The 54,634-nt window shown below is 73.1% G+C and carries 58 protein-coding genes and 3 riboswitches (1 of these 61 cut by a window edge); of the genes, 30 read left to right on the top strand and 28 right to left on the bottom strand.

Features of this window, described 5'->3' with window-relative positions; genetic code table 11:
- The 3 genes from ABD875_RS12000 to ABD875_RS12010 form a co-directional block, all read right to left on the bottom strand.
- The coding region (locus ABD875_RS12000) for an HD domain-containing protein (protein ID WP_425576192.1) at positions 1-1,117 on the bottom strand (1,117 nt) is incomplete at its 3' end.
- Between the two features lie 162 nt (positions 1,118-1,279).
- Positions 1,280-1,711 carry an ImmA/IrrE family metallo-endopeptidase gene (locus ABD875_RS12005; RefSeq protein WP_345176732.1) on the bottom strand — a complete coding sequence of 144 codons (432 nt, stop codon included), beginning with the start codon at positions 1,709-1,711 and terminating at the stop codon, positions 1,280-1,282.
- An 818-nt stretch (positions 1,712-2,529) separates the two neighbouring features.
- Positions 2,530-3,300 (bottom strand): TetR/AcrR family transcriptional regulator, encoded by a 771-nt coding sequence (locus ABD875_RS12010; RefSeq protein ID WP_345176735.1) that lies wholly within the window; start codon positions 3,298-3,300, stop codon positions 2,530-2,532.
- Positions 3,301-3,495: 195 nt separating this feature from the next.
- Here ABD875_RS12010 and ABD875_RS12015 point away from each other — a divergent pair, with 195 nt between their 5' ends.
- The 4 genes from ABD875_RS12015 (at position 3,496) to ABD875_RS12030 (ending at position 7,427) form a co-directional block, all read left to right on the top strand.
- Complete coding sequence (locus ABD875_RS12015) at positions 3,496-5,151, top strand: ABC-F family ATP-binding cassette domain-containing protein (protein WP_345177986.1); 1,656 nt, start codon at positions 3,496-3,498, stop codon at positions 5,149-5,151.
- 71 nt (positions 5,152-5,222) lie between these two features.
- Positions 5,223-5,834 carry a DUF5701 family protein gene (locus ABD875_RS12020; protein WP_013884811.1) on the top strand — a complete coding sequence of 204 codons (612 nt, stop codon included), beginning with the start codon at positions 5,223-5,225 and terminating at the stop codon, positions 5,832-5,834.
- Between the two features lie 10 nt (positions 5,835-5,844).
- Entirely contained in the window at positions 5,845-6,387 is a 543-nt protein-coding gene (locus tag ABD875_RS12025) for an SRPBCC family protein (RefSeq protein ID WP_218855485.1), read from the top strand.
- 656 nt (positions 6,388-7,043) lie between these two features.
- On the top strand, positions 7,044-7,427 hold the full coding sequence (locus ABD875_RS12030) for a hypothetical protein (RefSeq protein ID WP_345176747.1): 384 nt from the start codon (positions 7,044-7,046) through the stop codon (positions 7,425-7,427).
- 2 nt (positions 7,428-7,429) lie between these two features.
- Here the strand turns inward: ABD875_RS12030 and ABD875_RS12035 are convergent, their stop codons facing one another.
- Complete coding sequence (locus ABD875_RS12035; protein WP_345176750.1) at positions 7,430-8,788, bottom strand: cytochrome P450; 1,359 nt, start codon at positions 8,786-8,788, stop codon at positions 7,430-7,432.
- Positions 8,789-9,017: 229 nt separating this feature from the next.
- Positions 9,018-9,203: riboswitch (cobalamin riboswitch) on the top strand.
- A 60-nt stretch (positions 9,204-9,263) separates the two neighbouring features.
- Here ABD875_RS12035 and ABD875_RS12040 point away from each other — a divergent pair.
- From ABD875_RS12040 to ABD875_RS12055, 4 genes are read left to right on the top strand one after another with little or no spacing between them, the layout of a single operon-like run.
- Positions 9,264-10,022 (top strand): nitrite reductase, encoded by a 759-nt coding sequence (locus tag ABD875_RS12040; protein WP_345176754.1) that lies wholly within the window; start codon positions 9,264-9,266, stop codon positions 10,020-10,022.
- Positions 10,019-10,669, top strand: a complete 651-nt coding sequence (locus ABD875_RS12045; protein ID WP_345176759.1) for a precorrin-8X methylmutase — start codon at positions 10,019-10,021, stop codon at positions 10,667-10,669. Before ABD875_RS12040 ends, ABD875_RS12045 begins: the two co-directional genes overlap by 4 nt.
- Positions 10,666-12,126, top strand: coding sequence for a precorrin-2 C(20)-methyltransferase (locus ABD875_RS12050; RefSeq protein WP_345176762.1), 1,461 nt, complete (start codon positions 10,666-10,668; stop codon positions 12,124-12,126). The genes ABD875_RS12045 and ABD875_RS12050 overlap by 4 nt, the downstream gene beginning before the upstream one ends.
- Positions 12,123-12,860 carry a cobalt-precorrin-4/precorrin-4 C(11)-methyltransferase gene (locus tag ABD875_RS12055; protein WP_345176765.1) on the top strand — a complete coding sequence of 246 codons (738 nt, stop codon included), beginning with the start codon at positions 12,123-12,125 and terminating at the stop codon, positions 12,858-12,860. Before ABD875_RS12050 ends, ABD875_RS12055 begins: the two co-directional genes overlap by 4 nt.
- Here the strand turns inward: ABD875_RS12055 and cbiE are convergent.
- The gene (gene cbiE / locus ABD875_RS12060) at positions 12,827-14,008 is read right to left on the bottom strand and encodes a precorrin-6y C5,15-methyltransferase (decarboxylating) subunit CbiE (protein ID WP_345176770.1); all 1,182 of its coding nucleotides are present in this window, start codon (positions 14,006-14,008) and stop codon (positions 12,827-12,829) included. The two genes, ABD875_RS12055 and cbiE, sit on opposite strands and share 34 nt — an antisense overlap.
- A 47-nt stretch (positions 14,009-14,055) precedes the next feature.
- A riboswitch (cobalamin riboswitch) is annotated at positions 14,056-14,201 on the top strand.
- A gap of 34 nt (positions 14,202-14,235) precedes the next feature.
- Here cbiE and ABD875_RS12065 point away from each other — a divergent pair.
- The 9 genes from ABD875_RS12065 to ABD875_RS12105 all read left to right on the top strand — a co-directional run bounded on the left by ABD875_RS12065 (position 14,236) and on the right by ABD875_RS12105 (position 23,578).
- Complete coding sequence (locus tag ABD875_RS12065; RefSeq protein WP_345176775.1) at positions 14,236-16,197, top strand: VWA domain-containing protein; 1,962 nt, start codon at positions 14,236-14,238, stop codon at positions 16,195-16,197.
- Positions 16,197-16,811 (top strand): cob(I)yrinic acid a,c-diamide adenosyltransferase, encoded by a 615-nt coding sequence (gene cobO, locus ABD875_RS12070; protein ID WP_345176780.1) that lies wholly within the window; start codon positions 16,197-16,199, stop codon positions 16,809-16,811. Before ABD875_RS12065 ends, cobO begins: the two co-directional genes overlap by 1 nt.
- Entirely contained in the window at positions 16,805-19,084 is a 2,280-nt protein-coding gene (gene cobBC, locus ABD875_RS12075) for a bifunctional hydrogenobyrinic acid a,c-diamide synthase/histidinol phosphate aminotransferase CobBC (protein WP_345176784.1), read from the top strand. Before cobO ends, cobBC begins: the two co-directional genes overlap by 7 nt.
- Positions 19,084-20,130, top strand: coding sequence for a nicotinate-nucleotide--dimethylbenzimidazole phosphoribosyltransferase (gene cobT, locus ABD875_RS12080; RefSeq protein WP_345176787.1), 1,047 nt, complete (start codon positions 19,084-19,086; stop codon positions 20,128-20,130). The genes cobBC and cobT overlap by 1 nt, the downstream gene beginning before the upstream one ends.
- Positions 20,127-21,029 (top strand): cobalamin biosynthesis protein, encoded by a 903-nt coding sequence (locus ABD875_RS12085; RefSeq protein WP_345176790.1) that lies wholly within the window; start codon positions 20,127-20,129, stop codon positions 21,027-21,029. Before cobT ends, ABD875_RS12085 begins: the two co-directional genes overlap by 4 nt.
- Before the next feature lie 8 nt (positions 21,030-21,037).
- Positions 21,038-21,700 carry a (2Fe-2S) ferredoxin domain-containing protein gene (locus ABD875_RS12090; protein WP_345176794.1) on the top strand — a complete coding sequence of 221 codons (663 nt, stop codon included), beginning with the start codon at positions 21,038-21,040 and terminating at the stop codon, positions 21,698-21,700.
- A 154-nt stretch (positions 21,701-21,854) separates the two neighbouring features.
- A complete protein-coding gene (locus ABD875_RS12095; protein WP_345176797.1) occupies positions 21,855-22,070 on the top strand; it encodes a CbtB domain-containing protein in 216 nt (71 codons plus the stop codon).
- A gap of 100 nt (positions 22,071-22,170) precedes the next feature.
- A complete protein-coding gene (locus tag ABD875_RS12100) occupies positions 22,171-22,974 on the top strand; it encodes a CbtA family protein (protein ID WP_345176801.1) in 804 nt (267 codons plus the stop codon).
- A gap of 28 nt (positions 22,975-23,002) precedes the next feature.
- Positions 23,003-23,578: a GNAT family N-acetyltransferase gene (locus ABD875_RS12105; RefSeq protein ID WP_345176804.1), complete on the top strand. Its 576-nt coding sequence runs from the start codon at positions 23,003-23,005 to the stop codon at positions 23,576-23,578.
- 6 nt (positions 23,579-23,584) lie between these two features.
- On the opposite strand, the gene ABD875_RS12110 is transcribed toward ABD875_RS12105, so the two are convergent.
- The 7 genes from ABD875_RS12110 to ABD875_RS12140 form a co-directional block, all read right to left on the bottom strand.
- The gene (locus ABD875_RS12110; protein ID WP_345176807.1) at positions 23,585-24,097 is read right to left on the bottom strand and encodes a bifunctional adenosylcobinamide kinase/adenosylcobinamide-phosphate guanylyltransferase; all 513 of its coding nucleotides are present in this window, start codon (positions 24,095-24,097) and stop codon (positions 23,585-23,587) included.
- Entirely contained in the window at positions 24,094-24,813 is a 720-nt protein-coding gene (locus tag ABD875_RS12115; RefSeq protein WP_345176810.1) for a cobalt-precorrin-6A reductase, read from the bottom strand. Before ABD875_RS12115 ends, ABD875_RS12110 begins: the two co-directional genes overlap by 4 nt.
- Positions 24,810-26,189 carry a cobyric acid synthase gene (locus ABD875_RS12120; RefSeq protein WP_345176812.1) on the bottom strand — a complete coding sequence of 460 codons (1,380 nt, stop codon included), beginning with the start codon at positions 26,187-26,189 and terminating at the stop codon, positions 24,810-24,812. Before ABD875_RS12120 ends, ABD875_RS12115 begins: the two co-directional genes overlap by 4 nt.
- The gene (gene cobF, locus ABD875_RS12125) at positions 26,186-26,899 is read right to left on the bottom strand and encodes a precorrin-6A synthase (deacetylating) (RefSeq protein ID WP_345176816.1); all 714 of its coding nucleotides are present in this window, start codon (positions 26,897-26,899) and stop codon (positions 26,186-26,188) included. Before cobF ends, ABD875_RS12120 begins: the two co-directional genes overlap by 4 nt.
- Positions 26,896-30,435 (bottom strand): cobaltochelatase subunit CobN, encoded by a 3,540-nt coding sequence (cobN, locus tag ABD875_RS12130; RefSeq protein ID WP_345176820.1) that lies wholly within the window; start codon positions 30,433-30,435, stop codon positions 26,896-26,898. The genes cobF and cobN overlap by 4 nt, the downstream gene beginning before the upstream one ends.
- A 37-nt stretch (positions 30,436-30,472) precedes the next feature.
- Positions 30,473-30,587: riboswitch (cobalamin riboswitch) on the bottom strand.
- Between the two features lie 57 nt (positions 30,588-30,644).
- Entirely contained in the window at positions 30,645-31,394 is a 750-nt protein-coding gene (locus ABD875_RS12135) for a septum formation family protein (protein ID WP_345176823.1), read from the bottom strand.
- Positions 31,391-32,008 (bottom strand): TetR/AcrR family transcriptional regulator, encoded by a 618-nt coding sequence (locus ABD875_RS12140; protein ID WP_345176826.1) that lies wholly within the window; start codon positions 32,006-32,008, stop codon positions 31,391-31,393. Before ABD875_RS12140 ends, ABD875_RS12135 begins: the two co-directional genes overlap by 4 nt.
- A gap of 91 nt (positions 32,009-32,099) precedes the next feature.
- On the opposite strand from ABD875_RS12140, the gene ABD875_RS12145 reads away from it, so the two are divergent.
- Genes ABD875_RS12145 through ABD875_RS12155 form a run of 3 tightly spaced genes read left to right on the top strand, consistent with a single transcriptional unit; the run spans position 32,100 to position 34,102 of the window.
- Positions 32,100-32,960: an alpha/beta hydrolase gene (locus ABD875_RS12145; protein WP_345176829.1), complete on the top strand. Its 861-nt coding sequence runs from the start codon at positions 32,100-32,102 to the stop codon at positions 32,958-32,960.
- The gene (locus tag ABD875_RS12150) at positions 32,957-33,439 is read left to right on the top strand and encodes a GNAT family N-acetyltransferase (protein WP_345176831.1); all 483 of its coding nucleotides are present in this window, start codon (positions 32,957-32,959) and stop codon (positions 33,437-33,439) included. Before ABD875_RS12145 ends, ABD875_RS12150 begins: the two co-directional genes overlap by 4 nt.
- Positions 33,440-33,451: 12 nt before the next feature.
- Positions 33,452-34,102, top strand: a complete 651-nt coding sequence (locus ABD875_RS12155) for a GNAT family N-acetyltransferase (RefSeq protein WP_345176833.1) — start codon at positions 33,452-33,454, stop codon at positions 34,100-34,102.
- Here the strand turns inward: ABD875_RS12155 and ABD875_RS12160 are convergent.
- From ABD875_RS12160 to ABD875_RS12205, 10 genes are all read right to left on the bottom strand, one after another.
- Positions 34,099-34,752, bottom strand: a complete 654-nt coding sequence (locus ABD875_RS12160; protein WP_345176835.1) for an MBL fold metallo-hydrolase — start codon at positions 34,750-34,752, stop codon at positions 34,099-34,101. The two genes, ABD875_RS12155 and ABD875_RS12160, sit on opposite strands and share 4 nt — an antisense overlap.
- A 2-nt stretch (positions 34,753-34,754) precedes the next feature.
- Positions 34,755-35,153, bottom strand: coding sequence for a low affinity iron permease family protein (locus tag ABD875_RS12165; RefSeq protein WP_345176837.1), 399 nt, complete (start codon positions 35,151-35,153; stop codon positions 34,755-34,757).
- A gap of 9 nt (positions 35,154-35,162) precedes the next feature.
- The gene (locus ABD875_RS12170; protein WP_345176841.1) at positions 35,163-35,738 is read right to left on the bottom strand and encodes a GNAT family N-acetyltransferase; all 576 of its coding nucleotides are present in this window, start codon (positions 35,736-35,738) and stop codon (positions 35,163-35,165) included.
- Positions 35,735-36,523 carry a LamG domain-containing protein gene (locus ABD875_RS12175; RefSeq protein WP_345176844.1) on the bottom strand — a complete coding sequence of 263 codons (789 nt, stop codon included), beginning with the start codon at positions 36,521-36,523 and terminating at the stop codon, positions 35,735-35,737. The genes ABD875_RS12170 and ABD875_RS12175 overlap by 4 nt, the downstream gene beginning before the upstream one ends.
- 142 nt (positions 36,524-36,665) lie before the next feature.
- Entirely contained in the window at positions 36,666-36,809 is a 144-nt protein-coding gene (locus tag ABD875_RS12180) for a hypothetical protein (protein WP_345176845.1), read from the bottom strand.
- Between the two features lie 104 nt (positions 36,810-36,913).
- Positions 36,914-37,135, bottom strand: a complete 222-nt coding sequence (locus ABD875_RS12185; RefSeq protein ID WP_345176848.1) for a hypothetical protein — start codon at positions 37,133-37,135, stop codon at positions 36,914-36,916.
- 18 nt (positions 37,136-37,153) lie between these two features.
- Positions 37,154-37,429: a cupin domain-containing protein gene (locus tag ABD875_RS12190; protein WP_345176852.1), complete on the bottom strand. Its 276-nt coding sequence runs from the start codon at positions 37,427-37,429 to the stop codon at positions 37,154-37,156.
- A complete protein-coding gene (locus ABD875_RS12195; protein ID WP_345176856.1) occupies positions 37,426-38,808 on the bottom strand; it encodes an NAD(P)/FAD-dependent oxidoreductase in 1,383 nt (460 codons plus the stop codon). The genes ABD875_RS12190 and ABD875_RS12195 overlap by 4 nt, the downstream gene beginning before the upstream one ends.
- A complete protein-coding gene (locus tag ABD875_RS12200; protein WP_345176858.1) occupies positions 38,795-40,108 on the bottom strand; it encodes an aspartate aminotransferase family protein in 1,314 nt (437 codons plus the stop codon). The genes ABD875_RS12195 and ABD875_RS12200 overlap by 14 nt, the downstream gene beginning before the upstream one ends.
- Positions 40,109-40,119: 11 nt before the next feature.
- Positions 40,120-41,613: a CoA-acylating methylmalonate-semialdehyde dehydrogenase gene (locus ABD875_RS12205; protein ID WP_345176861.1), complete on the bottom strand. Its 1,494-nt coding sequence runs from the start codon at positions 41,611-41,613 to the stop codon at positions 40,120-40,122.
- A gap of 81 nt (positions 41,614-41,694) precedes the next feature.
- On the opposite strand from ABD875_RS12205, the gene ABD875_RS12210 reads away from it, so the two are divergent.
- Both ABD875_RS12210 and ABD875_RS12215 read left to right on the top strand, forming a co-directional pair.
- Complete coding sequence (locus ABD875_RS12210) at positions 41,695-43,218, top strand: PucR family transcriptional regulator (protein ID WP_345176866.1); 1,524 nt, start codon at positions 41,695-41,697, stop codon at positions 43,216-43,218.
- Between the two features lie 115 nt (positions 43,219-43,333).
- Positions 43,334-43,684 (top strand): iron chaperone, encoded by a 351-nt coding sequence (locus tag ABD875_RS12215; protein ID WP_345176869.1) that lies wholly within the window; start codon positions 43,334-43,336, stop codon positions 43,682-43,684.
- Between the two features lie 48 nt (positions 43,685-43,732).
- Here ABD875_RS12215 and ABD875_RS12220 read toward each other — a convergent pair whose 3' ends face one another.
- The gene (locus ABD875_RS12220; protein WP_345176873.1) at positions 43,733-44,374 is read right to left on the bottom strand and encodes a LysE family translocator; all 642 of its coding nucleotides are present in this window, start codon (positions 44,372-44,374) and stop codon (positions 43,733-43,735) included.
- Positions 44,375-44,457: 83 nt separating this feature from the next.
- On the opposite strand from ABD875_RS12220, the gene ABD875_RS12225 reads away from it, so the two are divergent.
- The 7 genes from ABD875_RS12225 to ABD875_RS12255 all read left to right on the top strand — a co-directional run bounded on the left by ABD875_RS12225 (position 44,458) and on the right by ABD875_RS12255 (position 50,536).
- Entirely contained in the window at positions 44,458-45,552 is a 1,095-nt protein-coding gene (locus ABD875_RS12225) for a PfkB family carbohydrate kinase (RefSeq protein WP_345176877.1), read from the top strand.
- A complete protein-coding gene (locus ABD875_RS12230) occupies positions 45,549-46,463 on the top strand; it encodes a pseudouridine-5'-phosphate glycosidase (RefSeq protein ID WP_345176879.1) in 915 nt (304 codons plus the stop codon). The genes ABD875_RS12225 and ABD875_RS12230 overlap by 4 nt, the downstream gene beginning before the upstream one ends.
- A 70-nt stretch (positions 46,464-46,533) precedes the next feature.
- Positions 46,534-46,677 (top strand): hypothetical protein, encoded by a 144-nt coding sequence (locus ABD875_RS12235; RefSeq protein WP_345176881.1) that lies wholly within the window; start codon positions 46,534-46,536, stop codon positions 46,675-46,677.
- 32 nt (positions 46,678-46,709) lie between these two features.
- Positions 46,710-47,888, top strand: coding sequence for a cytochrome P450 (locus ABD875_RS12240; RefSeq protein ID WP_345176885.1), 1,179 nt, complete (start codon positions 46,710-46,712; stop codon positions 47,886-47,888).
- Positions 47,885-48,346, top strand: coding sequence for a TetR/AcrR family transcriptional regulator (locus tag ABD875_RS12245; protein ID WP_345176890.1), 462 nt, complete (start codon positions 47,885-47,887; stop codon positions 48,344-48,346). The genes ABD875_RS12240 and ABD875_RS12245 overlap by 4 nt, the downstream gene beginning before the upstream one ends.
- A 14-nt stretch (positions 48,347-48,360) precedes the next feature.
- Positions 48,361-50,010 (top strand): DUF429 domain-containing protein, encoded by a 1,650-nt coding sequence (locus ABD875_RS12250; RefSeq protein WP_345176895.1) that lies wholly within the window; start codon positions 48,361-48,363, stop codon positions 50,008-50,010.
- A gap of 28 nt (positions 50,011-50,038) precedes the next feature.
- Positions 50,039-50,536 carry a mycothiol transferase gene (locus ABD875_RS12255; RefSeq protein WP_345176899.1) on the top strand — a complete coding sequence of 166 codons (498 nt, stop codon included), beginning with the start codon at positions 50,039-50,041 and terminating at the stop codon, positions 50,534-50,536.
- Here the strand turns inward: ABD875_RS12255 and ABD875_RS12260 are convergent.
- The 3 genes from ABD875_RS12260 to ABD875_RS12270 are packed head-to-tail and all read right to left on the bottom strand — an operon-like array spanning position 50,533 to position 53,748.
- Positions 50,533-51,000, bottom strand: a complete 468-nt coding sequence (locus ABD875_RS12260) for a group II truncated hemoglobin (protein ID WP_345176904.1) — start codon at positions 50,998-51,000, stop codon at positions 50,533-50,535. The genes ABD875_RS12255 and ABD875_RS12260 overlap by 4 nt on opposite strands.
- A 13-nt stretch (positions 51,001-51,013) precedes the next feature.
- Positions 51,014-52,465: an SDR family NAD(P)-dependent oxidoreductase gene (locus ABD875_RS12265; RefSeq protein ID WP_345176910.1), complete on the bottom strand. Its 1,452-nt coding sequence runs from the start codon at positions 52,463-52,465 to the stop codon at positions 51,014-51,016.
- On the bottom strand, positions 52,462-53,748 hold the full coding sequence (locus tag ABD875_RS12270; protein ID WP_345176915.1) for an MFS transporter: 1,287 nt from the start codon (positions 53,746-53,748) through the stop codon (positions 52,462-52,464). Before ABD875_RS12270 ends, ABD875_RS12265 begins: the two co-directional genes overlap by 4 nt.
- 95 nt (positions 53,749-53,843) lie before the next feature.
- Here ABD875_RS12270 and ABD875_RS12275 point away from each other — a divergent pair, with 95 nt between their 5' ends.
- A complete protein-coding gene (locus ABD875_RS12275) occupies positions 53,844-54,083 on the top strand; it encodes a DUF4287 domain-containing protein (protein ID WP_345176920.1) in 240 nt (79 codons plus the stop codon).
- 11 nt (positions 54,084-54,094) lie between these two features.
- On the opposite strand, the gene ABD875_RS12280 is transcribed toward ABD875_RS12275, so the two are convergent.
- Both ABD875_RS12280 and ABD875_RS12285 read right to left on the bottom strand, forming a co-directional pair.
- Positions 54,095-54,451 carry a hypothetical protein gene (locus ABD875_RS12280; protein ID WP_345176924.1) on the bottom strand — a complete coding sequence of 119 codons (357 nt, stop codon included), beginning with the start codon at positions 54,449-54,451 and terminating at the stop codon, positions 54,095-54,097.
- A 13-nt stretch (positions 54,452-54,464) separates the two neighbouring features.
- Positions 54,465-54,634, bottom strand: the 3' end of a protein-coding gene (locus ABD875_RS12285) for a glycoside hydrolase family 6 protein (protein WP_345176930.1). 847 nt of this gene lie beyond the right edge of the window; the window shows 170 of its 1,017 coding nt (coding positions 848-1,017); its start codon lies beyond the right edge, outside the window; it ends in the stop codon at positions 54,465-54,467.

Genomic DNA, 54,634 nt, shown 5'->3' on the forward strand with positions numbered 1-54,634 from the left:
CGAGGTATTCGAGCATGCCGTCGTCGGAACGGGTGAGGAACTCGTGCTCGATGCGCTTCTTCACCTCGACCGTGATCGCGTCGGTCGGGTCGGCGTCCTCGGGCTGCGTCTCGTCGGCGTCGGTTCCGGCGGGACCTTCGGTCGCTTCGCCCGATGACGTGGCGGCGACCTTGTCCTTTGCGGTGACGAGGGGGTCGGTTAGTTCCAGGCCGAGGTCGGGGTGGCGCTTGACGGCTTCAGCCATCCAGAGGTCGTCGTGCCACAGTTCGAGCATCTTGCCGAGCATCGCGTCTGCGGCGGTCTTGGCGTGGTGCGTGAGGACTCGTTCGGTGAGTTCGTAGCGGTACCGCAGGTACTTCACCAGTTCGGTGATGATGTCCTCGCGGTGGCGTCCCTCGCGGTCAACGTTGATGACCATTCGCTTCGCGAAGTGAGGATGGTCGCTGGGGACAACGAAGAAACTGTCCAGGAAGCGGTGCCCGAGGGCCAAGGGGAGACCGGTGTTGTGGTGGTCTCGTTGGATGTAGTCGATGAGGTCAGCACAGATCGTGTTGCCGACGATGTCGCCCACGAACGGATAATCGCTCTTGAACGTCTCCGCGTGCTCGTCCTTGCTGATGATTAGGACTCGAAGTTCCTCGAAGAGCCCGTCAGCGTTCTCGATTGCGGTCCGGGCCTCATCGTCGATCTGGGACCACAGCAGGTTGAACCGGTCCACGTTCTCGTCGTGGGGGTCGAGAACCTGTAGGTCGTCTTCGATGGTGTGACCCAAGGGAATGTGGCAGAGGTCGTGCATGAGGCCGCCGAGACGAGCGAGAACAGTGGCCTTCGCGAACTCAGCGTCGAGATCACCACTGTCGTTCCATTCGGACAGCAGGTTCTTACTGAGGTCCTTCGCTTGCGGGTTCGTCTGACTGTTCCACACGGCGTCGAGCAGATTCTGAGCCGACCTCTGAGTCCCGAGCACGTGCGAGAGACGACTGTGGGTGGCCCCCGGATAGACGAGGTGCGTAGTGCCCAACTGACGAACGCGCCGCAGCCGCTGCATGGGCGGGCTGTCGACGATGAGCGATTCGAGCAGGTTGAGGTAGACGTCGCCGTGGACCGGGTCGGTCACGGTCTTGTGAGGCATCAAGAGTCGCGGCTCCAGACCCCACGGACTGGTCTCGCGCTGCGTGGTCGTCAGTCCCCAGTTCGGCATACCCAACTCCCTTGTCAAGTCGACACACCGTATCCGTCGACATGACACCCCGTATGCGCATTGGGGCAGGTGACGTTGCTAGGCGACCCGCGCGACTGGAGCCGCGAAACCTCGGTTGGCAGCCGTCAACCGGTCTGCGAACTCGTCGCAGAACCGCTCCTCTTCCGGTGTCACCGCGATGATTCGTCGAGGCGGAGTCCCCGGGACATAGAAGAACGAATGGCCGATCTCGTGCGCGGTCAACCAGAGCGCACGCGCGGGCGAGGGAGACCGCTGCGCGTTGACGACCACGCTGAACCCGCCACCCAGAAGGGGCACCAGCAGAGACTCAACGGTCGAATCGGCCGACCCGATAACCCCCTCGCGGTAGCGCCAACCAAGCGCACCAACCACATCACCCGGCCGCGCGGACGCGCCGCACAGAACGTCGCTCAGGACATCCGCCATCGCGTCGGCAAGGGACCACGTCTGCCGCGCGGTGGGCACCTGGCACAGGCGAGTCTCGGTCACGCCCACAGCCTCCACCTGCCCACCCCCAATGAATCACATGACTGTCATTAGCCAATATATCGGCCACACTGAATCAAAAGACGGTTATCTGAGGGTGTCGGAGCACGAATGAGCAGCGACGGGTGGAGCGTGCGGGACGCTGCAACGCGCCTGCTCTGCAGCGAAGCGTCCATCCGACGGCGGATCGGGTCAGATGGCGATCTTGTGGCAGTTGACGGAGCCAAACCGCTCCTCATCACCCGCGCATCCGTCGAAGCCGTCCAAGCCGAGATGCTCCGTCAGATGGGCGTCACCCAGTCCAGCACGGAACCAACCCCAGATCAGACCGAAACGCGCCTTCGCCAACTCGAAGCCGAGAACCAGGACCTACAAGGCGCGCTCGCAGACCTAACCGCAGCCCACGCCGCAGTCCTCGACACCTACCGACGGCTCAGCGCTGGAGCCATACCGAACCGCTGACTCACTCGGAACGTCGCCGCCCACCTAGACGACCAGACACGGCCGTCGTGAGGCGGCGGCACTCAGCGTCAGGCCGCGATACTTCAGGTCAGTAGGCTGTGGAAGAACGACACGAGGATGTCAGTAGTGACAGTTCATGACGCCAGCACTGACAAAAACATGACGTGTGACAACTGACCACACCTGATGTTGTCGAGATGCAGCGAACATCGACAACTCGCTGTCAAGGTCACGATCTACTGGCCAGTGGAGATTCGGTGGCGCCGGCCGAGGGTGAGCGCCGAGGATCACCGATCGCGCAGGACTTCGTGGCTCGTCACGCTCCACACGCTCCACCCCTCGACAGATGAGCGCGTGCCTCACGTGCCGTCGCGGATCAGGGCGGCCAGGCCGTCCAGCGTGCGGGCAAGCCCGAACCGCCAGGCCCGGTCGGCGTTCCACGCGCTGCCCTGCGCCTCGCCGGCAGCCGCACCGATGCGCACGGCGCGCGGGTAGGCGCTGGGGTCGAGGACGCGGGCCAGAATGGGCTGGTTGGTGGCCCACCACTCCGCATCGCTCATCGCCGTGTCGGTGGTGACCCGGGCGGCGTCGTGTGCCGCGCGGCAGTGCGCCTGCACGAAGCCGAGGAGGTAGGTCAGCGCCGCGTCGGTGTCCACGTCGGAGAGGCCGGTGTCGTCGAAGGCCGCGAGCTCGTGCTCGTACTTCGCCATCACCCCCGGCCCCACCGGCGGGCGGCTCAGACCGGCCACCTCGGTGAGCCACGGATGGGTGGTCAGGAGATCGCGGTTCGACTCCGCGACGAGGGTCAGCCGGTCCTGCCACAACTGGCCGCCCCAGGTCGGGCGGGCCATCCGGTGGTAGGTGGCGTCGACCATCAGGTCTAGGAGCTCCGGCTTGCCGGGCACATAGGTGTACACCGACATCGCCGAAACCCCCACGCGCTCGGCCACGGCCCGCATCGTGACTGCGGCCAGGCCGTGCTCGTCGGCCAGCACCAGCGCAGCGTCGACCACCTGAGTGACGTCGACCGACCGCGCCGGGCCCTTGCGCCGCCTCGCCGTCGACGGCTCGCCCCACAGCAGCGCCAGGGTGCGGCTGGGCTGCCCGGTTCCTGTGCTGTTGGAGGTCACTGGGACATTCTCGCACAATTACGGTTTACAACGTACAGTGTACGACGTATAATGCTGTCGTGCGGGTCGGCCGACGCCGAAGCACCGGCCTGCGCGCCCCGACTCCCTGATCGCCCGAACGGAGAACGCCCTTGCTCCTCTGAGACGCCGCCCCGATCGCCGTCGTGCCCGTCCTCACGCGTCTCAGGAGCAGCCATGTCCACTAGATTGTCCGCCGTCTCCGTCTCCGACCTCCACTTCGCCTGGCCCGACGGGACGCCCGTCTTCGCCGGTCTGTCCTTCGCCGTGGACGCCGGCCGCGTCGGCATCGTCGGTCGCAACGGCTCTGGCAAGTCGACCCTGCTCCGACTCCTGAGCGGCCAACTTCGCCCAGACCGGGGTTCGATCCGGCGTGCCGGCTCGCTCGGCTACCTGCGCCAGGACCTGCCCCTGCGCGTCGATGCGCGTGTCGACGAGCTCCTGGGCATCGCCGACGTACGCCGAGCCCTGGTCGCCGTCGAGGCCGGCGACGTCTCGGAACCGGTCCTGGAGACGATCGGCGACGCCTGGGACATCGAGGACCGGGCGCACGCGCTGCTCGAGCGCCTCGGACTGGAGTGCGGGCTTGATCAGCGGATCGGTGAGCTCTCCGGCGGCGAAGCCGTCCTGCTCGGGCTGGTGGCCGAGCTGCTGCACGAGCCAGATGTCCTTCTGCTCGACGAACCGACGAACAACCTCGATCGGTCCGGGCGGGCCCGGCTCGTCGAGGCGGTGCGGTCCTTCCGCGGCGCGCTCGTTGTGGTCAGCCACGATGAGCAGCTGCTCGAACACGTCGACCAGGTCGGCGACCTGCGCGACGGCGAGATCGACTGGTACGGAGGCAACTTCGCGGCCTATCGGGAGGCGCTGGCGCTGGAGCAGGAAGCCGCGGAACGGACGGTCCGCGTCGCCGAGGCCGATGTCCGACGTCAGCGGCGCGAGCTCGCGGCGGCCCACATCAAGCTCGACCGGCGCAGGCGGTATGGCCAGAAGATGTGGGACACCAAGCGTGAGCCGAAGATCGTCATGGGCGCCCGCAAGCGCGAGGCCCAGGTGTCTGCGGGCAAGCACCGCATCATGCACGAGGAGCGCCTGACCTCGGCGCGAGAACGACTCGCGGAGGCCGAGGACGGAGTCCGGGACGATGCCCCGATCCGGATCGACCTGCCCGGCACCGAGCTGCCGGAAGGTCGCGTGGTGCTGCGGCTGCAGGACGTCGAGCTGCGCAACGGCGTGCGTGGCAGTCTGGAGGTGCGCGGCCCGGAGCGGATCGCCCTGGTAGGCGCCAACGGCTCTGGCAAGAGCACCTTGTTGCACACCATCGCGGGCGAGCTGGAGCCGGCCGGCGTGTGCGAGCTACGCGTGCCGGCCCGGCTGCTGCCGCAGCGGATCGACATCGTTGACAACGGCCTGTCGGTCGTCGAGAACGTCGCACGCTTTGCCCCGGCCTCGGACGAGAACCGGCGCCGGGCACGCCTGGCCCGGTTCCACTTCCAAGGACGCGCCGCGGACCAGCAGGCCTCGACCCTCTCGGGTGGCGAGCGGTTCCGTGCCGCGATGGCCGCACTGCTTCTGGCCGAGCCGGCCCCGCAGCTGCTGATGCTCGACGAACCGACCAACAACCTCGATCTCGCCAGCATCGACCAGCTCGTCAGCGCGCTGGAAAACTTCCGTGGCGCGCTGCTCGTCGCCAGCCACGACGAGGCGTTCCTGCGGCGGCTCCACCTCACCCGGTACGTCGAGATGGCGCTGGGCCGGTTCACCGCGACCTCGACACCGCCGTCGCCCAGCCGTGCGACCGTCACCCGCTCCCGAGGAGGACTTCGGCCATAGGAACCCACGCCTCGACAGACCCCCTCCACCCTGAGGCAAGTCCTGGCCTCATCCGACGTCAAAGGAGACCGATGACCCTGACAGATCAGCTCCAGCACCTGATCGACCTCGACCTGCCCGCCATCGCCGACGTCACGCCGGCCGACCTCGCCGGGTGGGTGGCCGAGGTGGACGGCCACCCCGACGGCGTGCTGGCCGTGCACCCGGCGCTGGCGCCCCCCAGCACGCTCGCACCCCTGCTCAGCAGGCAGGGCAAGCAGGGCTTCGTCGTCCACGACATGACCGACCTCGACGAGTTCCGCCCCACTCCGGACCTGGTGATCCCGGACCGGCCGCTGTACGTGGTGACCGGGATCGACCGAGGCGACGACATGCTGAACTGGAGCCCTGAGGAGGCGGCTCCCGCGATCGCTCAGCGAGGGCGCACGCCGCTGACGATCAGCGAAGGCATCAGCTGGCTGCTCCAGGAGCCAGAGGTCCTCGTGCCGAACCGGTGCTTCATGTGCATCGGCTCGCGGAAGCCGAAGCCCAAGGGCTACGACGCCCGCACGCCGGCGCTGTGGATCAGCGGCGGCACCGGACACGATGGACCGGCACGCAGAGACGCTCCGAAGGTCGGCTGGTGCTGGTGGCGGAACCGGCACACCTGGCTGGGGTTCGCCTCGGCCACCGGCCGCCGATGAAGACAGGGCAATGAAGACGGGGAAGGACACCACCATGGCCGAGCGGATCTCAGCGCACCGAACCCTGCCCGCCTCACCGCAGGCGATCTTCGACGTCCTTGCCGACCCCGACGGCCACGTCGCCATCGACTCCAGCGGCATGCTGCAAGGAGCGTCCGGCGCCCCCGTAGCACGAGTGGGTGACGCGTTCGTCGTCCACATGGACCGCGAGGCCCTCGGCGACGTGCCGCTGGGCACCTACGACGTCCGCGTGGTCATCACCCGCATCCGGGCGCCCGAGCACATCGAGTGGACGATCGAGGGAACCGTCAAACCCCCGATCGGGCATGTGTACGGCTACGAGCTGGCTCCCCATCCCGACGGCACCACCGTCACCTCCTACTGCGACTGGTCCGGCGCGGCCGAGGAGTGGAAGCCCATCTTCCCGGTGATCGACGAGAAGGCGCTGCGAGCATCCTTGGGACTCCTCGAGCGGGCCGTCCGGCGTGGCTACCCCACGCCGGCGGCCCGCCCTCTCCGCGCCAACAGCGACGGCCGCCGGGACCAGCAGTAGGGGACTCGAGCCCGCGCGCCGGCTTCGCCCATCAAGTCGATGAGCTCCAGATCAGACGTCCCGGTGTCCGCGATCCGTTCCCGCCGTACCTTGACGAGCGACCGCCGGGCGGCCGACTTCGTCAACGTGGCCCGCGGGAGGTTCGTCAATCTTCGCTGCATCTCGACAGATGTCGATGACGGTGCCGCTCCCATTGGTCAGTAACGCTAGTTAGAACGTCAGTAGCGGCTCGACTTTGTCAGCAGTTCTGGTAGCGCGGGCCGCCACGTTGCGATGTTCATTGGGGTGTTGTCCCCACCGGATGCCCGCGCTGAAATCGGACGCGCGGCTACCGGATCTGCCGATGACCGGGTGCCATGCAGCACCAGGCAGTTGGGTCGTGTGCCTGACAACGCGCTATGCCGCGGCCTCAGGCACACGACCCGGCGGGATGGCGCACGCATCCGCACCTCAGCGGGCCCGCGGGACCAGGAGCACTGACGTAGGGCGAACAGTGTTGCGAGGACCGGGTTGGTGTCAAGATGTCCCTGACATGCACCTGAAGGACTCGAGGAGGGCGCACGCCCCCGCAGGTCGAGCGCCAGCCCTACCATGATGGCCACGGCCGGGTGCCAGGAGTTGCGGCCACCGGGGCCCGGTGGTCAGTGAGGAGCGCAATGGATTTCGATCCCGCCAACAAGTCGTGCTCGTTCTGCGGCATCCAGGGCACGAGCGAGACGCGGTTCGCCGGTGGCCTCGGCGCGATGATGTGCGCCGACTGCGTCCTGCACTACGCCGAGATCTTCGCGTCCGAGGCGCGCTCCAAGGCGATCACCAGACCGCCGTGGAACGACATGTCCGATGCGGAGGTCCTGGCCACGCTCCCTCTCATCGAGAAGGCCTCGACCCAGGTGAACGACTTCCTGGGCGAGTGGGTGGCGATGGCGCGAGGTAGGAAGCTGTCCTGGGCCGAGATCGGGAACGCGCTCGGCGTCACGCGCCAGGCCGCCTGGCAGCGGTTCGCGCACATGGCCCCGGACACCAAGGGCGCCACCGCCTGATCTCACGCCGCGCTCCCGGCTCCGGGTCGGGGCAGCGCGGTCGTGAGCGCGGGCAGGTCCCCGCTCGGGCCGGGGGCTGTCTCCGTCCTCCGGAGGAGGAACCTGAGGCGCAGCCCGTGGGGAAGCAGCGTGGTGCGGGGATCGGGTACGACGTCTCCCTCGCCCCGCTCGAGGTCGAAGCGATCGAGCGCCACCGAGGCGATGGTCGCGAGCATGACGGTGGCGAGATCGCTCCCCGGGCAGCCGTGCGGGCCCGAGCCGAACGGCAGGGACGCCGCCGGCGCCGGAAGCTCCTGCCACCGGGCCGGCCGGAACGAGGTCGGTTGCGGCACCCGTCGCTCGTCCCTGCCCAGCACGTAGGGACTGATGATGAAGTGGTGACCGGACGCGAAGCGCCGGCCACCCAGCTCGACCTCGCACGCCGACCGCCGGGCCAGGAGCCAGGTCGGAGGGTAGAGCCGTAGCGTCTCCCTGATGCAGGCGAGGAGGTGCGGCGAGGGGTGCGGGTGCCGTGCCTCGTGCGCGGGCGCGCTCGGGTCGCGTCCGGCGTCGAGCTCGGAGCGGACGGCCTCCAGCTCGTGCGGGTGGTCCGCCAGGGACATCAGCAACCACGACGCCGCGGCAGCCGGTACCCGGTGGCCGGCCAGCATCGCCCCGATCACCAGGTTGGCCAGACGTTCGGTCGTGACCGAGGCCGTGCTCTTGGCGGCCGACCGGACGACCAGGGCGGCTCCGTCGTCGTACCCGTGGGCGTCCCTGATCCGAGCCTGCAGGAGCTCGATGACCAGGCACACCAGGGCGCGGTGACGTTCGGCGATGCGCCGGCGCGCCGAGGTCCGCCAGGTCGCCGGGAGTGCGAACGGGTTGCCGATCACCTCGGACAGGGCATCGAGCAGCGCAGAGCACATCGCGGGCAGCGCGGCCCCGTCGCTGCCGAAGTAGTAGGCGGCCACCGCCCTCGAGGTCACCTGCTCGAGCACCGGCACGGGGTCGACCGCTTCTGTCGAGGTGGCGGCGAGGGCCTCGCCGGTCAGGCGTTCGACCACGGGCCGCATGCCCGCGACCACGGATCGACGCAGCCCCGGGTTGAGGAGGACGCGTCCGCGGAGGATCGAGTCGATCTCGGCGGCGGTCAGCTTGCGCTGCACGAAGTCCTCGGTGATCTGGAACCGGGAGTCGGGCCCGCGCAGGACGATGCCGGCGAGGTCGACGTCGTTGACGATCGTCGTCCGCGAGTCGAAGCGAACCAGGTCGCCGAACTCCTCGCGGGCTCGGGAGAGGAACCCGAGCCGGTCCTGGTCGAACGCCTCGAGGTTCCCCGAGAGCCACCGGCCGCGGGGACCGGGGAGTCTGGCGCCCACCGGTCAGCCAGGAATGGTGCTGTCGGCGCGCCGTCAGGCACCCCAGATGTAGCTCCCGGGAAGGCTGCGGCGCTGCGAGCGCTGGATGGTCCGGGCGACGAGGTACTTGATGCGGTTCATTGCTCGCTCCTGTCAGTTAAGCCTTGACAAACGACAAGGTAGCCTTGACGAACCGTGGTAGCCCGGCAGCCGGTCCTGGTCGGCGTGTCGAGACGACGCCACCCACCGCTAGGCTGAGCCCGCCAGTCGTGCTCCACGAGGTGGAGTCAGGGAACCCGGTGCGAATCCGGGACTGACGCGCAGCGGTGAGGGTGACGGGCGGCGCAACTGCCACTGGGCCTGCTCCTGGGCCTGGGAAGGCGCGCCGTACCGGTTGACCCCGAGTCCGAAGACCTGCTGGTGCTGGTGGCGACCGCCGCCAGGTCACACGTGGGCCCCGCGGACGGGCTCCCTGGCCGAGAAGCAGGTGCAGGCGATGCGGACCCGAGCCGACCGTTGCCCCGGGGTCTGGCGACCCTGGCCCGCCGAGGACGGGCTGCTGGTGCGGCTGCGCCTGGTCGGCGGCCGGATCACCCGGACCGAGCTGGCCGCGCTGGTCGCCGTCGCGGAGGAGTACGGCGACGGCCGGGTGCACCTCACCGGGCGGGCCAACCTCCAGCTGCGCGGCCTCCCCGGGCGGGACGGGGCCGTCGCACCGGAGGCGGTGGCCGCCCTGCAGGCGACGGGGCTGCTGCCGGTGCCGACCCACGAGCTGGTCCGCAACATCATGGTGGACCCGCGCGCCGAGGTGCTCTGGCCGGTCGCCGACGAGCTCGACCGGCTGCTCTGCGCCGACGAGCGGCTGGCTGACCTCCCGGGGCGGTTCCTCTTCGTGCTCGATCTCCCGGACCGCGAGTGCGACCTGGGCCTGGTCGCCCTGGACGCCACGACCGCGCAGCTGCGCGTCGGCGGCGGCTGGGGCGAGGTGGTCCCCCTCGCTGATGGCGCCGCCGAGATCGTCGCGCTGGCGAACGCGTTCCTCGACCGGCGCACCACCGAGTGGCACGTGGCCGAGCTGCCCGAACCCCTGGCGGAGCCGCGGACGCCGGACCCACGGATGCCGGACCCGTTGCCTCCGATCGAGCCCGGCGACCGCCACGTCGCGGCTCCCGACGGCATCGACCGCGCCCTGCTGGGCCGGCTGCCCGACGGCGGCCTGGTCGTCACGCCGTGGCGGGGGGTGCTGGTCCCGTGAAGCGACCCACCCGGCACTACGACTACGTCGACAACGGTCCGGCGATCTACGTCGACTCGTTCGCGACGATCCGCCGCGAGGCCGACCTGAGCACCGTCCCCGCGGACGCCGAGAAGCTGGTCGTCCGGATGATCCACGGCAGCGGCCAGGTCGACCTCGCCCGCGACGTCCGCGTCCACCCCGACCTGGTGAGGGCCGCCCGCACCGCCCTCGAGGACGGTCGCCCCATCCTGTGCGACGCGACGATGGTCGCCACCGGCGTGACGCGAAGCCGGCTGCCCCGCGACAACGAGGTGCTCTGCTTCCTCAACGACCCGCGGGTGCCCGCGCTGGCGAGGGAGTGGGCGACGACCCGCACCGCGGCCGCGGTCTCGCTCTGGGAGGACCGGCTCGAGGGCGCCGTCGTCGCCATCGGCAACGCCCCGACCGCCCTGTTCCACCTGCTCGAGATGCTGCTCGACGGCGCGCCCCGCCCGGCGGCGATCGTGGGCTGTCCGGTCGGGTTCATCGGCGCCGCCGAGTCGAAGCAGGCGCTGGTCCAGTTCTCGGCCGAGCTCGACATCCCCTACGTCACCGTGCTCGGCCGCCGCGGCGGCTCCGCGATGACGTCGTCCGCGCTCAACGCCCTCGCCCAGGAGCAGGAATGACAGGCCGTCTGTACGGCGTCGGGGTCGGCCCCGGCGACCCCGAGCTGATCACCCGCAAGGCCGCCCGGCTGATCGCGTCGGCGGACGTGATCGCCTACCACGCGGGCGTCGGCAAGGCGTCCAACGCCCGTCGGATCGCCGCCGAGCTGTTCCCCGACGGGGTCGTCGAGGAGCAGCTGACCTACCCGGTCACGACCGGCACCACCGCGCACCCGGGCGGGTACGCCGGCGCGATGGCCGCGTTCTACGAGGAGTCGGCCGCCCGGCTCGCGCACCACCTCGACGCTGGTCGCGACGTCGTCGTGCTCGCCGAGGGCGACCCGCTGTTCTACGGGTCGTACATGTACATGCACGACCGGCTCGCGGACCGCTACGAGACCGAGATCGTGCCGGGCGTCCCCGCGTTCGCCGCCGCGACCGCGGCCGCGGCCAGTCCGCTGGCCCGCCAGACCGACGTCCTCACCGTCCTGCCCGGCACGATGCCCGAAGCCGAGCTCGCCCGCCGGCTCGCCGACACCGACGCCGCGATCGTGATGAAGCTCGGCCGCACCTTCCCCGCCGTCCGCCGCGCGCTCGAGGCCGCCGGCCGGCTGGACGACGCGGTGTACGTCGAGCGCGCGTCGATGGCCGAGGAGCGCTGGCTCCCGGTCGCCGAGGTCGAGGCCGACTCGGTGCCGTACTTCTCGCTCGTCGTGGTCACCGGCGACACGCGCCGGCGCCGCCGGGCGCCCGCGGAGCTGCTCGTCGTCGGCCTCGGTCCCGGCCCGCACGGCTGGGTCACGCCCGAGGTGTCGGCGGCGCTCGCCCAGGTCGACCACGTCGTCGGGTACGGGCCGTACGTCGACCGGGTGCCCGAGCGCCAGGGGCTGACCCGGCACAGCAGCGGCAACACCGTCGAGGTCGACCGCGCGCGGCACGCCCTCGACCTGGCCAAGGCCGGCGAGCGGGTCGCGGTCGTCTCCGGCGGCGACGCCGGGGTCTTCGGCATGGCGGCCGCGGTGTTCGAGGCCGCCGAGGACCCGGCGTACGCCGACGTGTCGGTCCGCGTGCTGCCCGGTGTCAGCGCGGTGCAGGCGGTCGCGGCCCGGGCCGGCGCCCCGATCGGCGCGGACTTCGCCGTCGTCTCCCTGTCGGACCGGCTCAAGCCCTGGTCGGTCGTCGAGCGGCGGCTGCGCGCGATCGCCGAGGCCGACCTGGTGCTCGCGATCTACAACCCGGCCTCGAGGACGCGCACCGAGCAGATCGGTACGGCGCAGCGGGTGCTGCTCGAGCACCGCAAGCCGGACACCGTCGTCGTGGTCGGGCGCGACGTCGGCCGTGCCGAGGAGTCGCTGACCGTCACGACGCTGGCCGAGCTCGACCCGGACAGCATCGACATGAAGTGCCTGCTGATCGTCGGCGCGGAGAGCACCCGCGTCGGCCCGCACGGGGTGTGGACGCCGAGGTTCGTCGAGTGACCGTCCACTTCGTCGGCGCCGGGCCGGGCGCTGCCGACCTGCTGACCGTGCGCGCCACGCGGCTGCTCGGCGCGGCCGAGGTGGTGCTCTACCCGGGCACCTACCTCGACCCCGAGGTCCTGAGCCACGTCAGTCCGGACGCGGAGCTCGTCGACACCCAGCACCTGGACCTCGACCAGATCACCGAGTGGCTGGTGTCCGGTCGCGACGTGGTGCGACTGGTGTCCGGCGACCCGTCGGTCTACTCCGCGCTGTCGGAGCAGACCCGGCGCCTCGACGAGGCCGGGGTCGCCTGGGACGTCACCCCCGGCGTCCCGGCGTACGCCGCCGCCGCGGCCCTGCTCGGCCGCGAGCTCACCGTCCCGCTGCTCGCGCAGTCGGTGGTGCTGACCCGCACCCAGGCGCGCTCGACGGCGATGCCCGCGACCGAGTCGCTGAGCGCGTTCGCCGCGACCCGCGCCACCCTGGTGCTGCACCTGGCGATCACCCGGACCCGCGCGCTGATGGCCGAGCTCGAGCCGGAGTACGGCGCCGACTGCCCGGTCGCGGTCGTCCACCGCGCCAGCCAGCCGGACGAGCAGGTCCTGCGCGGCACGGTCGCGACGATCGCCGACGCGGTCGAGGAGGCCGGGCTGCGGCAGGCCGCCGTGATCGTGGTCGGCCGCGCGCTCGACCCGCGGCCGGGCGGCGAGTCGTTCCTCTACGACCCGAGCCGCGAGCGCACCGCCCACTGAGTGACGGCGCGGGCCGGGGTCCAGCCGGTGAAGGACCCGATCGGCGCCGAGGACTCGACCGAGATCCGGGTGAGCTCGCCGCCGTGCTCGCGGTAGGCGGCCGCCAGGACCTGCTCGGTCTCGAGCGTGACCCCGTGCACCACCAGCCGCCCGCCCGGGCGCAGCGCCGCGAGGCACGCGTCGAGCACGCCGGGCACCGTCGCCCCGCCGCCGACGAACACCGCGTCGGGTGCGGGCAGCCCGGCGAGAGCGTCCGGTGCCCGGCCGACGACGACGTCGAGGACGGGTACGCCGAGCGCCGCGGCGTTCCGCCCGATCCGCGCGGCCCGCTCGGGATCGCCCTCGACCGCCGTCGCCGTGCAGGTCGGGTGCGCGCGCAGCCACTCGATGCCGACCGACCCCGCACCGGCGCCGACGTCCCAGAGGTGCTCACCCGGGGCCGGCTCGAGCCGCGCGAGCGCCGAGGCGCGCAGGTCGCGCTTGGTGAGCTGGCCGTCGTTCTCGAAGAGCTCGTCGGGCAGGCCCGCGACCCAGCCGCCCCGCGGTGGCCCGTCCAGCTCCAGGGCGAGGACGTGCAGGGCGGGCAGGTCGCCCGGCAGCTCGGCCGCGGTCGTCTCGAGCCGCGACTCCGCCGGTGCGCCGAGGTCGCCGAGGACCGTCACCCGCGAGCGGCCGTAGCCCGCGCCGACGAGGAGCCCGGTGACCGCCGACGGGTCCGCGGTCAGCACCAGGACCCGGTGCCCGGGGGCGAGCTGGCGCAGCACCGCGCTCGGGTCGCGCCCGACGACGGTGACGACCGTCGAGGTCTCCGCCGACCAGCCCATCCGCGCCCGGGCGAGGGCGACCGACGACACCGCGGGCTCGATGACGACCCGGTCCGGTCCGAACAGCTCCAGGAGGGTCGTCCCGACTCCCGACAGGAGCGGGTCGCCCGACGCCAGGGCCACCACGGGACCGTCGCCGACCAGCCCCGGCAGGCCGTCGCGCAGCGGCGACGGCCACGGCTCGCGGCGCTGGCCGGGCACGTCCGGGAGCAGCTCCAGGTGGCGCCTGCCGCCGAGCACGGTGGCGGCGTCACGGACGATCGCGCGCAGCCGCTCGGGCATTCCGTCCCAGCCGTCGGCCCCGAGACCCACCACGGTGATCACGCCGCCAGACGCTACAGTGACGCCACAGGCACGAGGTGCCCCAACGGTCCAGCCATCGGAAACGGTGGTGCCGACCGGCGGGGAGAATCTGGGAAGCCGGTGAGACTCCGGCACAGGCCCGCTGCGGTGAATCGAGCCCCTCGCACGAGGGGACCCGACAAGTCCGAAGACCGGCCCCGCGCCCGACCATGCACATCAGCACATGGCGAATCGAGCGGGAGCCTCACATGCCACTGCCGTACCCCTTCTCCGCCGTCGTCGCCTCCGACGACCGCGACCACCTGGCGCTCGCGCTGGTCCTCACGACCATCTCGCCCGAGATCGGCGGCGTGCTCGTCCGTGGCGAGAAGGGCACCGCGAAGTCGACGACCGTGCGGGCGCTGGCCGCGGTGATGCCGCCGATCGACGTGTACGCCGGCGACCGGTTCTCGGTCGACCCCGCGGACAGCTCGGCCACCTCCCCGGACGGCCCGTTCGTGGACGCCGAGGTCGAGACCCGGCCGGTGCGCCTGGTCGAGCTGCCGGTCGGCGCGACCGAGGACCGGGTCCTCGGCTCGCTGCACCTCGAGCGCGCGCTGTCGCACGGCCGGGTCGAGTACGAGCCCGGCCTGCTCGCCCGCGCGCACCGCGGCGTCCTGTACGTCGACGAGGTCAACCTGCTCCACGACCACCTCGTCGACCTGCTGCTCGACGCCGCCGCGATGGGCCGCGCGACGATCGAGCGCGACGGCGTCTCGGTCGAGCACGCCGCCCGCTTCGTCCTCATCGGCACGATGAACCCCGAGGAGGGCGAGCTGCGCCCGCAGCTGCTCGACCGGTTCGGGCTCACCGTCGAGGTCGCCGCGCCGCGTGACCCGGAGCTGCGCGCCGAGGTCGTGCGCCGCCGGATGGCGTACGACGCCGACCCGGCCGGGTTCGCCGAGCGCTACCGCGACGCCGAGGCGGAGCTCACCGCCCGCGTCGAGGCGGCCCGCGAGCGGGTCGCGAAGGTCCGGCTCTCGGAGCCCGCGCTGCTCAAGATCGCGGAGGTGTGCGCGGCGTTCGAGGTCGACGGCCTGCGCGCCGACATCGTCACCGCGCGCGCCGCGGTCGCGCACGCCGCGTGGGTCGGGCGTGACGAGGTCACCCGCGAGGACATCCGCCAGGCCGCGCTGCTCGCGCTGCCGCACCGGCGCCGGCGCAACCCGTTCGACGCCCCGGGACTCGACGAGGACCTGCTCGACCAGCTGCTCGGCGACGACGAGCTGCCGCCCGAGCCGCCCGAGGGCCCGGCGCCGCAGCCGGAGCCGGAGGCCACCTCCAGCGACGCCGACGGGCCGGACGCCCCGGCCGCGCCCGGCGAAGGCGAAGGCGAGGGCGGGCCGGCCGGGCCCGCCGGGCCGGACTCGACGGTCGCCGCGGCGTCGCCGTACCGGCCCAAGCTGCTGACCGTCCACGGCCTCGGCGAGGGCGACGCCGGCCGCCGCAGCCGGGCGATCGCGAGCAGCGGCCGCCGCGTCGGCGCCCGCCGCGGCTCGGGCTCGCTGCACCTGGTCGAGACGCTGCTCGCGGCCGCGCCGCGGCAGGCGGGCCGCGAGCGCACCGGCAGCCGGGTGGCGCTGCACGCCGAGGACCTGCGGACCGCGGTGCGCGAGGGCCGGGAGGCGAACCTGGTGCTGTTCTGCGTGGACGCGTCCGGCTCGATGGCGGCGCGCAAGCGGATGACGCAGGTCAAGACCGCGATCCTGTCGCTCCTGCTCGACGCGTACCGCCGCCGCGACAAGGTCGGGCTGGTCACGTTCCGCGGCGACCGGGCCGACCTGGTGCTGCCGCCGACCCGCTCGGTCGACATCGCGGCCGCGCGGCTCGACGAGATCCCGGCGGGCGGCCGCACGCCGCTGGCCGAGGGCCTCCTCGAGGCGGCGCGGGTGCTGGACCGCGAGCGGATCCGCGACCCGCGGCTGCGGCCGCTGCTCGTCGTCGTCACCGACGGCCGGGCGACCGGCGGCCCGGACGCGGTCGGCCGCTCGCAGCAGGCGGCCGAGCACCTCGCCTCCCTCGGCCTGACCACGGTCGTGATCGACGGGGAGACCGGCCCGCTGCGGCTCGGGCTCGCCGTCCGGCTGGCCGGGCTGCTCGGCGCCGAGCACGTGCCGGTCGCCGAGGTCAGCGCCGACGCGCTCACCGGCGCGGTCAGGAGCGTGGCCTGATGCCGCAGGGACAGCCGCTCGTCGTACCCGAGGACGGCCTCACGACCCGGCAGCGCCGCAACCGTCCGCTGCTCGTCGTGCACACCGGCGACGGCAAGGGGAAGTCGACCGCCGCGTTCGGCCTCGCGCTGCGCGGGTGGAACCAGGGCTGGCGGATCGGGGTGTTCCAGTTCGTGAAGTCGGCGAAGTGGCGCATCGGCGAGCAGACCGTGCTCGAGCGCCTCGGCGAGCTGCACCGGGAGACCGGCGAGGGCGGGCCGGTCGAGTGGCACAAGATGGGCTCCGGCTGGTCGTGGAGCCGCAAGCAGGGTGAGACCGAGGACCACGAGGCCGCCGCCCGCGAGGGCTGGCAGGAGATCAAGCGCCGGCTCGCCGACGAGAGCCACGACCTGCTGGTCCTCGACGAGTTCACGTACCTGATGAAGTGGGGCTGGGTGGACGTCGACGACGTCGTCGCGACCCTCACCGCGCGGCCCGGTCACCAGCACGTCGTGATCACCGGCCGCTCCGCCCCGCCCGCGCTGGTCGACGCCGCCGACCTGGTCACCGAGATGACCAAGGTGAAGCACCCCATGGACGCCGGCCAGAAGGGGCAGAGGGGCATCGAGTGGTAACCCTCCCGCGGCTGGTGGTCGCCGCCCCGTCCACCGGGCAGGGCAAGACCACCGTCGCCACCGGGCTGATGGCGGCGCTCACCGCGGCGGGCCACCAGGTCAGCGGCCACAAGGTCGGGCCGGACTACATCGACCCGGGCTACCACGCCCTGGCGACCGGCCGGCCCGGGCGCAACCTCGACCCGCACCTCGTCGGCGAGGAGCGGGTCGTCCCGCTGCTCCTCCACGGCGCCGCCGGCGCGGACGTCGCCGTGATCGAGGGCGTGATGGGCCTGTACGACGGCCGCCTCGGCACCGACGGCTTCGCCTCGACCGCCCACGTCGCGACGCTGACGTCGACACCGGTGGTGCTCGTGCTCGACGTCGCGCGCCTCTCGCGCACGGTCGGTGCGATCGCGGCCGGGATGGTCGCCTTCGACCCGGCCGTGCGGGTGGCCGGCGTCGTGCTGAACCGCGCCGGCTCCGAGCGGAACACCGCCGAGATCGTCCGCGCCCTCGACCTCCCGGTGCTCGGGGTGCTGCCGCACGACGAGCGGCTCGCCGCGCCCTCGCGCCACCTCGGGCTGGTGCCCACGGCCGAGCGCGCGGAGTCGGAGCGGACCATCGCCGACCTCGGCGAGCAGGTGGCCCGGCACCTCGACCTCGACGCGCTCCTCGCCATCGCGCGGTCGGCACCCGACCTGGACGCGGCCCCCTGGACACCGCCGGTCGTCGCGCCGAGCGACGCCCGCCCGGTGGTGGCGATGGCCGGCGGCCGGGCGTTCACGTTCCGCTACGCCGAGACCGAGGAGCTGCTCGAGGCCGCCGGCTGCCGCGTGGTCACCTTCGACCCGCTCACCGACCGGGCGCTCCCGGCGGGCACCCGCGGCCTCTACCTCGGTGGCGGCTTCCCCGAGATGTACGCCGGTGAGCTCGCTGCCAACACCGCGCTGCTCGCGGACGTCCGCGAGGCCGTCGCCCGCGGGGTCCCGACCGTCGCCGAGTGCGCCGGCCTGCTCTACCTCGCCGAGACCCTCGACGGCGTCCCCATGGCCGGGGCGGTGCCGGTCGCCGCCGAGATGACCGAGCGGCTCACGCTGCGCTACCCGGCCGTCACCGCCGCCGCGGACTCGCTGCTGCTCCGGGCCGGCGAGGAGATCACCGGGCACGAGTTCCACCGCACCCGGACCACGCCGGAGGGCGACGTCACCGGCCCGACCCTGCACGCGTCGTACCTCCACGTGCACTGGGCCGGGCACCCTCATCTCGCGCAGCGCTTCGCGGACGCGGTCCACGCCGACCCCCTGCGCCACCACGGCGACGCCGAGGCGACACCCGGACTCCTGGACTTCGCGGTCAACGTCTACGAGGGCCCACGACCGGCCTGGCTCGACGAGGCCCTGCACGCCGCGGTCGACGGCGCGAGCTCCTACCCCGACGCCCGCCCGGCGGCCGAGGCGATCGCGCGCCGGCACGGCGTCGGCGTGCCGCAGGTGCTGCCGACCGCCGGAGCGGCCGAGGCGTTCTCGCTGGTCGCGCGGCTGCGCCCGTGGCAGCGACCGGTCGTGGTGCACCCGCAGTTCACCGAGCCGCACGCCGCGCTCGTGCAGGCCGGCCACGCGGTCACCACCGTCGCGTGCCGGCCCGAGGACGGCTTCGCGCTCGACCCGGCCGCGGTGCCCGACGACGCCGACCTCGTGGTGGTCGGCAACCCCACGAACCCGACCGGCGTGCTGCACCCGGCCACCGCGATCCGCAAGCTCTGCCGCGACGGACGGCTGGTGGTCGTCGACGAGGCCTTCATGGACGCCGTGCCCGGCGAGGTGGAGTCGCTCGCCGGCGAGCCGGGCGTCCTCGTGACCCGCAGCCTCACCAAGCACTGGTCGATCCCCGGGGTCCGGGCCGGGTACGTCGTCGGCGACCGCGACGTCGTCGCCGCGCTGGCACGGGAGCAGGTGCCGTGGTCGGTGTCGACGGCGGCGGTCGCGGCGACCGTCGCGTGCCTGTCGCCGGAGGCGCTTCCCGAGTCCGAGCAGCGCGCGGCCGCGCTGGCGACCTGGCGCGAGTGGCTCCAGGCCGGCCTGCGCGGGCTGGGGATCGAGCACGTCCCGTCGGCCGCCTCGTTCGTCCTCGCCCGCATCGGCCCGGGCGGGCACGCCGCCCTGCGCGAGCGCGGCATCGCCGTACGCCGTGCCGACACGTTCCCCGGCCTCGACGCCACCTGGGTCCGGATCGCCGTCCGTCCGCCCGAGACCACCGCCCGCCTGCTCGCCGCCCTGAAGGAAGTCCGCTGATGCCCTCCCCGTCCCGATCCGTCTCCGCACCGTCCGACATCGCCCGTGGCCACGCCGCCAAGCGCCTCGCCGCCCTGGCCACCCCGCCGGGCGCGCTCGGCCGGCTCGGCGAGCTCGGCGTCTGGGTCGCGGCCTGCCAGGGACAGGTGCCGCCGGTGCCGCTCGACGAGGTGCGGCTGGTGATCTTCGCCGGCGACCACGGGGTCGCCGGCCACGGCGTCTCGGCGTTCCCGCCGGCGATCACGGGCGCGATGGTGCGCACGTTCCTCGCCGGCCGCGCCGGCGTCTCCGCGCTCGCCGCCGCCCACGGCGTGCGGGTGCGCGTGCTCGACCTCGGTGTGGACGACGACTTCGCGGACCTGCCCGACGACGTGCGAGCCCGGCTGACCGCGCACAAGGTCTGCCGGGCGAGCGGGGCCATCCACCTCGAGGACGCCCTGACCGCGGCCGAGACCGAGGCAGCCCTGGCCGCCGGCGCGCAGGTCGCGCGCGAGGAGATCGCGGCCGGCGGGCAGCTGCTGCTCAGCGGCGACATGGGCATCGGCAACACGACGCCCGCCGCCGCGATCGTGGCCGCCGGCCTCGGGCTCCCGGCCAGCGAGGTGGTCGGGCGCGGCACCGGCATCGACGACACCACGCTCACCCACAAGGCCGCCGTCGTCGACGCGGCGCTGAAGCGCGCCGGTGCCCGGGCCGACGACCCGGTCGAGACGCTGGCTGCGCTCGGGAGCGCGGACCTCGCGGCCGCCACCGGCTACCTGCTCGCCGCGGCCCAGGACGGCGTCCCGGTCCTGCTCGACGGGCTGATGAGCGTCGCGTGCGCGCTGACCGCCGACCGGATCGAGCCCGGCGCCGCGCAGTGGTTCGCCGCCGGCCACCGCTCCACCGAGCCCGCCCAGTCGCTCGCGCTGTCGAAGATGGGGCTCACGCCGGTGCTCGACCTCGACCTGCGGCTCGGCGAGGGCTCCGGTGCGGTCGCCGCGGTGCCGGTGGTCCGCAGCGCGGTCGCCGTGCTCCGCGACGTCGCGCTGCTCTCCGAGCTGTGAACGCACGCGCCCTCGGCCTGCTCCTCGGCTTCGCCGCGGACCGGCTGCTGGGCGACCCGGCGGCGTACCACCCGGTCGCGGGCTTCGGCACGCTCGCCGGCCGCCTCGAGCGGAGGCTGTACGCCGACTCGCGGTGGCGCGGGGTCGCGCACGTCGCGGTCCTCGCCGGCTCCGCGGTCGCGCTCGGGGTCGTGGCCGAGCGGCTGCCGGCCCGGACCGCGGGGACCGCGGTCGCGACGTGGGCGGTGCTCGGCGGCCGGACCCTGGAGCGCGAGGCGATGGCCGTGCACGCCCACCTCGCGGCCGGCGACCTGCCGGCCGCCCGGCAGCGGCTCACCCACCTCGTGGGGCGCGAGACGAGCAGTCTGGACGAGTCCGAGGTGTGCCGCGCGGCTGTGGAGTCGGTCGCCGAGAACACCTCCGACGCCGTGGTCGCCCCGCTGGTCTGGGGCGCCGTGGCCGGGGTTCCGGGACTGCTCGGCTACCGCGCTGTGAACACCCTCGACGCGATGGTGGGCCACCGGTCCGCGCGCTACGAGCGGTTCGGCTGGGCCTCGGCGCGGCTCGACGACCTCCTGAACCTGCCCGGCTCCCGGCTCACCGGGCTGCTCACCCTCGTCGCCGCGCCGGCCGGCGCCGCGCGCGCCTGGGCCGGGTGGCAGCGCGACGCGGCCCGGCACCCGAGCCCCAACGCCGGGGTCGTCGAGGCGGCGTTCGCCGGCGCCCTCGGCGTCCGGCTCGGCGGCACCAACGACTACGGGGGCCGGGTCGAGCAGCGCGTCGTCCTCGGCGACGGCCGCGCTCCCCGGACCGACGACATCGCCCGGGCGACGGCGCTCGCCCGCCGGGTCGGGGTCGGCGCGGTCCTCGTCGCTGCGTACGCCGGGAGCCGCCGGTGAGCCCGCCGATGAGCACCGTGCTCGTCGGGATGTCGGTCGACGACGCCGACCGCCGCGACGACCTGCTCGCGCAGGCGGCCGGGCTCGGCGCGACCGTCGCCTTCCTCCAGCTCGCCGACCCGTCGCTGTCGGCCGAGCTGACCCGGCTCGCCGACGCCGGCGCCGAGACCATCACGCTCGTGGGCGTGAGCACCGGGCCGCTCGCCCCCGCCCACTCGTGGCTGCGCCGGATCGCGGCGTACTGGTGGCGCGAGCGCGCCGGCCACCGGCCGGAGATCCTCGTCGCGACGCCCGGCGGCGAGCCCCGGCCGATCACCGGCGCCGAGCCCGGCCTGACGTCCGCCGCGTGGGAGGAGGTCACCGGCCACCGCCACCAGGTGCTGCTCTGCCGTGGCCCGCGCTGCACGGCGCAGGGCGCGACCGACAACCTGCGGGCGCTGGTGCTGGCCCTGATGGAGCACGGGCTGGGCGACGACGACGTGCTGGTCGTGCACACCGCGTGCCAGTTCCCGTGCAACCAGGCGCCGGTGGTCAGCGTCCAGCCGGACGACGTCTGGTACGGCGGGGTCGACCCCGACTCGGCCGCCGAGATCGTCGCCGAGCACCTCGTCGCAGGGCGGCCCGTGGACACGATCCGGCTGCCGCGGACGAGGGGTCCTGAGGTCCGCTAGGCTGCGCTCAACGGTCACGAGGAAGCCGGTGAGAGTCCGGCACAGTCGCGCTACTGTGACATCGCCTCCGCCTCGGTGGGAGCGGTGAAGTCAGACCCGCGTGTCCGCTTTCCACCCCATCGAACAGGGACGCACGTATCCCTGAGGAGGACACATGTCGCACGCTGTTGCGGCGCCGGTCGCTGGCGCCCCCACCCCCACCATCCCACTGCGCGAGCTCGCCCCTTGGGCGCTGCTGTTCGGTCTGCTGGCGATGCTGGTGCTCTTCTTCGTGAGCGCCGACCAGGGTGCCGTCTCGATCCCGGCCGGGACCGCGATCCACGAGTGGGTCCACGACGGTCGTCACCTCTTGGGCTACCCCTGCCACTGAGCTGACCCGCTGAAGCCCGCGCCGGTGTGACCGGCGCCGGGCCCTGTCGGCGTCCCCCAGGGACGTCGATCCACGTCGTCGTACCCGAACGGACCCACTCATGACCGCACGCGCCTTTCTCATCCGTGGCCTGATCGCCGGCCTGGTCGCCGGACTCGCCACCTTCTTCGTCGCCCACCAGGTGGGCGAACCGCACGTCGAGACCGCCATCGCCCTCGAGGAGGCCGGCGCCGCCGCGCCCGCCGAGCACACCCACGACGAGGCCGAGGCGGACGGCCACACCCACACGCATTCGCACGGAGACGACGGGGGCACCGAGGTCTCGCGCGACGACCAGCGCACCTGGGGCCTGCTCACCGCGACCCTGACCGTCGGCGTCGCCCTGGGCGGCGTCCTGGGCCTGGTCGCCGCCGGCGTCGCGGGCCGGATCGGCCGGCTGACCGTGCGCCAGTCCACGGCGCTGGTCGCGGTCGTCGGCTTCGTGTCGTTCTCGCTGGTGCCGTTCCTCAAGTACCCCGCCACCCCGCCGGCCGTCGGCGACGCCGCCACCATCGGCGCGCGCACCGGCGACTACTTCGGCTTCCTCCTCGTCTCAGTCGTCGCCGCGGTGCTGCTCACCGTGCTGGCCGTCCGGCTGCTCCCGAGGTACGGCGCCTTCGCGGTGACCGTCGGGGCGGTCGCGGCGTACCTCGTCGTCGTGGTGGTCGCCGGGCAGATGTTCCCGACCGTCAACGAGGTCGGGGACTTCCCGGCCGACGTGCTCTGGTACTTCCGCCGCGCCTCGGTGATCACGTTGGCGACGACGTGGTCGGTGCTCGGCGTCGTGCTGGCCGGGCTGCTCGGCCGGCTGCAGGACCAGGAGACCGTGGCGGCCGAGCGCAAGGCGCTGGCCGCCAGCCTCTGACGCGCCGAGGACCTGGGAGACTCGTCCGATGACCTGGGAGACGCATCCGCTGACACCGGACCGCTTCGAGGACTTCGCCGACGTCGTCAACCGCAACCGGCGCGCCAACCACTGCTGGTGCCTGTCCCATCGACTGCGCGCCGCCGAGATCGAGGAGCTCGGCGGCGGCAGCCGGGAGCGGGCGATGCGAGCCCTGTGCGAGCGGGAGCACCCGCCCGGGGTGGTGACGTACCGCGACGGCGAGCCCGTCGGCTGGTGCAACATCGGGCCCCGCTCCGAGATCACCCGCCTCGACCGGTCCCGCCTGATGCCTCCGACCGACGACCTCCCGGTCTGGAGCATCGTCTGCGTGATCGTCCGCTCGGGCCACCGCCGCCAGGGCGTCACCGCCCACCTGCTGGAAGGCGCCGTCGCCTACGCCGCCTCCCACGGCGCCCCCGCCGTCGAGGCCCATCCCGTCGATCCCCCTGGCCGGATGGACCTCACGATGGCGTTCGTCGGCACCAAGGCGATGTTCGACCGCGCCGGCTTCCGGGTGGTGGGCACGACCGACGCGGTCGCGGGCGGGCTGCCGCGGCTGACCATGCGTCGCGACCTCGGCTGAGCGAGCTCAGAGGCGGAGCACCCGTCCGGCGACGATGAGGTGGACCTCGTCGCAGGCCGCGGCCGCGCGCTGGTTGACCAGGCCGAGCAGGTCGCGGAACAGCCGGCCCGAGCGGTGCTCGGGCACCACGCCCAGGCCGACCTCGTTCGTCACGAGGACGGTGTCGTCGTGGATGACGGCGAGGGCGTCGTCGAGCAGGCCGGAGACGGCCGCGGTGACCTCGTCGGAGCCGTGCTCCCAGAGGCCGCGCTCGTCGAGGACGCCGGTGAGCCAGGTCCCGAGGCAGTCGACGAGCACCGGGCCGGGCGTGCCGAGCGCGGCGGCGAGGTCGCGGGTCTCGAGCGTCGTCCAGGCCGCCGGCCGCCGGGCGCGGTGTGCGGCCAGCCGGGCCGCCCAGTCGGGGTCAGGGTCCTCCGCGGTCGTCGGGCCCGGCGCGACGTAGGTGACCGCACCGGTCAGCAGGGTCTCCGCGTGCCGCGACTTGCCCGACCGCACCCCGCCGGTCACCAGCACCTTCATGACAGCTCCTCCACCCAGGCCACGGCCGCGCCGACGTCGGGCACGGTCAGGACGCCGTCCGGCCCCGGAGGTCGTCGTACGACGACCACGGGCACGCCGAGCTCGGCGGCCGCCTCCATCTTGGGCCACGTGTAGGTGCCGCCGGAGTCCTTCGTGACCAGCACGTCGCTCAGGTGGGAGCGCATCAGCCGGAGCTCGCCGTCGAGCGTGTACGGGCCGCGGCTGGTCAGGACCTCCCACGCCTCCGGAACCTCCACCTCCGGTCGGTCGACGACCCGGGCCAGCGCGGAGCGGGTCGCGAGCGCCGGGACGAACCGCGCGAGCTCCTGCCGCCCGACGGTCAGGAACGGGCGGTCCCCGAGCTCGGCCGCGCGGTCGGCGGCCTCCTCGTGGGTGTCGACGTAGGTCCAGGCCGGGTCCGGCGACCAGCCCGGTCGCTCGAGCCGCAGCAGGGGCGTGTCGGTGCAGGCGGCCGCGGCGTTGGCGGTCATGCCGACCGAGAAGGGGTGGGTCGCGTCCACGACCGCGTCGTACTCGCGAAGGGTGGCGCGCAGCCCCTCGACGCCGCCGAACCCGCCGATCCGCACCTTCCCCACCGGCAGCCGCGGCTCCGCGACCCGGCCGGCCAGCGAGCTGGTCACGTCGACGCCGGCACGGACGAGGAGGGCCGCCAGCTCGCGTGCCTCGCTCGTGCCGCCGAGCAGCAGCAGTCTCATCCGACGCCCTCCCGGGCCAGCCGCAGGATCGCGTCGACGTCGAGGTGCTCCTCGACGAGGTCGCCGAGCAGGTCGAGCCGCCGCTCGCGCGCGGCCGGGAAGGACACCGTCGACGTCACGCCGAGGAGCTCGGCCAGCAGCGCCGCCCGGGCCGCGTCGTCCTCCAGGGAGCCGTGGACCATCGTCCCGACGACCTTCCCCTCTCGCGCGGGACCGGTGACCCGGCCGTGGTGGATCTCGTAGCCGGCCGGGTCGTGGCGACGCAGCACCTTCTCCCGGGTGAACTCGGTGACCTGGCCGAGCAGCCCGAGCCCCTCGACCACGCTGCCCGGAGCCGCCTCGACCCCATCGAGGTCACGGATCTCCCGGCCCAGCATCTGGCTGCCCCCGCAGATGCCGAGGACCGCTCCACCGCGGCCAGCGTGCTCGACGATCGCCCGGTCCAGTCCGCGCTCGCGCAGCCAGGCCAGGTCCGCGATCGTCGCGCGGGTGCCGGGCAGGACCACCAGGTCGGCATCGGCGATGCCGGCCGGGGTCGCGGCGAAGACCACGTCGAGGTCCGGCTCCAGGCCCAGCGCGTCGACGTCGGTGAAGTTGCTGATCCGGGGCAGTCGCACCACCGCGACCCGGCGCGCGCCGACACCGGATCGGCGGCCCTCCAGGTCGAGCGCGTCCTCGCTGTCGAGCCACAGCCCTGGATGCCACGGAAGCACGCCGTGGACCGGCAGGCCGGTGCGCTCCTCGAGCTGGTCGAGCCCGGGCCGGAGCAGGGCGAGGTCACCGCGGAACTTGTTGACCACCCAGCCCGCGAGGAGGCGCGCGTCGTCGGCGTCGAGCAGCGCCTGGGTCCCGACGAACGCCGCGAACACCCCTCCCCGGTCGATGTCGCCGACCACCACCGTCGGCAGGTCCGCGTGCCGGGCCAGGCCCATGTTCACGAAGTCGCTCGCGCGCAGGTTGATCTCGGCGGGGCTGCCGGCACCCTCGGCGACGACGACGTCGTAGCGCGACGCGAGGTCGTCGTACGCCGCGTGCGCGGCCTCGGCCAGGTGCCGGCGGCCGGTCTCCCAGTCGCGCGAGCTGACCTCGCCGGCGGGCTGGCCCATCAGCACGACGTGGCTGCGCCGGTCGCTGCCGGGCTTGAGCAGCACCGGGTTCATCGCGGCCTCGGGCTCGGCCCTGGCGGCGAGCGCCTGCACCCACTGCGCCCGGCCGATCTCGGCGCCGTCGGCGGTGACCATCGAGTTGTTCGACATGTTCTGCGCCTTGTACGGCGCGACCCGCACGCCGCGCCGCGCGAACGCGCGGCACAGCCCGGTGGTCACGATGCTCTTGCCGGCGTCGGACGTCGTGCCGGCGACCAGCAGCCCGCTCACGCGGGCGCTCGCAGGAGGTAGACGTCCATCACCCACCCGGCGTCGTCCTTCGCGCGCTCGCGGGCGGCGCCGATCGCGGGGAGCACGTCACCGACCCGCCCCGCGACCAGCGCCTCCGACGCGGTGCCGAGGTTGGCGCCCCACCAGATCGACCAGTCCTCGAGCCCGGCCAGGTCGAGGTCGCGGTTGAGCATCACGACCAGGTTGGTCTGTCCGGCCGCGACGTCGTCGCGCAGCCGGCGCCCGGTGGTGACGTGCACGGGCGCGCCGACGTCGTGCAGCACCATCCGGTGCCGCGCGGCGAGCAGCTGCGGCGCGCTGATGCCGGGGACGACGGTGACCTCGAAGCCCGGGATCCGGTCGACCAGCCGCAGCGTCGAGTCGTACAGCGACGGGTCGCCCCACACCAGCATCGCGACGTCGCCGGGACGCTCCAATGCGGTACGACAGGCGGCGACCCGCGCCGCGTGCCAGTCGCGTACGGCGGTCGGGTAGTCGGCCGGGTCGTCGCGGTCGCGCGGCGGGTCGGGCACGACGATGACCGGCGGGTCGCCGTACTCACGGCAGATCGCGGCGCGCGCCTCGAGCAGCGCGTCGTCGTCCGACTTCTGGAACGCGAGGACGTAGTCGACCGCCCGCAGCGCCGCCGCACCCTCGGCGGTGACGTGCTGTGCGCCCATGCCCACGCCGACGATCCACAGCCTCCTCATCGGTCCTCGAGGTCCCCTTCGACGTCGAGGTAGACCTGCTGCATCGCGGCGAGGACGTCGGCGTCCGGCTCGGCCCACAGTCCGCGGTCGGCCGCCTCGTGCAGCCGCTCGACGATGCCCCGTAGCGCCCACGGGTTCGACTGCCGCAGGAACTGCTGGTTGGTCTCGTCGAGCACGTACTCGTGCGCGAGCTTGTCGTACATCCAGTCGTGCACGACGCCGGCGGTGGCGTCGAACCCGAACAGGTAGTCGACGGTCGCCGCGAGCTCGAAGGCGCCCTTGTAGCCGTGCCGCTGCATCGCGGCGATCCAGCGCGGGTTCACCACCCGCGCCCGGAAGACCCGGGCGGTCTCCTCCGCCAGGGACCGGGTGCGGACGGCGTCCGGGCTGGTCGAGTCGCCGACGTACGCCTTGGGCTCGGCGCCGGCGAGCGCGCGCACCGTGGCGACCATGCCGCCGTGGTACTGGAAGTAGTCGTCGGAGTCGGCGATGTCGTGCTCGGCGGAGTCGACGTTCTTGGCCGCGACCTGGATGCGGCGGTAGTTGGCGCGCATGTCGTCGGACGCCGGCGCGCCGTCGAGGTCGCGGCCGTAGGCGAAGCCGCCCCAGGCCGTGTAGACCTCGGCGAGGTCGTCGTCGCTGCGCCAGGTCCCGGACTCGATGACCTGCAGGATGCCGGCGCCGTACGACCCGGGCTTCGAGCCGAAGATGCGCGTAGTGGCGCGGCGCCGGTCCCCGTGCTCGGCGAGGTCGGCGCGGGTGTGGGCGCGGACGAAGTTGCGGTCCTCGGGCTCGTCGAGGTCGGCCACCATCCGCACGGCGTCGTCGAGCATCGCGACGACGTGCGGGAACGCGTCGCGGAAGAACCCGGAGATCCGCACGGTCACGTCGATGCGCGGGCGGCCGAGCTCCTCGAGCGACACGACCTCGAGCCGCGCGACCCGGCGCGACTGCGCGTCCCACTCCGGCCGGACGCCGAGCAGCGCGAGCACCTCGGCGACGTCGTCGCCGCTGGTGCGCATCGCCGACGTGCCCCACACGCTGAGGCCGACGCTGGCGGGGTACTCGCCGGTCTCCTCCAGGTAGCGCTGGAGCAGCGAGTCGGCCATCGCCTGACCGGTCTGCCACGCCAGCCGCGACGGGACGGCGCGTGGGTCGACGGTGTAGAAGTTGCGCCCGGTCGGCAGCACGTTGACCAGGCCGCGCAGGGGCGAGCCGGACGGGCCGGCGGGGACGTAGCCGCCGGCGAGCGCGTGCAGCACGGCGTCGAGCTCGTCGGTGGTGCGGGCCAGCCGCGGGACGACCTGGGTCGCGGCGAAGGTGAGCACGCGGCGCACGTCCTCGTCGTCGTGGAGGTCGGCGACGGCCGCCGGGTCCCAGTCCGCCTTCTCCATCGCCTCGACCAGCCCGCGCGCCTGCGCCTCGACCGCGTCGGTCTCGGCCGAGCTCGCACCCTCGGTGAGGCCGAGCGCCGCGCGCAGACCGGGCACGGCGTTGCCGACGCCGCCCCACACCTGCGCGGCGCGCAGGATCGAGAGCACGAGGTTCACCCGCGCCTCGCCGGCCGGCGCGGCGCCGAGCACGTGCAGGCCGTCGCGGATCTGGGCGTCCTTGATCTCGCAGAGCCAGCCGTCGACGTGCAGCAGGAAGTCGTCGAACTCGTCGTCCTCGGGGCGCTCCTCGAGGCCGAGGTCGCGGTGCAGCTCGGCGGCGTGCATGAGCTGCCAGATCTCGCCGCGGATGGCCGGCAGCTTGGCCGGGTCCATCGTCGAGATCTTGTCGTACTCCTCGAGCAGGGCCTCGAGCCGCGCGATGTCGCCGTACGACTCCGCGCGCGCCATCGGCGGCACCAGGTGGTCGACGATCGTCGCGTGCGCGCGGCGCTTGGCCTGCGCGCCCTCGCCCGGGTCGTTGACGAGGAACGGGTAGACCAGCGGCAGGTTCCCGAGCGCGGCGTCCGGGCCGCAGGCGGCTGACAGGGCGGCGTTCTTGCCGGGCAGCCACTCGAGCGAGCCGTGCTTGCCGAGGTGCACGACGGCGTCCGCCCCGAAGCCGTGCTCGAGCCACCGGTACGCCGCCAGGTAGTGGTGGGACACCGGCAGGTCGGGGCTGTGGTAGATCGCGACCGGGTTCTCCCCGAAGCCGCGCGGCGGCTGGATCAGGATCACCACGTTGCCGGCCTGGAGGGTGGCGAGCACGATCTCCTGCTCGTCGTTGACGAACAGGCTGCCCGGCGCCTCGCCCCACGCCTCGACCATCGCGTCGCGGAGCTCGGCCGGCAGGTCGGCGGTCCACGCGAGGTACTCGTCGCGGGTGACGCGCACGTGCGCCTCGGTCAGCTGGACCGAGGTCAGCCACTCCTCGTCCTGCCCGCCGGCCGCGATCAGCGTGTGGATGAGCGCGTCGCCGGCCTCGGTGTCCTCGAGGTCGAGGAACGGCAGGTCGCCGACGTCGTACCCCTCCGCGCGCAGCCGGCGCAGCAGCCGGATCGCGGAGACGGGGGTGTCCAACCCGACGGCGTTGCCGATCCGCGCGTGTTTGGTCGGGTACGCCGACAGCACCAGCGCGAGCTTCTTCTCGGCGTTGGGGACGTGGCGGAGGCGCGCGTGGTTGACCGCGATCCGCGCGACGCGGGCGCAGCGCTCCGGGTCGGCGACGTACTGCGGGAGGCCCTGGTCGTCGATCTCCTTGAACGAGAACGGCGCGGTGCTGATCCGGCCGTCGAACTCGGGGATCGCGATCTGGGTGGCGTAGTCCAGCGGCGTGACGCCGTCGTCGGACTCCTCCCAGTCCGCGCGGGTGCTGGTGAGCGCGAGCCCCTGGAGCACCGGGATGTCGAGGGCCGCCATCCGCTCCACGTCCCAGGCCTCGTCGTCCTCGCCCGCGCTCGCGGTGGCCGGCACCGAGCCGCCGGCCGCGAGGACCGTGACGATGAGCGCGTCCAGCGTGCCGAGCGCGTCGTACAGCTCGTCGGGCGCGGCCCGCAGCGAGCCGGCGAAGACCGGGACCCCGGTCGCCTGGCCGGTCGCGTCGATCGCGTCGCACAGCGCGTGCGCGAACGCGTTGTTGCCGCTGATCTCGTGCGCCCGGTAGTAGAGGACGCCGACCCGCGGCCGCTCCGAACCACGCCCGGCCATGCCCCACGACGGCACCTCGGCCGGCGGCTCGAAGCCCTCGCCGGTCAGCAGCACGGTGTCGGAGAGGAACGCGTGCAGCTGGGCGAGGTTCGCCGGACCGCCCTCGGCGAGGTAGCGGTGCGCCTCGGCCGCGACGCCCATCGGCACCGTCGAGAGCTCCATCAGCTCGGCGCTGGGCTGCTGCTCGCCGCCGAGCACGACCACCGGCCGGCCGCCGGCGAACAGCTCCTCGCGCCACGGGTCGAGGTCGTGGGGCGAGCCGAGGACGCGGACGACGGCCAGGTCGGCCTCCGCGAGCGACGGCACCGACCGCACGGGGTTGGCCCAGAGCCAGTCCGCGCCGCTGGCGCGCGCCGAGAGCAGGTCGGTGTCGGACGTGGACAGCAGCGCGATCCGCATGCGCGGGTCTCCTCCTCCGGGGTTCTCGCCCCGTCGATCGGTCGGATGACCCGTGGCCAGTGTCTGGCTGCACCCGGCCGGACCGGGTGTCACAGTGGCGGAACCGCCCCGGAGTCTCACCGGGTTCCTGCACCACGAGCGTGGGGCAGCCTACGGCAACGGCTTCAGCGTCCAGGTGTAGTCGTGGATCTGGTCGTCCGTCTCCTCGGCTAGCGCTGCACCGGTAGGTAGCAGACCAGCGTGTGGTCGCCGGCGTTCCAGCCGATCACGCTGCGCCACGTGGCGTACCAGCGCCGTGACTGCCGCGCCCCGGGACAGTGCGCCGACCCGTAGCTCAAGAAGCCGGACGTGGTCCGGTAGCCGTCACCCGGCACCGACAGCACCGTCGAGACGCGGTAGTTGTGCCGACCGGCGCAGCTGCTCTCGTCGAACCCGGCGCGGCGGACCTGCAGGCAGCGCTGGAGGCCGCGCGGGACCGTCGCGCTCCGCAGCAGCGGCGTCGCCCCGACCGGCAGCAGCTCCCGGTAGGTCTGCCGGTGCACGTCGCAGCGCAGCCAGCTCGCGCCGTGCGCGCGCTGCTCGGCGGTCGGGATCCAGTACGACCACAGGAACGCCGACCGCGCGATCACCCGCCACGACTGGCCGACGGCGCGCTTGAAGGCGGGGACGCAGTACGCCGTCGCCGCGGCCGCGAGGTCCGCGCTGCCCGCGCTCCAGTCGGTGCCGGCGGGCAGCTGGACGGACGCGATGACCAGGGCGGTGTGGCGGGTGGCGCAGTCGACGGCCGGCGACGGCTCGCTCTCGGCGGCGAGCGCGGCGTACGACACCTGGTGGCACTCGCCGACGACCGGCATCTGGTACGTCGGCCCGTCCACGTCGCCGGCGTGTGCGGGCGCGGCGAGCAGGCCGGCGACCAGCGCGGCGACCAGCGCGGCGGCGAGGAGCAGCGGGCGGATCACGACAGCGACACCGCCGCGATCCGGTCGCGCATGGACCGGTAGGCGCGGTCGTACACGCTGTCGTCGCCGAGCAGGGAGCGCAGGTTGGCGGCGTCGAGGAACGCGCTGAGGTCGAACGCGAGCTGCGCGGGGTCGACCGTGGGGTCGATCTCGCCGGCCTCCTGCGCCTCGGCGACGGTCTCGGCGATCAGCCGGACCCACTCCTCGTCGATCACCGCGAGCGCGTCGCGGATCGGGCCCGGGCGGGCGGCGTACTCGTGCGAGGCGCGGGCGAAGAAGCAGCCGCCGGGGAACCGGCGGTCGCTGGAGTAGGCCAGCCAGCCCTCGAGCAGCAGTCGCAGGCGCTTGCTGCCGGGCGGGGTCTCCAGCGCGGGCGCGACGACGGTGGTCACGAAGATCGCGCGGGCCGCGCGGATGGTCGCGAGCTGGAGCTCCTCCTTGGTCCCGAAGTGGGCGATCAGGCCGCTCTTGCTGATGTCGAGCTCGCCGGCCAGGCGGCCGATCGAGAGCCCGTCGAGGCCGTCGACCGACGCGACGTCGACGGCCTTGCTGAGGACCACGCGGCGGGTCTGGTCACCGCGGCGGATGCGTCCGTCGGTCACCTGCTGGTCCATGGTTCCCACCCTATGTCGGAGGTCTGGCCGGAATCGAGAAACAAATAGTACGATCGTTCGTATTGTTTCCCGAACCCGACCGGAGTGCCCCATGACGCAGACGCAGGACCCCAGGACGGCGCCGGCGCGCCGGGCCGTGCCGGCCGCGATCGGCGGCGCCCTCGACGCGACCGCCCGGGTCGCGCCCCGGCTGGCCGGCCGGCTCGCCCTCGAGCTCTGGCGACGGCCCGGCCGGCCGGTGCCCGTGGGTGCCCACGAGCACGAGGTCCACGCGGCGGCCCGTCGTGGGCGCACCGGCGACGTCGTCACCTACGCCTGGGGAGACGGCCGCCGCCCGGTGCTGCTGGTGCACGGCTGGGGTGCGCGGGCGTCCCGGTTCGCCGACCTGGTCAGGGCGCTGCTCGACGCGGGGCTGAGCCCGGTCTCCTACGACGCCTGGGGCCACGGCGCGACGCCCGGCGCGGCCGAGACGATCCTCGCCCACCAGGCGGTGATCGAGGAGCTCGCCCGGGAGCACGGATCCTTCGAGGGGGTGGTCGCGCACTCGTTCGGCGTACCGGTCGCGCTGTACGCCGTGCGCGAGGGCCTGGCCGCCGCCCGCGTGGTCGCGATCAGCGGGATGGGCGACTTCGGCTACCTCGTCGACACGTTCTGCACCACCCTCGGCGCCGGGCCCGCGGTCAACCGGGAGCTGCGCCGGGCGATCGAGCGCCGCTGGTTCGCCGGCGACACCGGCGTCTGGGACCGCTTCTCGGTCACCCGCACCCCCGGCCGCGAGCTGCTGGTCGTCCACGACGTCGGCGACCGCGTCGTCGACCGCGCCCAGGCCGACCTGCTCCTGAGGGCGTACGGCGAGAGCGGCACGCTCCTCGAGACGACCGGGCTCGGTCACAACCGGATCCTGCGCGACCCCGACGTGGTCGCGGCGACCGTACGGTTCCTGGGCTCATGAGCCGGCTGGAGATCCGGGTGGCGACCCGCCGCGACCGCGTGGCCCTGACCGCGCTGCTGTGCGGGCTGTCCGCCGAGTCGGCGTACCAGCGCTTCCAGAGCGCCATCGGAGGGCACCCGTCGCGCGCGGTGGTCGACGGCCTGCTGCCCGAGCCGCCGCGGGGCGTCGCGCTGGTCGGGCTCGTGGACGGCGTGCTGGTCGCGCACGGGATGTGGGCGCGCGCCGGGGATGTCGCCGAGCTCGGGATCCTGGTCGCGGACGGCTGTCAGCGGCAGGGCTTCGGGTCGGAGATCGCGACCGCGCTGCTCGCCGACCTCGCGGCCCGCGGGATCGAGCGGGTCGAGGTCTACACCGGGTCCGGCAACCGCGCCGTGCCCCGGATGGTGGCCCGCCAGGCGCCGGGAGCCGCGCGCACCGTCGACGGGCCCAGCGTCAGCTGGACGTTCCCGGTCGAGGCGCGCCGGGTGGTCGCGGCCTGACAGTCTTGGCCCATGCCACACGTGGAGGTCCGCCCGTACGCCGCCGCCGACCGCGCCGGCCTGGTCGCGCTGTTCGATGCCGCCGGGACCGGTGCGCCCGGGTCGGAGGTGTGGGGGCACACGGAGTCGCTCAACGAGGTGTACCTGACGCCGTACCTCGACCTCGAGCCGGAGTCGGCGTTCGTCGCGGTCGTCGACGGACAGCTCGCGGGCTACCTGGTCGGGTGCGTCGACGACCGCCGCTTCCCCAGCGAGGAGGAGCGGCTGACGGCGGTGATCAAGAAGTACCGCCTGTTCCGGCGGCGCGAGTCGCGGCGGTTCTTCGTCCGGGCGGCCTGGGACGCGCTGGTGCTCAAGGTGCGCCGGGAGCCGACGGCGGGAGAGCTCTCCGACCCGCGCTGGCCCTCGCACCTGCACATCGACCTGCTGCCGGTCGCGCGCGGCACCGGCGCGGCCGACGGCGTGATGAACCTGTGGTTCGACCGGCTCCGCGACGTCGGGTCGCCCGGCTGCTACCTGCAGACGTCGGCCGAGAACACCCGGGCCGTGAAGTTCTTCGAGCGGATGGGCTTCGAGAAGCACGGCGACACCCCGGTCGTCCCCGGCTCCCGCCACGAGGGGAAGCGGCTCCACCAGCAGACGATGGTCTGGACGACCCGCTAGGGCTCCCACACCGCGGCGTCGTGGGCGAACACGACCCGGCGCGGGTCGAACGCGAGCAGCCGCTCCATCCACGGCGGCGCGAGCGGCGGTGCGAGGGCGTCGGCGCTCCACGCGGAGGCGTTGTCGTGCGACTGACCGGCGAGCACCACGTTTCCGTCCGCACACTCGACCACGAGCGACTGGTGCCCGTCGACGTGGCCGGGGGTCGGGATGACGTGCAGCCCCGGCAGCGGCTCGCTCTCGCCGTCGAGCAGCTCGTAGGTCACGCCGTCGAGGAGGTGCTCGAACGTGTAGTCGCCGGCTCGGGCGGTGGCGAGCTCGGTGCGCTGGCACAGGACCGGCGTCGTGCCGAGCTGCGGGTTGCCGCCGCAGTGGTCGAAGTGCAGGTGGCAGTTGGCGACCATCGTGAGGTCGTCGATCCCGACGCCCGCCGTGGCGAGCGCGTCGGGCAGGGCGACCCGGCGCGGCTGGTACCACGCCTCGGTGCCGTCGTCGCCGCGACCCATCCCGGTGTCGAGCAGGACCAGTCCCTGGTCGTGGCGGACCAGGTAGCCGTAGACGCCCTCGACCCGTGGCCGGCCCGTGCCGGTCTCCTCGGGAGGCCGGGTGAAGGTGCCGAGCGGGATCCGGCGTACGTCGCTGACGAGCACGGTCAGTGCCTGGCCTCGAGCCCGACCGCGTCACGGAGCTTCTGTACGGCGTCGCCGAGCTTCGGGTCGTCCTGGGCGCGCGACTCCATCAGTGCGGCCAGGCCCTCGGCGAGGACGTTGAGCTTCTCCTGCGCGGCCTCACCGCTGCGGCGGCTGGCGTTCTCCAGGAGCGCGAGCAGGAGCAGGGTGATCACGCTGGCGACCGTGTGGATCGCCACCTCCCACGACTTCACGCTCGACCAGAGCGGGAGGCTGGCCGCCCAGACGACCACGATGCTCAGGCACAGGAGGAAGAACGGCGGCCGGCTCACCCACTCGTAGGTCACCTCGACGAACCGGTCGAAGGGGCTGCGCCCGTCCTGCTTGCCGCGGTCCTCGGCGGCCTCGCTTCGGTTCTCCATGCGGGAACCCTAGGCCCGCGCGCGCCACTCCTCGGCGAGCAGCGCGTAGCCGTACCCGTCGAGCCAGTCTCCGGAGCGGTGCAGCGAGTCGCGCACGGTGTGCTCCTCGCGGCGCATCCCGAGGCGCTCCATCAGCCGCCACGACGCCACGTTGTCGGCGAAGCAGAGCGCGATGACGCGGCGCAGCCCGAGGTCCTCGAAGCAGATCCGGAACAGCTCGGCGACCGCCTCGGTCGCATAGCCGTGGCCGGCGTGGTCGGGGTGCAGCACCCACCCCAGCTCGGCCTGGGTGCCCGCGGCCTGGTCGACGACCTCGTGCTGCGACCACGGGTCGCCGATCGCGAGCATCAGGTCGCCGATCACCTCGCCGTCCCGCTCGATGATGAGCGTCTTGGCCAGCCGCTCGGGGTCGACGAAACCCTCGGCGTACGACGCCAGGTCGCCGGTGGCGGTGCTCAGCCAGTGGTCGACGCCGGGCACCCGGCGGAACGCCCACGTGGCGTCGGCGTCGGCGGCGGTCGCGCGGCGGATCGAGAGTCGTGCGGTCCGGACCGGCCAGGCGACCGCGCTCAGGTCCTGCGTCACCTCCGGCCCGCGCAGGCGTCGGGGTTGGTGCCCACCTTCGGGCGGGGTGCCGCCGTCGACTTCTTGTTGGGGTTCTTCAGCGACCAGTAGCGCAGCCAGTCCATCTGGATCCGCGACTCGTTCATCCGGCGGCCGTCCTCGGCCTGCATCGTGTAGCGGACCGCGAACGGCACCCCGCTCAGCGCCGCGTCCCGCTTCTCGGTGCTGACCACGTGCGCGTCCACGAACCACGAGATCCGCTTGCGGGTGACCTCGACGGCGAACGTGTGCCACTGGTTGTCGGCCAGGTTGAGCGCCCGGCGCGCGACGTAGCGGTTGTCGGGCCGGCTGTGGATGTAGTGGGTCGCGTCCTTGCCGCCGGGGGTGTACGCCGTCAGCGCGACGTTGCGGGCGCCGCACTCGTGGGCGCGGTCGCCGGCGGGGACCAGCTCGATCAGCACGCGGTACGGCGTGGTCCGGTGCACGTACTGCCGGTGCCGGATCCGCGTCTCCCAGCGGCCGACCGCGCGACCGCGGGTCTGCTCGGTGGCGCGCACCGTGGAGTTCCGGTCGGCCAGCAGCGTGAGCATGCCGTGCTGGTTGCCGACGTTCCCGCGGCCCGACACCTCCCACCGCGACCGGTCCAGCGGCCCGACGAACTTGTAGTTGACCGGCGCCCGGCCCCACCCGAACGTGCTGCCGGCGTGCACCGGCCCCGGCGGGTGCGCGTGGTCGGCCTCGGCAGGAACAGACGCGAGCGACGCGACGAGGACGGCGGTCGTGAGGGTCACCAGGACACGCTTCATGGTTGCCCAACGTAGGGGCGACGGCGGGGGGGAGGTCAAACCGAGGGAGGTGGCGGATTCCCCGGTGCACCGGGGAATCCGGTACTTCTCGGGGGTTGCAACGCCTGAGAAGTACCGGGATTGCCTGAGAAGTACGGCCGGCTCACGGACGGAGGTCGGGTGCCGGCTTCGTCTGCGGGTCCAGGTTCGGGTCCTGGCCGGGGTCGATGTCCGGGTCGTTGATGCTGGGGTCGCCGCTGGGCACGACGTCGGGGTCGGGCTGGGGCTCTTGGGGAGTGGTGGTCATGCGTGGTCGGTACCCGGTCGTGGGCCGGAGATGAGCGGCCCGACGGACTGCCGGGTGCCGGCTCGGTGGCCCACCCGCAGCTCCGAGCGCCACGACCCAGCGGCTCAGCCGGCGTCGAAGTCGCTCGGCTCGTCCTCGATCATGTAGTTGGGGTTCTGCTCGATCCGCTCGACGGTGCGCCGGATCCAGGCGTCGTCGCTGGTCTCGATGTCGCGCTCGGCGAGCTGCTCGCGCAGGTAGGCCTCGAGGTCGTCGGACTCCCGGGCGTCCTTGGCCACGGAGGTGGCGTCGACAGCGGCCTGCAGGTCGGAGTTGTGGCGTGCCATGGCTCCGCCTTACCCGGTTCAGAGGGCGACGTACACCTTGCGCAGCGTCTCGGTGACGACCCAGGTGGTGCGCTCGCCGGCCCGCAGGCGTACGGCGACGCCGGGTGCGAGATCAATCACCTCGCCGTCCTCGAACGTCACGGTGCCGCGGCCGGCGAGTACGACGAACACCTCGTCGACCTCGGTGTCGTGGTCGGTGCCGGGCGCCATCTCCCAGGTGCCGACCTCGGCCGCACCCAGCTCGGTCAGCGGTGCGGCGTCGCCGGTCAGGACGTCGGCAGCGAGGAGCCTCATGAGTCGAACCCCAGTCCCACGGCGTCGAGGGCCTTGAGGAACAGGTTGCGCCGACCGCGCTGGTGGTCGGCCCGGTCGAGCGAGCGCCGGGTCAGCTCGATGCCGAGGTCGGCGAGCGGGGACGGCGGGAACGGGATCGGCTTGCGGCGCACCATCTCCAAGCGGGTCCGCTCGGTGGACTGGCCCGACAGTCGGTCCAGCATCACCTCGGCGGCGAACCGCGTCGCCCCGACGCCGAGCCCGGTGAAGCCGGCGGCGTACGCCACCCGGCCCCGGGAGGCGAGCCCGTGGAACGCCGCGAACCGCGTCGAGGTGTCGATCGCACCGGCCCAGCGGTGGCTGAACCGGACGTCCTCCAGCTGCGGGAACACCGTGAGGAAGTGCGAGGCGAGCTTGCGGAACGTCTCCGGCCGCTCCTCGTGCTCGCCCCGCACCGTCCGCTTGTAGATCGCGTCGTAGCCGCCCCAGAGGATCCGGTTGTCGGCGGTCAGCCGCGCGTAGTGGAACTGGTTGGCCATGTCGCCGAGGCCCTGCCGGTTCGCCCAGCCGATGGAGGCCATCTGGGCGTCGGTGAGCGGCTCGGTCATCAGCACGTAGTCGTAGACCGGCACGGTCAGCAGGCGGGTACGCCGCAGCAGCGACGGGAACACGTTGGTGGCCAGCGCGACCCGCTCGCTGGTGACGCGACCGCGCGGCGTGCGGACGGTCGTGCCGTCCAGGCCGGTGACGGTCGTCTGCTCGTGGATCTCGACGCCGAGGTCGGCCGCCACCCGCGCGAGCTCGCGCGCCAGCCGGGCCGGGTGCACCAGCGCACAGCTCTCGCGCTCCCACTCCCCGGCGAGGAAGACCGGGCTGTCGATCTCGCGGCGCACCGCCTCACGGTCCAGGTGGTCCGGGCCCAGCCAGGCGACCTGGTGCTCCTCGACCGCGACGGCCAGCATGCCGGTGCGCTCGAGCTCGCAGTCGATGCCGAGGTCACGGACGTCGGCCTCGAGGGCGTCGAGGTTCTCCAGGCCGAGCCGCTCCAGCGCGTCGTACTCGTCGGGCCAGCGGGTCCGCCCGTTCTCCTCGCCGTGGGTGATGCTGGCCTCGCAGAAGCCGCCGTTGCGACCCGACGCGGCCCAGCCGATCGTCTGCGCCTCGAGCAGCACCACGCGCGCGGCGGGGTTGCGCCGCTTCGCGAGCACCGCGGTCCACAGCCCGCAGTAGCCGCCGCCGACCACGGTCAGGTCGGCGGACGTGTCCGCGGTCAGCGGCGGGTACGACGTGCCGGGCGCGTCCTCGAGCCAGAACACCGCGTGCCGGCTCGGCGCCAGCACCTGGTCGACGAGCGCCGCCGGGGGAGCGAGCCGCTCGTAGACCGTCTCATGCGTGCGCATCGCCCACCTTGAGGGCGTCGTCGAGGATGGCCAGGCCCTCGCGGGCCTCCTCGTCGCTCATCGTGCACGGCGGCACCAGGTGGATCCGGTTCGTGTTGGAGAACGGCAGCAGCCCGGCGGACTTGCAGGCGCCGACGACCTCGGCGAGCACCGGCGGCGGCAGCAGCGCCTTGGTGTCCTGCGAGGTGACCAGGTCGACGGCCCAGAACGCGCCGACGCCGCGGACCTCGCCGACGCACGCGTGCCGGGCCGCGATCTCGGCCAGACCCGGCCCGAACACCTCGCGGCCGAGCCGCTCGGCGTTCTCCACGATGCCCTCGTCGCGCATGGTGTTGATGGTCGCGACGGCCGCGGCAGTCGCGAGCGGGTGGCCGGAGTACGTCAGCCCACCCGGGTAGACCCGGTGGTCGAACGTCGCGGCGATCGGGTCGCTGATGATCACGCCGCCGAGCGGGACGTAGCCGGAGTTCACGCCCTTCGCGAACGTGATGAGGTCCGGGACCACGTCGTACAGGTCCAGCGCGAGCCACGAGCCGGCCCGGCCGAAGCCGGCCATCACCTCGTCGAGGATCATCACGATGCCGTGGTGGTCGCACAGCGCGCGGACGCCGGCGAGGTAGCCGGGCGGCGGCGCGAAGATGCCGGCGGTGCCGGGGATCGTCTCGAGGATGATCGCCGCGATCGTGTCCGGGCCCTCGGCCTCGATGGTGCGGGAGAGGTGCGCCAGCGCGCGCTCGCACTCCTCGGCCTCGGTGGTCGCGTGGAACTCCGAGCGGTACAGGAACGGGCCGAAGAAGTGCACGGTCCCGGCGGTCGCGGTGTCGTTGGGCCACCGCCGCGGGTCCCCGGTCATGTTGATCGCGGTCTGGGTGCCGCCGTGGTAGCTGCGGTACGTCGACAGCACCTTGGCCCGCCCCGTGTGCAACCGCGCCATCCGGACCGCGTGCTCGTTCGCGTCCGCGCCGCCGTTGGTGAAGAACACCTTCTCGAAGCCCGCGGGGGCGATCTCGCTGATCAGCCGCGCCGCCTCGGAGCGCTGCTCGTTGGCGAACTGCGGGGCGATCGTGCAGAGCCGGTCGGCCTGCTCCTTGATCGCCGCGACCACGCGGGGGTGCTGGTGGCCGATGTTGGTGAAGACCAGCTGGCTGGAGAAGTCGAGGTAGCGGCGGTCCTCGTCGTCCCACACGTACGACCCGCGGGCGGCCGTGATCACCATCGGGCTGATCTCGGCCTGGGCCGACCAGGAGTGGAAGACGTGCTTGCGGTCCAGCTCGTACGCCGTGCTCACCGTCGTGCTCATCGTCGTGCTCCTCAGTGGTTCTTGGGGAAGGCGAGCTCGAGGCCGCCGGCGGTCGCCGGGTCGGGCCAGCGCGTGGTGACGACCTTGCCGCGCGTGAAGAAGTGCACGCCCTCGGTGCCGTGCGCGTGGGTGTCGCCGAACAGCGAGGCCTTCCAGCCGCCGAAGGAGTAGTACGCCATCGGCACCGGGATCGGGACGTTGACGCCGATCATGCCGACCTGGACGTCCTGCTCGAACGCGCGCGCGGCGCCACCGTTGCTGGTGAAGATCGCGGTGCCGTTGCCGTACTTGTTGGCGTTCACCAGGTCCAGCGCCTCCTGGTAGGTGTCGGCGCGCACGACGGACAGCACCGGGCCGAAGATCTCGTCGGTGTAGATGCTCATGTCCGGGGTGACGTGGTCGAACAGCGTCGGGCCGAGCCAGAAGCCGTCGGCCGCACCCGCGGCGTCGACGTCGCGCCCGTCGATGACCAGGGTCGCGCCCTCGGACTCGCCGGCCTCGACGTACGACGCGACCTTGTCGCGGTGGACCTTCGTGACCAGCGGGCCCATGTCGGTGTCCTGGGCGCCGTCGCCGATGTCGAGCGTGCGGGTGCGCTCGGCGATCTTCTGCACGAGCGTGTCGCCGGTGTCGCCGACGGCGACGACCACGCTGATCGCCATGCAGCGCTCGCCGGCCGAGCCGTAGCCCGCGCTGACCGCGGCGTCGGCGGCGAGGTCGAGGTCGGCGTCGGGGAGGACGAGCATGTGGTTCTTGGCGCCGCCGAGGGCCTGGACCCGCTTGCCCTGCTGGCTGGCGCGCTCGTAGACGTACTCGGCGATCGGGGTGGAGCCGACGAAGCTGATCGCCGCGACGTCGGGGTGGTCGAGCAGCCCGTCGACCGCGACCTTGTCGCCGTGGAGCACGGTGAAGACGCCGTCGGGGAGACCGGCCTCCTTCCAGAGCTCGGCCATCCAGTTGGCGGCGGACGGGTCCTTCTCGCTGGGCTTGAGCACGACGGCGTTCCCGGCGGCGATCGCGATGGGGAAGAACCACATCGGGACCATCGCGGGGAAGTTGAAGGGGCTGATGATCCCGACGACGCCGAGCGGCTGGCGGATGCTCTTCACGTCGACGCCGGTCGAGACCTGCGGGGAGTTGCCGCCCTTGAGCAGGTGCGGGATGCCGCAGGCGAACTCGACGACCTCCTGGCCGCGGGCGACCTCGCCGAGGGCGTCGGAGCGCACCTTGCCGTGCTCGGCGGTGATGATCTCGGCGAGCTCCTCCTTGCGGGAGTTGAGCAGCTCGCGGAACCGGAAGACCACCTGGGTGCGCGCGCTGACCGACGTCGCGGCCCAGTCCAGGCCGGCCTTCTTCGCCGAGGCCACGGCGGCCTCGATCTCCGCGGGTCCGGCGAACGCGACCCGGCCGGTGACCTGGCCGGTCGCGGGGTTGGTGACGTCACCGGCGCGGGCGCCGTCCCCGGGGTGTGCCGAGCCGTCGATCCAGTGCGAGATGGTCTTCATGCCCTCATCGTCGTCCCGCCCGGCGCAGCAGGCGAGGGACGACCTGTCCCGTTCCGGCTCGGTAGTGCGACACTGTGTCGCATGCCGGTCACCGTCCGCGAGGCGCTCGCGCTCCCCGAGCTGGCCGCCGGCGACCCGGTGGTGCTCAGCGGCGAGGCCGGGCTGGACGCCGAGCTCCGGTGGGTCCACGTCTCCGAGCTGCGCGACGTCGGCGCGGTGCTGTCCGGCGCCGAGCTGGTGCTCACCACCGGCCTCGGGATGTCCGCCTCGCCGGACGCGGCCGACGACTTCGTCCGGCAGCTGGTCGAGGTCGGCGCCGCCGGGCTCGTGGTCGAGCTCGGGGCGTCGTACCCCTCGGTGCCGGAGCCGGCGCTGCGCCGGGCGCGGGCGGCCGGGTTCCCGCTGGTCGCGCTGAACCGGCCGGTGCGGTTCGTGGAGATCACCGAGAGCGTGCACCGCGCGATCGTCGCCGAGCAGTTCGAGGAGGTCCGGTTCGCCGGCGACGTGCACCGGACCTTCACCGAGCTCGGGCTGGAGCGCGCGACGATGGCGCGGCTGGTGGAGGCCGCCGCCGACCTCGCCGACTGCTCCGTGGTGCTCGAGGACCTGGCCCGCCGGGTGCTCGTGACCGCGGCGCGCGGCGAGCCCGTCGAGCGGCTGCTGACCGACTGGGAGCGGCGCTCGCGGCTGACGCCGTACCTCCGTGCGACCGGCAGCGGCGGGCCCGAGGGCTGGCTGACGACGCCGGTCGGCATCCAGGGCGGGGCGTGGGGGCGGCTGGTCGTGACCGGGCCGCGCGACGAGGAGCGCGCCCGGCTGGTCGCCGAGCGCGCGGCGCAGGCGCTCGAGCTCGGCCGGATGATCGAGCGCGACGAGACGTCGATCCAGCTGCGGGTGCACGGCGGGTTCCTGCTCGACCTGCTCGACGGCCGGGTCGGCGGCGAGGCCGTCGCCGCGGCGCGGCTGCGCGCGCTCGGTGTCCCCGAGGCGCCGTCGTACGTCGGTGCGGTGGCGCGGCTGCGCTCCGAGGGGCCGGTCGACCTGCTGGTCTCCGCGCTCGGCGACCTGCCGGGTCTGGTCGGCGTGCTCGACGCCGTGCACGTCGGGCTGCTGGTCCCTGCTGACACCGACCTCGACGCGGTGGCGCGGTCGCTGGCGGGCGAGGCGGTGCTGGCCGTGGGCCATCCGGTGTCCGCGGTGCTCCCGACCGCGACCTCGCTGCGGTCGGCGCGGGTCATCGCCGGCGTCGCCGTGACGCTGCCGCCGCTCGAGGGGGTCGTCCGGCAGGCCGACATCCGGCTGCCGGGGCTCCTGATGTCGCTGCGCGAGGACGCGCGGCTGCAGGAGTTCGTCGAGGCCGAGCTCGGTGCGCTGCTCGAGCACGAGGCCCGGCACGGCAGCGGCCTGGTCGACCTGCTGCGGCAGTTCCTCGCGGTGGGCGGCAACAAGACCGCGCTGGCCCGCGCCGCTCACCGCAACCGCACCTCGCTCTACCCCGCGCTGGCCCGCCTCGAGGACCTGGTCGGCCACCCCCTCGACGACCCGGCCTCCCGGCTCTCGCTCGGTGTCGCGCTGCTCGCGTACGACCAGGGGCGTGAGCTGTAGGTCGAGGGCGCGGTTTCCCCGGTGCACCGGGGAAACCGGCACTTCCTGGGCATTGCAACGGCCGAGAAGTACCGGGAATGCCCGACCGGTGTGACGGGTGTGGCGATACTCAGCCATGCCGAAGTTCGAGGACGTCGACGCCTACCTCGCGGCCCTGCCGGCCGACCGGCGTGCGGTGGTCGAGGAGATCCGGCGCCGGGTGCTGGCGGTGGTGCCGGAGGCGACCGAGGTGATCCGCTACGACATGCCGACCTGGCAGGTCGACGGCCAGTCGCTCGTGCACGTCGCGGCCTGGAAGCAGCACGTCTCGCTCTACCCCGTGCCTCCCGAGGGCGACGCCGAGCTCGACCGCGACCTCGCGCCGTACGCCGGGGCGAAGGGCACCCTGAAGATCCCGTACGCCGAGGTCGACCACGACCTGATCGAGCGCGCGGTGCGGCGGCTGGCGGGTGCCCGGAACGCCTGACCGGCGTGACGCGTGCGCCGACGTCACACCCGGAGTGGCCGGCGGCGGCTACTCGCTGGCCGCCATCGTGGCGCCCAGCCCGATCATCATCACGCCGCCGGCGACGCCGAGCTTGTCGAGCCGGTTCGGCTGGCGGGCGAACCAGTCGCGCGCCTTGCCGGCGGCCAGCGCCCAGACGGAGTCCGAAGCGACGCACATCGCGCCGAACACCAGCCCGAGCAGCGCGAGCTGCACGCCTGTGTGCCCGGCCGGCTCGTTGACGAACTGCGGCAGGAACGCCACGAAGAACACGATGGTCTTCGGGTTCGTGACGCCGACGATGAAGCCGACGCGCAGCGAGCGGCGCGCTGACGCCCGCGCGACGGAGACCTGGTCGACGCCGGCGAGGGCGAGCCGCGCGTCGGCGCGGTGCCGGATCGCCTGCACGCCGAGGTAGACGACGTACGCCGCACCCGCGACCTTGAGGACGAGGTACGCCTGGGCGCTCGCGGCGACGACGGCGCCGAGGCCGACGGCCACGAGCAGGACCTGGGTGGTGATGCCGAGGGCGTTGCCGAGCACGGACAGGAGCGCGTCGCGACGCCCGACGGTCAGGGCCCGGCCGATCGTGAACAGCAGGCTCGGACCCGGGAGCTGGATGAACAACGCGCTCGCGATCACGAAGGCGAGCCACTGGCTGGTGGTCGGCACCGGCCCAGTGTCGCAGCCGGCGCCGGAGGCCCGCACCGCATTTGCCTGCCTTACTCCAGTAAGCATCCCTTATGATGGCAAGCATGAGCCTGACCGAGCGCGAGCGCGAGATCGTCGCCCTGCTGCGACGTGACCCGCTGCTCGGCTCCGAGGCGATCGCCGCGGCGCTCGGCACCACCCGCACCGCGGTCAACGTGCACCTGTCCAACCTCGGCAAGAAGGGCGTGATCCTCGGGCGCGGCTACGTGCTCAGCGAGGAGCCCGCCGTCGTCGTGGTCGGCGGCGCCAACATGGACGTGAAGGCGCGCAGCACGCGCACCGCCGTTCCCGCCACCAGCAACCCCGGCACCGGGTCGATGGCCGCGGGCGGCGTCGGGCGCAACATCGCCGAGAACCTCGCCCGCCTCGGCACCCGCACCCACCTGGTCGCGGCGATCGGCAGCGACGGCCTCGGCGACCAGGTGCTCGCCGCGACGTCCGGCGCCGGCGTCCACGTCGAGCACGTACGCCGCTCCGCGCGGTCGACCGGCACCTACACCGCCGTGCTCGACGCCGACGGCGAGCTGGTCGTCGCGGTCGCGGACATGGCCGCCACCGACGAGCTGGCGCCGGAGCAGGTCAACGCCGCACGCGACCTGGTCGCCGCCGCGTCGCTCGTCGTGCTGGACGGCAACCTGTCGACCGCGACGCTCGCGTTCGCGCTCGACCTCGCCACCCAGGCCGGCGTCCGGGTGCTCCTGGAGCCGGTGAGCGTCCCGAAGGCCGCCGCCCTCGCGCATCTCGTCACCGCGGACCGGCCGCTCTACGCGGTCACCCCCAACCGCGACGAGCTCGCCGCGCTCACCGACCTGCCGACCCGCACCGACCGCCAGGTCGCGACCGCCGCCCGGGCCCTGCACGACCGCGGGGTCGAGCTCGTGTGGGTGCGGCTCGGCCGCGACGGCTCGCTCTTGAGTACGGCGTCCGGCGCGACCGCGCTGCCCGTCGTGCCGGCCGAGGTCGCTGACGTCACCGGCGCCGGCGACGCGATGCTCGCGGCGTTCTGCCACGCGCTGCTGACCGGGGCGGACCCGGTCGACGCCGCGGCGTACGGCCACGCGGCGGCCGCCCTGACCGTCGCCAGCCCCCACACCGTCCGACCCGACCTCACCGACCGACTCGTCAGGAGCCTCTTGTGACGCACCCGCTACTCACCGTGACCGACGAGGTCGCCACCGCGCTCGCCGAGGGGGCCCCGGTCGTCGCGCTCGAGAGCACGATCATCAGCCACGGCATGCCGTACCCGCAGAACGTCGCCATGGCGGTCGAGGTCGAGGGCATCATCCGCGAGAACGGCGCCGTCCCGGCGACCATCGCGGTGCTCGACGGCAAGCCCCGGATCGGGCTGTCGCCCGACGACCTCGAGCTGCTCGCCAGCCACGGCGACGTGACCAAGGTGAGCGTGCGCGACCTGCCGTTCGTCGTCGCCCGCGGCACCCACGGCGCCACCACGGTCGCGGCGACCATGCGGCTCGCGGCGCTCGCCGGCATCCGCACGTTCGTCACCGGCGGGCTCGGCGGCGTGCACCGGGGCGCCCAGCAGACGTTCGACGTCTCCGCCGACCTCACCGAGCTGGGGACGACGGACGTCGCGGTCGTGTCCGCCGGCGTGAAGTCGATCCTCGACATCGGGCTCACCCTCGAGACCCTGGAGACGCTGGGGGTGCCGGTGCTGGCGTTCGGCAGCGACGAGTTCCCGTCGTTCTACTCCCGCTCCAGCGGGCACGCCGCCCCGATGCGGGTCGACACGGCCGCGGAGGTCGCCGCGGTGATGTCGTCGAAGTGGGCGCTCGGCATCGCCGGTGGGATCGTCATCGCGAACCCGATCCCCGCCGAGGACGAGATCCCCGCCGACGAGATCGGCGTGATCATCGAGCAGGCGCTCGGGGACATGGACGCGCTCGGCATCCACGGCAAGGACGCAACGCCGTACCTCCTCGGCCGGATCGTCGAGATCACCGGCGGCGCCTCGCTGACCGCGAACATCGCGCTGGTGCGGCACAACGCGCGGCTGGGCGCCGCGATCGCTGCGGAATTCGCAGCACTCTGAGGTATCTGACGGGCGACATCGGCACTCCTCCCGATGTCAACGCACTACCTCAGCAGTGAATGTGGAGCCCATGAACCCGCTCAGCGCCAACCCCGTCACCGTCCTCCAGGCCGCCCGCGCCGCCCGTTCGCGCACCGAGGTCCGCGGCAGCCGCGACCGCGCGGTCCGCGCCGCCCGCTCCGCGCGCCAGGCGCTGGAGCGGGTCGAGCGCTAGACAGATTTGCGAATCTGTCTCACGATGGGCCGGTGCCCTACCGCCCCGGAACCGCCGACACCTGGGCCGAGCCGTGGCCGATGTACGCCGACCTGCGCGACCACGACCCGGTGCACCACGTCGAGCGTTCCGGAGGGCGCGACTACGTCGTCCTCAGCCGGCACGCCGACGTGCTCGAGGCCGCGGTCGACACCGCGACGTACTCCTCCGCCCAGGGCCTGACCGTCGAGTACGACGAGCTGGAGACCGTCGGCCTCGCCGACAACCGGCCGCTGGTGATGCTCGACCCGCCGGACCACACGGCGTTCCGCAAGCTGGTCGCCCGCGGGTTCACGCCGCGCCAGGTGCGGACGCTGGAGCCCGAGGTCCGCGCGTTCGCGGTCGAACGGCTCGAACGGCTGCGCGCCGAGGGTGGCGGCGACATCGTCGAGGCGTTGTTCAAGCCGCTGCCGAGCATGGTGGTCGCGCACTACCTGGGAGTCCCGGCCGACGGGCGCGAGCGGTTCGACGACTGGACCCACGCGATCGTCTCGGCCAGCTCCGCGGGCGAGATCGCCGCCGCCACCGACGCGCTCACCGAGATGATGGGCTACTTCACCGAGCTGATCGGTCGTCGTCGGGTCGAGCCCGGCGACGACACCGTCTCGCACCTGGTCGCCGCCGGCGTCGGGGACGACGACCGCGGCCTGCTCTCGATCCTCGCCTACGTCTTCACGGTCGTCACCGGCGGCAACGACACCACCACCGGGATGCTCGGCGGCACCGTCCAGCTGCTCGAGACCGACCGCGACCAGCGCACGCTCCTGCTCGACGACCCCGCCCTCGTCGGCGACGCCGTGGAGGAGCTGCTGCGGCTGACCTCGCCCGTGCAGGGCCTCGCCCGTACGACGACCCGCGACGTCGAGCTGCACGGCACGACGATCCCCGCCGGGCGCCGCGTCCTGCTGCTGTACGGCGCCGCCAACCGGGACCCGCGCCGCTACGGCCCCGACGCCGACGACCTCGACGTACGCCGGAGGCCGACGCAGATCCTGACCTTCAGCCACGGCAGCCACCACTGCCTCGGTGCGGCGGCCGCGCGGCTGCAGGCCCGGGTCGCGATCGAGGAGCTGCTCGCGCGCTGCCCCGACTACACCGTCGACCTCGAGGGCGTCGAGTGGGCGCCCGGCCCGTACGTGCGGCGCCCCACGACCGTCCCCTTCACGCCGTGAACGCCGAGGTCATCCTCGACGCAGCGGCCGCCCTGTTCGCCGAGCGCGGGGTGAATGCGGTCGGCATGGGCGAGGTCGCGGCGGCCGCGGGCTGCTCGCGCGCGACGCTCTACCGCTACTTCCCCGACCGGCACGCGCTGCACGTCGCGTTCGTGCAGCGCGAGGCCCGCCGGATCGGCGCGCTGCTGCCGACCGACCCCACGGGCAACGTGGTGGAGGCGATCCTCACCGCGGTGCGCGAGGTGCGCGCCCGGCCCGAGCTGATCGCGTGGTTCGGCGCCGCCGACGCCGGGACCACCGCCGAGCTCGCCCAGTCCGAGGCCGTGATCGGGACGTTCGGCGACCCGGACACCGCGCGCTGGCTGGTCCGGGTGATCGTCTCGCTGCTGATCGTGCCCGGCCGCGACGCCGCCGACGAGCGCGCGATGCTCGAGCGGTTCGTCCTGCCGGTCTTGTAGGGCAGTCTTCATCCATGCACTTCGTGGGGATCGACCTGGCCTGGGGACAGAAGCAGCGCACCGGCCTCGCGGTCCTCGACCAGGACGGGCACCTGGTGCACATCTCCAGCGTGCACACCGACGAGGAGATCCGCGACGCGCTCACGCCGTACGTCGCCGGTCCCTGCGTCGTGGGCATCGACGCTCCGCTGATCGTCACCAACGCCACCGGGTCGCGCGCCGCGGAGCAGGAGCTCAACAAGGACTTCCAGCGGTTCCAGGCCGGCGCGCACCCGTCGAACACCGGCAAGCCCGAGTTCGCCGGCGGCGTCACCCGCGGCGCGACCATCTGCCGGATGCTCCGCCTCGACATGGACCCCCGCTCGGGGCGCGAGCGCCGGGCGATCGAGGTGTACCCGCACCCGGCGACCGTCGTGCTGTTCGGGCTGTCGATGACGCTCAAGTACAAGTCGAAGCCCGGGCGCACCCTCGACTCGATGCGCGCTGCGCTCCTCACGCTGATGCAGCACGTCGAGCAGGTCGTGCCGCCGGACCCGACCTGGCGCGACCTGCGCGCCCAGGTCGAGAACGCCACCACCAAGGCCGAGCTCGGCCGCGCCGAGGACCAGGTGGACGCCGTCGTGTGCGCGTACGTCGCGCTGTTCGCGCACCGCTGGCCGGCCCGGGTCACGACGTACGGCTCCTTCGAGAGCGGCTACATCGTCACGCCCACGCTGAGCGACGCCCACGGGGAGATCAGGCGCGCGGTCGAGGAGTACGAGCGGATCCAGCCCGGCCTGGTCGAGATCGCCGACGAGTACGTCGCGCTGGTGACCTCGATCCTCGACGAGGCCGGCATCAACTACCTGACCGTGACCGGACGGGCCAAGAGCGTCGAGTCGTTCGCGGCCAAGGCGGCGCGGACCGTCGACGGCCTGTGGGCGTACGCCGACCCGCTGCGCGAGATCGGCGACCAGGTCGGCGTCCGCGTCATCACCTACGTGCGGGCGGACGTCGCCGCGGTCGCGGACGTGCTCGGCGCCCAGCTGCGGGTGCTCGACGACCGGGACCTGGGCCAGGAGACCGCGAGCGAGGGGCGGTTCGGGTACGCCAGCCGGCACCTGCAGGTCAGCCGCGACGGCGGCCCGGTCGCGCAGGTGCAGGTGCGCACGGTGCTCCAGCACGCGTGGGCGGAGTTCGAGCACGACATCCGCTACAAGGGCGCGGTTCCCGCCGAGCACGCCCGTGACTTCGACCGGCGGTTCACGCTCGCGGCGGGGCTGCTGGAGCTCGCGGACCAGGAGTTCACGACGATCCGCGACCGGCTGCGCGGCGGGTCCTTCGAGGACCTCGACGGTGGCGCGCGGATCAGCCCGCGCGAGCTGGCGGCGTACCTCGCCGGTCAGTACGACGACGCCGAGTGGTCGCGCACCGACCACTACGACTGGATCGCGGGGCTGCTGCCCGACCTGGGCATCGACACGCTCAGCGAGCTCGGCGAGGTGCTCGCCCGCGTCGACGTCGACGGGCTCGCCGCCAAGATGGACTACCGCTACCCGCCCGGCGCCGTCCGCCGTCTCGACGACGCCCTGCTCGCGGCGTTCGGCGATCGCTACGTCGTGCTGCCCGGCAACGAGCACCGCGTGGCGCTGCTCCGGACCAGGCTGGAGAAGATGACCGGTTGACGTCGGTGGGACTGGCTACTGTCGAGGCATGACACCGGCAGAGATCTACATCGACGCCCTCGAGCGGGTCCTCGAGAACGGCCTGGCCGTGGTCGACGGGCTCACCGAGGACCAGCTCGCGCACCGTCCGGCCCCGGACGCCAACTCCATCGCCTGGCTGGTCTGGCACCTCACCCGCGTGCAGGACTCCCACGTCGCGCCGCTCGCCGGCACCGACGAGGTGTGGACCCGCGACGGCTGGGCCGACCGCTTCGGCCTCGACCTGGATCCCTCCGACCACGGCTACGGGCACACCAGCGAGCAGGTCGCGAAGGTGCGCGCGAGCGCCGACCTGCTGGCGGGCTACCTGCGCGCCACCCACGAGGCGACCGTCGCCTACCTGCGCACGCTGACCGAGGCCGACCTCGACGACGTCGTCGACGAGAGCTGGGACCCGCCGGTCACCCGGGGCGTGCGGCTGGTCAGCGTCGTCGACGACGACGCGCAGCACGTCGGCCAGGCGGCGTACGTCCGCGGCCTCCTCTAGGGCTGGTACGGCGGCGCCACGCCCCAGCCCCAGCGCGGGACCGGGGCGTGCTCCACCACGTCGGCGCCCGGCTGGGAGTTCTGCACCGCCAGCCGGGTGCCCCACTCGAGGTAGCCGACCAGCGCCGCGCGGAACTCCGGGTCGTCCGGGAGCTGCGCGTCGTCGGCGGCCAGGCTCATCGTCGACGCGAACCGGTGCCGCTGCTCGGCGGTGATGCTCAGCCCGACGTGGTGCGCGAGCATCCGCTCGTACCCGCCGTGGTCACGGGTGTAGGCGTCTGGTCCGCCGAACACCTCCGACCACCACGCCGTCACGTGGTCACGGTGCTCCTCGGAGACCCCTCCGGGGAAGAACGCCGTCAGCAGCTCGTCGCGCTCGACCCGGTCGTAGAAGCAGTCGATGAGCCGGCGGATCGCGGCGCGCCCGCCCGCCCAGTCGTAGAGGGTGGGGACGTCCGCGGCCACGAGGCGAGCGTACTCACCAGGGCGAGGGCTCGAAGTCCTTGAGGAAGTGACCGTAGAGATCTTCGCCGGCCTCGCCGCGCACGATCGGGTCGTAGACGCGCGCCGCGCCGTCGACCAGGTCGAGCGGGGCGTGCCAGCCCTCGGCCGCGATCCGCAGCTTCTCCTGGTGCGGCCGCTCGTCGGTGATCCAGCCGGTGTCCACGGCGTTCATCAGGATCTGGTCGGTCTCGAACATCTCGCCGGCGCTGGTGCGGGTCAGCATGTTCAGCGCCGCCTTCGCCATGTTGGTGTGCGGGTGGCCCGGCCCCTTGTAGCGACGGCCGCCGAACTGACCTTCCATCGCCGAGACGTTCACGATGTAGGTGCGTCGCGCCGAGGACGCGCGCAGCGAGGCGCGCAGCCGCGAGACGAGCAGGAACGGCGCGGTCGCGTTGCACAGCTGCACCTCGAGCAGCTCGAGCGGGTCGACCTCCTCGACGGTCTGGGTCCAGGAGTTCGTCGTCTGCAGGTCGGGCAGCAGGCCTCCGGCGTCGACCGCCGTGCCGGCGAGGTGCGCCTCGAGGCTGGCGTTGCCGGCCTTCAGCGCGAGCGCCGTGATCGAGGCCGGGGTGTGCGCGGGCGTCTCGTGGTGGGCGACCGCGTGCTTCTTCAGGGTGCCCGCGATGGCGGCGGGGTGGGCGTCGCTGATGTGGTCGAACGACACGATCTCCGGCAGCACCGTGCCGGTCGGCAGCGGCGCGTTCTCGGCCTCGACGAGCGGCGCGTACGAGCCCGGGCTGCGCCGTACGGTCTGGCAGGCGTTGTTGATGAGGATGTCGAGCGGGCCGGCCGCGGCGACCTCGTCGGCGAGCGCGATCACCTGGGTGGGGTCGCGCAGGTCGATGCCGACGATCTTGAGCCGGTCGATCCAGTCCGCGCTGTCCTCGAGTGCGGAGAACCGGCGTACGGCGTCGTGGGGGAAGCGGGTCGTGATCGTCGTGTGCGCGCCGTCGCGGAGCAGCCGGAGCGCGATGTACATGCCGATCTTGGCGCGGCCTCCGGTCAGCAGCGCGCGGCGTCCGGTGAGGTCGGTGCCCTGGTCGCGCTTGGCGTGCGACATCGCGGCGCAGCTCGGACAGAGGTAGTGGTAGAACGCGTCGACGAGCGTGTAGTCGTTCTTGCAGATGTAGCAGCCGCGCGGGTTGATCAGCTCACCGGCGAACGCACCCGGCGCATTCGAGACCAGCGGGATGCCCAGTGTCTCGTCGTCGATCCGCATCGGCGACCCGGTCGCGGTGCGCTCGGTGATCTCGCGGTCGTGGGCGAGCTCCGCGGCCCGCTTGCGCATCCGGCGCTCGGCCTTCAGGGCCTTGTACATGTGCGAGGCCGCCCGCTTGACCGCCACGCGGTCGGGGTGGTCCTCGTCGAGGTGGTGCAGCTGGCCGAGCACGCGGATGGTGGTGGCCAGGTCGTCAGGGTCGATCACTGGGTGATGGTAGGTGTCCGGGTGATCCGGTACCGAATGAACGACGGCACCGCGACCGCCGCGACCATGGTGCCGACGATCACCAGGATGCCGCCGCCCGCGGCCGCGGCCGCCGTACCCACCATCGCGGCGCTGGCGCCGTGCACGACGTCCGCGATGCGTGGCCCGCCGGCGACGACCACGATGAAGATGCCCTGGAGCCGCCCACGTACCGCGTCGTCGGCGGCGCTCTGGAGCATGCTGGTGCGGAAGGCGGCCGACGCCATGTCGGCCGCTCCTCCGACCACCAGCATCAGCAGCGCGACCAGCAGCATCGCCTGCTGCCACTGGTCAGCCAGCGCGACCGCCACGCCGAAGCCGGTCATCGCGGCACCCCAGATCAGGATGCAGACGATCACCGCGTAGCCCTGCCGGTCGACCCGCGAGACCCAGCCCGAGAAGATGCCGCCGATCACCGCGCCGGCGGGGATCGCCGCGAACAGCAGGGCGAACACCAGCCCGCCCTCGTCCGGGCCGTTGAACGAGGTGTGCGCGATCTCCGGGAACAGCGCCCGCGGCATGCCGAAGACCATCGCGATCAGGTCGACGACGAACGACATCATCAGCACCGGGTGGCCGCGCAGGTATCGGAAGCCCTCGATCACCGAGCGCAGCCCCGGCGTGCCCTTCATCGCAGCCTCGACCGGCAGCCTCGGGAGGCGGACGACCGCGCCGAGCGTCGCGAACAGCGAGAGCGTGTCGATCAGGTACAGCCAGCTGAACCCGATCACCGGGATCAGCACGCCCGCCAGCAGCGGGCCACCGATGGCGCCGGCCGTGAACAGCGTCATGTTCAGCGAGTTCGCCGCCGGCAGCAGCTCCGCGGGGAGCAGCTTGGGCAGGATCGCGCTGCGGGTCGGCTGGTTGACCGCGAAGAACGCCTGCTGCACCGAGAACAGCCCGAGCAGCAGCCACACGTCGGTGTTGCCCAGCGCGGCCTGGACCCAGAACAGCGCGCTAGTCCCGATCAGGCCGGTGGTCGTGCAGATCATCAGGGTGCGCCGGTCGAAGTGGTCGGCGAGCGCGCCGCCCCACAGCCCGAAGACGACCAGCGGCACCAGCCCGAACAGGCCGGTCAGGCCGACGTACGCCGACGATCCCGTCATCTGGTAGATCTGCGCCGGCACCGCCACCACGGTCAGCTGCGCGCCGACGACCGTGATGATGTTCGCGAGCCAGAGCCGGCGGAAGTGGTCGTTGCGCAGGGGACGGGTGTCGGCCATCAGGTCCCGGAGTCTGCGCACGATGCCCCAACCTAATGACCGATGAATCCTGTTCCGCCGCGAGGTCGAAAACGTGTGCCGCAGATCGACGTGGCGTACATGGAGAGGATCAACCGATGAGCGTGGAGCCCAAGGTCAGCGGACCGGCGTCGTACTTCCCGTCGATCGAGAAGAAGTACGGCCGGCCGATCGCGGAGTGGCAGGCGGTGGTCCGCTCGGCGCCCCGCTACGGCGACGGTGCGAGGCACTCGGACCTGGTCGCGCTGCTCAAGGACGAGCACGGCATGGGCCACGGCCACGCGAACGCCGTCGTCGCGTACACGCTCGCCGAGGACCGCACCGAAGACAAGGCCTGACGCCGGCCGGGCTACTCGATGCCCGCGACCCGGTCGAGGTGCTGGAGCAGCTCGTGGGCGGCCAGCTCCACCTGCTTGTGCCGCCACTCCGCGGCCCGGTAGACACACGCGATCAGGCCGGAGCGGTGCACCCGGCGCAGGTCGCCGTACCCGAACGCGTAGCGCGCCTTGGTCTCGTCGTTCGCGCCCTCGGTGAGGCCGAGGTGCCAGGCGGCGTACTCGTCCCACGAGTGCCGCTCGAGGTAGGCGTTCTGCGCGGCGGCGTCCGGCTGGACCTCGCCCCAGTCGCTGTCGAGGACGTACTGGCGCTTGTCGATCATCGAGCGCGCGTGGGCGACGGCGTCGGGGTTGACCGCGTACGTCGCCATCGCCGTCCTCCGGTCAGCAGACGCCGGAGTCGGGGCGGCCCAGGAGCCGGTCGGCGAGCAGGTCGCACCACTGGCCGGACGGGGGCCCGCCGTTGACCTGGCCGTCGGACTCGCCGGGGTGCTTCACCCAGAGCCGGCCGTCGAACGGGCCCTGGAACAGCAGCCGCGGCGGCTGACCGACGC

Origin of the sequence: Nocardioides caricicola (genome assembly GCF_039541135.1) — a bacterium.
Lineage (GTDB): Bacteria > Actinomycetota > Actinomycetes > Propionibacteriales > Nocardioidaceae > Nocardioides > Nocardioides caricicola.

Excerpts from the sequence above, each read along its gene's own strand:
- ABD875_RS12015 (WP_345177986.1), top strand. The coding sequence starts at position 3,496 with ATGTCCACTAGATTGTCCGCCGTCTCCGTCTCCGACCTCCACTTCGCC.
- ABD875_RS12020 (WP_013884811.1), top strand. The coding sequence starts at position 5,223 with ATGACCCTGACAGATCAGCTCCAGCACCTGATCGACCTCGACCTGCCC.
- ABD875_RS12025 (WP_218855485.1), top strand. The coding sequence starts at position 5,845 with ATGAAGACGGGGAAGGACACCACCATGGCCGAGCGGATCTCAGCGCAC.
- ABD875_RS12030 (WP_345176747.1), top strand. The coding sequence starts at position 7,044 with ATGGATTTCGATCCCGCCAACAAGTCGTGCTCGTTCTGCGGCATCCAG.
- ABD875_RS12040 (WP_345176754.1), top strand. The coding sequence starts at position 9,264 with ATGCGGACCCGAGCCGACCGTTGCCCCGGGGTCTGGCGACCCTGGCCC.
- ABD875_RS12050 (WP_345176762.1), top strand. The coding sequence starts at position 10,666 with ATGACAGGCCGTCTGTACGGCGTCGGGGTCGGCCCCGGCGACCCCGAG.
- ABD875_RS12065 (WP_345176775.1), top strand. The coding sequence starts at position 14,236 with ATGCCACTGCCGTACCCCTTCTCCGCCGTCGTCGCCTCCGACGACCGC.
- cobO (WP_345176780.1), top strand. The coding sequence starts at position 16,197 with ATGCCGCAGGGACAGCCGCTCGTCGTACCCGAGGACGGCCTCACGACC.
- cobT (WP_345176787.1), top strand. The coding sequence starts at position 19,084 with ATGCCCTCCCCGTCCCGATCCGTCTCCGCACCGTCCGACATCGCCCGT.
- ABD875_RS12090 (WP_345176794.1), top strand. The coding sequence starts at position 21,038 with ATGAGCACCGTGCTCGTCGGGATGTCGGTCGACGACGCCGACCGCCGC.
- ABD875_RS12095 (WP_345176797.1), top strand. The coding sequence starts at position 21,855 with ATGTCGCACGCTGTTGCGGCGCCGGTCGCTGGCGCCCCCACCCCCACC.
- ABD875_RS12100 (WP_345176801.1), top strand. The coding sequence starts at position 22,171 with ATGACCGCACGCGCCTTTCTCATCCGTGGCCTGATCGCCGGCCTGGTC.
- ABD875_RS12105 (WP_345176804.1), top strand. The coding sequence starts at position 23,003 with ATGACCTGGGAGACGCATCCGCTGACACCGGACCGCTTCGAGGACTTC.
- ABD875_RS12110 (WP_345176807.1), bottom strand. The coding sequence starts at position 24,097 with ATGAAGGTGCTGGTGACCGGCGGGGTGCGGTCGGGCAAGTCGCGGCAC.
- ABD875_RS12115 (WP_345176810.1), bottom strand. The coding sequence starts at position 24,813 with ATGAGACTGCTGCTGCTCGGCGGCACGAGCGAGGCACGCGAGCTGGCG.
- cobF (WP_345176816.1), bottom strand. The coding sequence starts at position 26,899 with ATGAGGAGGCTGTGGATCGTCGGCGTGGGCATGGGCGCACAGCACGTC.
- cobN (WP_345176820.1), bottom strand. The coding sequence starts at position 30,435 with ATGCGGATCGCGCTGCTGTCCACGTCCGACACCGACCTGCTCTCGGCG.
- ABD875_RS12140 (WP_345176826.1), bottom strand. The coding sequence starts at position 32,008 with ATGGACCAGCAGGTGACCGACGGACGCATCCGCCGCGGTGACCAGACC.
- ABD875_RS12145 (WP_345176829.1), top strand. The coding sequence starts at position 32,100 with ATGACGCAGACGCAGGACCCCAGGACGGCGCCGGCGCGCCGGGCCGTG.
- ABD875_RS12150 (WP_345176831.1), top strand. The coding sequence starts at position 32,957 with ATGAGCCGGCTGGAGATCCGGGTGGCGACCCGCCGCGACCGCGTGGCC.
- ABD875_RS12155 (WP_345176833.1), top strand. The coding sequence starts at position 33,452 with ATGCCACACGTGGAGGTCCGCCCGTACGCCGCCGCCGACCGCGCCGGC.
- ABD875_RS12165 (WP_345176837.1), bottom strand. The coding sequence starts at position 35,153 with ATGGAGAACCGAAGCGAGGCCGCCGAGGACCGCGGCAAGCAGGACGGG.
- ABD875_RS12175 (WP_345176844.1), bottom strand. The coding sequence starts at position 36,523 with ATGAAGCGTGTCCTGGTGACCCTCACGACCGCCGTCCTCGTCGCGTCG.
- ABD875_RS12180 (WP_345176845.1), bottom strand. The coding sequence starts at position 36,809 with ATGACCACCACTCCCCAAGAGCCCCAGCCCGACCCCGACGTCGTGCCC.
- ABD875_RS12185 (WP_345176848.1), bottom strand. The coding sequence starts at position 37,135 with ATGGCACGCCACAACTCCGACCTGCAGGCCGCTGTCGACGCCACCTCC.
- ABD875_RS12190 (WP_345176852.1), bottom strand. The coding sequence starts at position 37,429 with ATGAGGCTCCTCGCTGCCGACGTCCTGACCGGCGACGCCGCACCGCTG.
- ABD875_RS12195 (WP_345176856.1), bottom strand. The coding sequence starts at position 38,808 with ATGCGCACGCATGAGACGGTCTACGAGCGGCTCGCTCCCCCGGCGGCG.
- ABD875_RS12200 (WP_345176858.1), bottom strand. The coding sequence starts at position 40,108 with ATGAGCACGACGGTGAGCACGGCGTACGAGCTGGACCGCAAGCACGTC.
- ABD875_RS12205 (WP_345176861.1), bottom strand. The coding sequence starts at position 41,613 with ATGAAGACCATCTCGCACTGGATCGACGGCTCGGCACACCCCGGGGAC.
- ABD875_RS12210 (WP_345176866.1), top strand. The coding sequence starts at position 41,695 with ATGCCGGTCACCGTCCGCGAGGCGCTCGCGCTCCCCGAGCTGGCCGCC.
- ABD875_RS12215 (WP_345176869.1), top strand. The coding sequence starts at position 43,334 with ATGCCGAAGTTCGAGGACGTCGACGCCTACCTCGCGGCCCTGCCGGCC.
- ABD875_RS12225 (WP_345176877.1), top strand. The coding sequence starts at position 44,458 with ATGAGCCTGACCGAGCGCGAGCGCGAGATCGTCGCCCTGCTGCGACGT.
- ABD875_RS12235 (WP_345176881.1), top strand. The coding sequence starts at position 46,534 with ATGAACCCGCTCAGCGCCAACCCCGTCACCGTCCTCCAGGCCGCCCGC.
- ABD875_RS12250 (WP_345176895.1), top strand. The coding sequence starts at position 48,361 with ATGCACTTCGTGGGGATCGACCTGGCCTGGGGACAGAAGCAGCGCACC.
- ABD875_RS12255 (WP_345176899.1), top strand. The coding sequence starts at position 50,039 with ATGACACCGGCAGAGATCTACATCGACGCCCTCGAGCGGGTCCTCGAG.
- ABD875_RS12275 (WP_345176920.1), top strand. The coding sequence starts at position 53,844 with ATGAGCGTGGAGCCCAAGGTCAGCGGACCGGCGTCGTACTTCCCGTCG.
- ABD875_RS12280 (WP_345176924.1), bottom strand. The coding sequence starts at position 54,451 with ATGGCGACGTACGCGGTCAACCCCGACGCCGTCGCCCACGCGCGCTCG.